Below are 54,744 nucleotides of genomic sequence, written 5' to 3'. Positions count from 1 at the left end.
CAATTCCGGCAAACTCCAGCATCATCGGCGACGCGGTCAAGAGCGGTCAGATCCGCGTGATCGGCGGCGTGTACGAACTCCACACCGGAAAAGTTCGTTTCGTTTAAGTAGGCAATACCTACAAAAAGTTGGTGGCGGGGTAGATGCGTTTTGCATCTATCCCCCGACGTAGGTCTTTAGTTAAGATTTCGTTCAAGGTCTTGGTCGACAATTCGTCTTCCTTAGAGATCCGCCATAGAGATCCGCCATTTCTAATACGAGGAGGTTTCCTTAGTGCTCAAGACTTCCCGGATTCTCGGAGCCGCTGCGACTGCAGCGATGCTCGCCGCCTGCAGCGGCAACATGTCGTCGATGCCGACGAGTAATGCGCCCACGGCGCCTTCGTCCTCGATGCGCGTACCGGTTAACTCGCCGTTTGTGATGTACGACGAGCACGGCCATGCGGCGCACTTGTTTCTGACTCGCGACGCGATGGAGAAACTGCGCAAGAACACATCGACCGGACGTGCCGGTTCCGTCACCAACCTCACGTTGCACGGCGGCCCAGTACAGACGGCGCCCAAAGTCGTTCTCGTGCTGTGGGGCATGACCGCGACGAACGCGGAAGCCACGATTCTGCAAAGCTTCTTCAGCCACACCGGCGGCAGCCCGTGGCAGAACATCAATCATCAGTATTACCAGAGTCCCGGAACGGCGCTCTGCTCGCCGACCTCGACCTCGACCTACTGCGCGGGCAACCAAACTGGTCAGTTGCTCGCGACCGTCGTCGACAGCAGCACCCCGCCGAGAAAGCCCAGCCAAAGTAACGTGGCTGCCGAGGCCTCGAAGTACGCTGCGACGTACGGCCACGGTCCGCAAATCAACTACTTCGTCGCGATGGCCTCAGGTCACGATCCGAGCGGCTTCAAGACGCAGTGGTGCGCGTTCCACAGCTCGACCGGCAGCGGAACTTCCGAAGTGTCCTACACCGACTTCCCGTATCAGACCGATGCCGGAGCAAGCTGCGGTGAAGGCTTCATCAACTCGCCGGGAACGTACGACGGCGTCACGATCGTCGGCGGACACGAGTACTCCGAAACCATCACGGATCCCGAACCGAACTCCGGCTGGCTCGACTCGAGCGGCGAAGAGAACGGCGACAAGTGCGCCTGGTTGAAACCGCCTGCGAGCAACCAAACGATGAACGGCAGCTCCTTCCCCGTTCAGGGCCTCTGGAGCAACGCCATCAGCGGGTGCGCAGTATCCTACTAATCGAATAGCCACCTGTTAGACAGGTCCCGGCTTTAGAGTCGAGGAGCTCCTTACCGGAGCTCCTCGTTTTCACCCAACCACTTCTATCGGAGGCCTCCTCATTTCCATGAAACGCTTCAAAGGCGCCGCGTTCGTTTTGATCGCGGCATTCGCTACGGCATCGTGCTCGGGTGGTCAGGGCGCTGGATCGGCGCTACCGGCATCCGGCCCGACGAATCCACAGATTGCGACGCAGACGCCCAAGATGACGAACGTTCGTCCGGCATGCGCGAAAGCGAAACTCGGCTATCCGCAGTGCTTTGCAATGATACGCACCGACGTCGTGTATCAAAAGCCGCCGCAGTATCGTGCCGTCACCAACGTCGCGGCGTCCGGTTTGGGCGCGGCAGCCTCCAACTCGTGGTACTATCCGCTCGAGCCGGCGCAGCTGCAGCAAGCCTATAAATTGCCGTCGAGTAGCGCAGGCAAGGGTCAAACCGTCGGCATCGTCGACGCGTTCGGCGATCCCGACGCCGAAGCGGACCTTGGGAAGTATCGCAAAGCGTTCAAACTACCGGCTTGCACCATCAAAAACGGATGCTTGCAAATCCTCAACCAAAGCGGCCAGACGTCGCCGCTTCCCAGCCCCCCGACTGGTGCTAACTTGGGATGGGGCGTCGAGACCGCGCTGGATCTGGACATGGTTTCGGCGATTTGCCCGAACTGCCATATCGTGTTGATCGAAGCGACCACAAACAGCAGTAAGAATCTCGGCATCTCCGCCCTGGCCGCGGCGACCGCCGGCGCCGGCCAAATCAGCAACTCCTACGGCGGCCCCGAGTGCGCGGTCAACAAGAAAGGCAAAATCGTTTGCTTCGCTTCGCAAATCGCGAAGTACGCCAAGTACTACAGCATCCCCAACACGATCGTGACGGCGAGCACCGGCGACAACGCCTGGTACGCCGGCCCGCAGAGCCCGGCCGATTATCAGACCGTGGTCTCGGTCGGCGGTACGTCGCTGTATCCGTATAACAACTCGCGCGGCTGGATCGAGACCGCGTGGAGCGGCGGAGGCAGCAGTTGCTCGACGTTCGTGAAGCGCCCGAGTTGGGAGAAGCTCAGCAAATCGCTGAAGTGTCCCAGCGACACCAAGCCGGGCGCGGATGTTTCGGCTGTTGCCGATCCGAACACCGGCGTTCTCGTCTACATGTCGTTCCCGTATGCCGGCGGATTCTACGTCGTCGGAGGCACTAGCGCGGCTTCGCCGATCATCGCGTCCACCTATGCGCTCGCCGGTAATGCGTCGACGCAGAACTACGGCGCGGCGCTGTATAGTGCTGGAAGCAGCAGCATCACCGACGTCATCATCGGGAAGAATGCGTCGCCGGATTTAGAGAACAACGCCGGCCAGATCTGCGGCAGCAACGTGAAGGGCGCCGATCCGACCGCGATCTGCACGTCGATGCCGGGCTGGGACGGTCCGACCGGCGTCGGCACGCCGTGGGGCGTGGGAGCCTTCTAGCATCCGCGCAGGGAGCAAAAAGCTCGCCGGATTTCCGGCGAGCTTTTTCTTTTGCGCGTGCGGCGGCGCTACGCCGTCGCTTTAATGCGGTTCGGATCGACCTTGACGCCCGGGCCCATAGTGCTCGTCAGCGTAACGCTGCGCAGATAGGTACCCTTTGACGCCGCCGGCTTCGCGCGAACGATCGCGTCGAGCAGGGTCGAGACGTTTTCGAGCAGCTGGTCCTCGTCGAAGTTCGCTTTGCCGACGATCGTGTGGATGATGCCTGTCTTGTCGAGACGGAACTCCACCTTGCCGGCCTTAATGTCGCGAATCGCGCCGCCGATGTTCGGCGTCACGGTTCCGGCCTTCGGATTGGGCATCTTCTGCGCGAGAACGCGACCGAGCTCCTTACCGACTTGCGCCATCATGTCCGGCGTTGCCACGGCAACGTCGAACTCCGTGAAGCCGCCCTTGACTTTGTCGATGAGGTCCTGATCGCCGACGATATCCGCTCCCGCTTCCTGTGCGGCCTTGGCATTGTCGCCTTTTGCGAACGCAATCACGCGAACGGTGCGGCCCGTTCCGTGCGGAAGAAGCACCGTGCCGCGGACGTTTTGGTCGCTCTTCTTGGGATCGACGCCAAGGCGAATATGCGCTTCGACGGTCTCGTTGAACTTCGCGTTGGCGTTCTTCTTCACGAGCGCCACGGCTTCGGGGGTCGAGAACAGCGCCTTGCGATCGTAGTCGGTGACGAGTTTCTTGAATCGCTTTCCGTGATGCTGCGGCATTACGCTTCCACCTCCACGCCCATCGAACGTGCCGTCCCCGCGATGATCTTCTTCGCCGCCTCGATATCGTTGGCGTTGATATCGGGCATCTTTACTTTGGCGATCTCCTCGAGCTGCTTCTGCGTGAGCTTGCCAACCTTGTTGCGGTTGGGCTCCTTGCTGCCTGACTCGAGCTTGAGCGCCTGTTTGATGAGGAACGACGCCGGCGGCGTCTTGGTGATGAACGTAAACGTCCGGTCTTCGAAAACGGTGATCTCGACCGGAATGATCATGCCGGCCTGTGAGGCAGTACGTTCGTTGTACTGCTTACAGAAGTCCATGATGTTGAGCGAATATGGTCCGAGTGCCGGACCGATCGGCGGCGCCGGCGTCGCTTTGCCGGCGGGAATCTGTAGGCCGATTTTGCCTACGACCTTCTTAGCCACGTTGTCTCCTTAACGATGCATCGTTTCCGATGCTTCTGCCCCTCAGCAGTCTTACGGATCGGGGTCGCCTCCGTAAGAAACCGTCTCTTTTTAGCACGATTGGATTTTTGGCTGTAGCGAGGAAACGAGCGGCCGAAGTGGACTGGGGTCCACGAGGCCCGAGTTGACGAAGCTACAGGCAAAAAGACATCGTGCTAGACCTTTTCCACCTGGAAGAACTCGAGCTCGACCGGCGTTTCGCGGCCGAAGATCGAGATGAGCGCGCGCAGGCGTTCTTTCTCCGGCGCGATTTCGTCGACCACACCGGTGAAGTCGAAGAATGGTCCGGACGTAACCTTGACGCGGTCGCCCTTCTTGAAGTCGATCTTGAGCTTGGGCGCTTCGATGCCCATCTGCTTGAGGATCGTCTTGACTTCCTTATCTTGCAGCGGCACCGGTTTTTCGCCCGGGCCGGGGCTGCCGACGAATCCGGTGACGCCCTGCGTGTTGCGCACGACGTACCACGACTGGTCGTCCATGATCATTTCGACGAGGACGTAACCCGGGAACACCTTCTTGGGCGTAATCTTGCGCTTGCCGTCCTTGAACTCAACTTCGTCTTCCATTGGAACGAGCACGCGGAATATCTTGTCCTGCATGCCCATCGAGTGGATGCGGCGTTCGAGGTTGGCTTTGACCTTGTTCTCGTAACCCGAGTAGGTGTGCACCACGAACCAGTTGCGATTGTCCTTTGGCCCACGCGCGGGAGCGGCCTCGCCGCCAACGGCTTCTTCAGCCTCTTCGAGCGCCGGCGCTTCGGCGACGTCGTCCTCGATGACGTCGTCTTCGACCGGAGCGTCGACGGCAGGCTCCTCGTACGCCAGCTCGTGCTCGAGCGCCGGTTCGTCGACCGAACTCGCAGCGTCGCTCATCGCGCTGTCGTCAATGGTGTTTTCTTCGGAAATCGTTTCCGCGTGCTCTGCAGCGTCGCGATCGATGTCAAACATGGTAGTGTGCATTACCCGCTTACCGGATGGATGAGGGTAAACAACCATCCGAAAAATTGGTCGAGAACGAATGTGAAGAAGCCAATACCCACGACCAGCACGATCGTGAGGATCGTAGCCGAAACCCACTCTTCGCGCGTCGGCCACGTGACGCGCCGCAATTCAGCGATCACCCCGCGGACGAAATCTCCGCCGGCAATCGACTGGGCCGTCTTTTTCTGCTCGTTCACCAAAGGTTCTCTCCCGAAAAACTGGCAGGCCGGACAGGACTTGAACCCGCAACCCCTCGCTTTGGAGGCGAGTGCTCTACCAATTGAGCTACCGACCTAAGAAGCGAAGGACGTTACTTCGTTTCGCGGTGGGCGCGGTGGCAGCGGCAGAAGCGGCAGTACTTGTTGAGTTCCAGCCGGTCCGTCGTCTTCTGCTTGTTTTTCTGCGTGTTGTAGTTGCGGCGCTTGCACTCAGTGCACGCCAGAACCACCATCACGCGCGTCTCTTTCTTGGCCATCGGTTCCCCAGCGACAAAATCAGAACATGAATAAAACGGACCGGGGGTCCGTTCGACCTCTCATGTTAGCACAGCGGTTCGGCCTTCGCAAGCACAGGAGGAGGTTCCTGCTTGCTGGGTGGTGCGCCCGGCCAGAATCGAACTGGCAACCTTGGGCTTAGGAGTCCCCTGCTCTATCCAGTTTGAGCTACGGGCGCGCACGTGATCCGCTAGGTTTTACGAGGGTTTCCGCTACACCGGCGGGTCTCTACTCTCCCTTCAAGTCGCTTCCGTTGCATTTCCGTTGCATTGGGTTTCGCTCGTTGGGCTCTGCGACCGATTCACGGCCGTCCGTTCTCACCTCCTACCGCCCTCGCCTGGGCTTGACTGAACGCATCGCCGAATCGTGAAGTCCCTCGCGAGCGGAGGTCCGGTGTCTCCTGATGCCAACGCTCCGCCAGCCTCGCCGGCGGCGCTTGCCGCAGCCCGTGCTCGCGCGATCCGCAACGCGATCGCACCGGGGGCTCCGGGCACGGCGCTCGGCAACAGGTTGATGAATCAGCTCATCCCATCCTCGGCGCCGAACATTACGATCCACGCGCCTATAACGGTCAACGGCGTCCAAGATCCCAAGAAGATCGCCGAGTTGCTCCCTCAAGCTATCGGATAGCGCTGGGGAATCCGCTGCACCTCATGTACTGGTCGCCATCGCATCCCAATATTCCATCGCCGCTCTTGAGAGGCTTGTAGTTCCGAAGCTCCGACCATAAACGCCTCGCCGGATTGTTACGTCACGCTGATCGACATCGCATGGTCACTCAGGTGGTTCGTAAGTCGGCCACGCAGTAAAGAACTGGCCCACGACGACCGTTGGCTGATTGCAGGCTGCCGCCACGAGGCGGCGTGCGTTCTGTCGGAGTTGTTGCTCCATCTCGCGCGTGACGGTCATCTTCCATTTCTTGCTGTGGGTTTGTTTGTCCCCATCAGCGACTAATTCTAGGGCGATATCGTACCGGCCAGCTAGCCAATAGAAATGGTTGAGCAGTTGAGCCGTAGCAGTATTCAGGAACTCCGCGTTCAGCGCGTCTTTGAACATGACCTGATTCGCTTGGGCGAGACGAGCGGTATTCCCAGGGGTGTAGTCATCATAGGGCGGCGGAATCTGTTGAACCATTCGCTGAAGCCAAGCGGCGCGTAGTGCCTCAGTCGCAGTCTTTATCGCCGCCCGTGCGCCATCGTTACAAAACGTAATGTCGTAAGGTGCGGGCTCGTCGACGGCGACTTTGAAAATGCGCCATATTTCACCGTTGATGTTGTCGCCGGTTTCCGTGATCGTGCGGGTTCGGCTAAAGAGCGCCGTAAACGAATACGCTGCCCCGTCAGCGAGGCGCTTCGCTCGCACGTATGCGTTGACGATGACCGAGTCAAGGTTCTTACTCACAATGGATCCGCACAGCCCAAATAAGGGCGCCGGCAACGCCAAAGCCGATATCCGGCAAGAGCGACTCGTGAATGCAAATCTTTCGCGGCCAGAATACTGCTTTAAGGCGCGGTCCCCAAAGGGTTTGCGTAAGGGCTGCGAGGCCCAGCGCGGTGGAGAAGATGATGCCCCACCATTCGGGATTCTGATACCACGGTTGAGATGAAGTCATCCTTGGGCCGAGCTATTCCATGAACTCTGCTTTGACCGTCGGGAACGTTCCGGAGCCGCCCATCGCGTTTGACCCCTCTGCGGGTTGCTCAACGGTTCCCAAAATTCGCACGGTCTGACCCTGGTCGAGTGACTTCGTGTACGAGTACAGCACGACGATGTTGACGGGATCGCCATCGTCATCCTCACCGCAAGTTGCATTGAAGCCGTTTTCGTCGATAACGCTCGCGACGGTGCAGTGAAGATCGACGTCTTTCCCAACGTACTTGTATTTGTTGCCCGCGATCATCGCGCCCGAAATCGACTCGTCGACGCTCTGTACGAATTTCTTCTTGCGGGCCGCTACGGAGATGGGCGCCGCGGTCGCGACCGGCGCCGCGGTCTGATCGCTGGAGTCGCTAGACGAACTTGATGAGTCGTCGCCGCAGGCAGCGAGAACGCCAACCATTGCAAATGCCACGGCGAGAAGCAGAGCCTTCATTGGTCACTCCGATCCACCGAGGGGCCAAGATGACCTCGTTCCCTCGTTACGCAGCACGGGTTTCGACAACGGCATGGTTCCATGCTGCTTCTGCAGCTTATATGGTGCCTTCGGACTATCGCGCCGCTCGCGGGTGACACTGCGGCGAGGCGCACTCGCGCAGTGACTCGGCGCGCGCAGCGCGAATAATCGCGCGTGCACTGGGATCAAGTGGAGCCTTTCTTCGTACGCATCTACGCCGACATCGGCGGAGCCATATCGGCTATCGGGTGGCTTTTTGCTCGCCCGAGTCCCTGGCGCGAGTTCGTGTTTCTCGTAATCGATGCTGCGGTGATCTTCGTCGCGATTCAGCTCTTGCGTGGAGCTTGGAGGAAGAACGATTTTCTGTCACCGCTGGAGCGGCTCGTATTCCTTTCGTTGCCGGTCTTGCTGATCTTTATGGGCCTGTGGGTGATGGAAGAAGAGCACCCCGAGGTCATGATTGAGGCGGTGACTGCGGTCATCGGACTTCTAACGATGCTTCTCGTAGCGCGCCAGATCACGCTCGCGCAACGGCTGGAACAAATCGCGTCGACTCAAACTAAGATCTTGGAACATCAAGACACCATCATGTCCGCTCTAGCCCATCTGCAGGTTTGGGGAACGGTGGAATTTCAGCAACCATTCTCCGCTGAAAAGCTGCGCACGAACGTGGGGTTTGGTGTCGTGAACACGGGATCGCGCTCGGCGCAATGGGCGACACTGCAGCTTCTCGTGCCGCCGGAGTTCAATGCCGACGCGATGAAAAATCTCCCAGAGTTCCCGCTATGGTACCGGACTCCAGACGACGCGGGGTATTCCCGATGGGAAACCGATCTAGATAGGTTTTTCTTCGTTGACGCGCCTGTAAACCGAGTGACATTCGTCTCGTTTTTCCATCCGATCGGTAGTCGCGAAGTTTTCGAGCGAATACGTTGGCGCATCGCGTTTGCGGACGGTATCGTGCCGGGGCGAGGGCAATGGGCTCAACTCACTCCCACGCCGCCTCAGGCGTCGGCTACCTGATACCTTCGGCGCTTACAAGTGATGGGGCCAGGAACTAACTTCCCGACGATGCGCGTCGATAAGCCGAGTACCGGAGTTTCCGCACGAGCCGTGCGCGGGATGGGAACAAAGGATCATGGCTCACCGAAAGGCCCCGGAGCGCCGATGACCAAGGGGAGCAGGGACGGAGAAACACGATGGATTCTGTAGCACTTACTGAAGTATGCGGAGCGGGCTTTGCCTCGATTGCCGCGCCACCGCTGCAACTCACTGCGGTCGTATGCGGCCCGATGATACCCGTTTCAGCGGACGGCATGCAGCCGCCGACTGAGGCGTCGGTTACGCTTGTGCAGATAACCCGGTGAGGGTCGATTGGGCGTTTCTCGCCCACAGCGCTCTTCCCGGTGCCGGCTACGTGAACGTCCTGGGAGTTGGAATGGATACGATCGGTGCCATGCCGGTCGAAGTTGTACCGCAGGAAATGCGTCCACCGGACGCGATTGCGATGCCGGTGCGCTTCTTTGTCGTCGCGCGTCTGCTGGCGAATAAGACTGAGCTTCGCAAGCCGCATAAGACGGAACTGTTGATTCAAACCGACGATGGCGTGCGCACGTTTAATCTCGCATTTCAGGTGGTCGTTCCCGAGAATCCGAACTTGCCCCAGGGGTGGGAACAGTCGTTGATTATCCCGGTGGAATTGTCGTTTCCGCCCAAGCGATTCGGTCACCACTCCGTCGAGATTACCATCGACGACGACCATAAGAAATCCATTCCATTTCGGATCCAGCCTATGGAGTTCCAGCAACAGCAAATGGGTGGCTAACCCGGCGCGATACCTAAGCCTTGAACCGAACGACCGAAGAGCTCGACCGTGTTATGGGGCCAGCTGCACAGATCGGACGACTGCGGCCCCAGAAGGATCAGCGCGGGAACATACGACCCACAACCGCGGCCGAAAGAACGAGGCTGTATCGATGCGGCTGCTTTTACGAGCGCACGCACGTCGCCTGGGCTCTACTGCGATCATGTGGCGAAGATCACTTTGCTGAGACGGAGCCCTAACGCTAGCGCCACGACATTAAATCGAAACCCGTGCGCCTATCTGCGGTGTCAACGCGACAATGGGAAGTCGCCGGCACGACCGGATCGATCGGGGACCGTGCCCGCATGGCTTTTGCGACCAAACAGCGTCGATGCATGTCAGGGACGGTCGCTGTGTCGCTTGTCACGCGAAGGCCGAGGCCGGCGACGAGCAACCCTGCTCGCGAGCGCTGGGAGTGGTTACGGGGCCGCGATCGGTTCCGGAATCGGGATCCCTGTCCTCAAGCATAACCGTCAGCCAATTGACGGCGGCATCATCGAGCATTTGGTCGGCCTCTTCACGCGTAGCGCCGACCGTCATGCAGCCCGGGAACTCGACGATACGTGCGAACCAAGATCCGTCGTCGTCTTGTCGGAACTCGCGCCTGTATGGGCGAGCCAGAATCTTTTGGATCTGCAATAGGATCTGTGCCTTCGCGTCGCTACGCTCGAGCTGCTCGGGCGTCATTTTGTTTCCGAGCTCATCGAAATTCTTGGGCATCTTACCTCACGCGGCTATTCAATCGCCGAAAAGGATGGCTCGCGACACCAGCCAGACGGGAACCCTAGACCTTCCCCGACTTGGGCAGCCACCGATACCCCGAAGTGCCAATGATTCTTCCACGCCGCTAGCTGGTAAATCGAACAAAGGATTGGCTCCGTGCCACCGTGCTTAAAATCGACGGTCAGCGCGTTGACGACGTCTCGCGGGGATGCGTCTGGGCCGAGCGCAAACGTTCGTCTGGCCATTGGCGCATAGTAGTGCAGGGCGATCGGATTATCGATCACACAAAATATCGGCCCCATGGTCCCGTCTGCACCATAGACTGGGTGTCCGCAAAGCGGCACCAGCGCTTCCTCGTCGGCGCTGGCGGGCGCTCCTACCGCGCGGTTCTGCCCCGACAGCACTGTCGTCGTAGCCGCTATCGTTAACCCGGCAGTAATCACGCAAAGCAAGATCGTTCGAATCATTGCCAAAGCTCCTGAGGTAAGGACTTCTTGATGTGAAGCGGGGACCACCTTAAAGTGATCCCCGTGTACTTGGTGGGCCAAGGTCTCCAACGGCAGTATTCTAGCGTCGAAGGACGCGTCCTACGCGGCGCATGATGACGCGGTTACGCGCGCGCCGGCCGATCGCCGAGGGACCGCGCTGCGCGGCGCCGGCCCACGCCAGCAGCCGCGCGAACGCGGAAGAAACGCCTGACGTCACGCATTGTTGGCGTACTTATGAGAACGAAGGTGAGCGTGACGTGCCTCAGTTTCCTTTTCTAGCTCGGTCTCGTAAAAGTTAAGCCACTTATTGTGCGTTACCAGTAAGTCGACGCCAACAGTAGTCTCCGAACCCTGGTCGAAGAGTGTTCCGTCGAACTCCAGAAGACGTTGACGTATCCTCAGTGCTACCCATGACATTGCACAACCCGAGGACCGCTGATCCGCAAATTCCTCGAGTTCGATTTGGTGGATAACATCCAACCGGACTTCGGCCTCTAAGGGAGTCTTTGCACTCACCGACCAGTCAATGATAACAGACGCCCGTCGCGCTTCGTAGGCGATTCTTACGGCCTCCGCGAGCACGCGAGTCGTCTTGAGTTGTTGCCGTTTTCGAGCGGTGCGTTTGCGAACCGAACTCCGATCAGGTGCCGTCCCGTTCCGGCCTTGGGGTCCGAAGGGTACATGAGTGTGTTCATTCGGAAGTATCCTTTCCGGTTGGACGGGCGGGAGCGCCGTTTTCGCGACGCTCTTGCCGCTAGTGTTCTCGTGGCATTTCCGTTGCATCTGGTCGCGACTGAACCCGACCCCCCGAAAACCCTCGGCGACCGGAACCCCTTGTGTTTACCGCCTTTTCCGACCGGTGGCGATCCGTCCCGATCCCTATTTAGGCTTTAGGAGTCCCCTGCTCTATCCCATTTGAGCTACGGGCGCGCATTTGATTCGCGTTCATTCTTGACGGATAGCCCGCAGTGCCTGCGCTGCTGAGATCGCCCGGCGAAGATATCGCGGCCCCGTCGAGAAGGCCAACGGGTGACCACGGTTCATCTCGTCGGTATCGGCGGTTCCGGTATGAGCGGGTTGGCGCGTTTGCTCATCGCCGACGGCTTTCGTGTGAGCGGCAGCGATATCGTCGATAGCCACGAGCTATCGTCGCTGCGGGCGTTGGGCGCGCGCATTGCCGTCGGCCACGATCTAGAGCTGGTCCGACAAGCCGAGCAGCTGATCTTCAGCCCGGCCGTGCCGATCCACGACGCCGACCTATTGGCTGCGCGATCGAACGAACTGCAGATACGACCGCGTGCCGAGGCGCTCGCGATGCACTTGCGTCATCGTCGAGTCGCCTGCGTTACCGGCAGTCACGGCAAGACGACCACCACCGCAATGCTGGCGTACGTTCTTTGCCGTGCCGGCCGGGATCCAGGTTTCCTCATCGGCGCCGCAACGCCGTCACTGGGCAATACCAAGGCGCACGCCGCCGCCGGCGAGACTTTCGTCTTGGAAGCCTGCGAGGCGTTCGGTGCACTCGCCTACTGGCATCCACAGCATTGCATCGTTACAAACGTCGACAACGAACACGCCGAGCATTACGGCGGTGAAGAACGGATGCGGGCCGCCTTCGCCGCAATGGTTTGCCGCACGCCCGACGACGGCATCGTTGCAATGTGTGGCGACGATCCGGGAGCGCGAGCAATTATCGCTGCAGTCCCTCGCGAGGTGCTGACGTTTGGCTTGGGTCGCGACAACGACCTTCGCGCCGACGTCGAACGCCTCGATGCGCATACGAGCGCTGCAAAGGTGTTCCTACGCGGCGAGCAGCTCGGTACGATGGCCCTGCGCGTTGCCGGCGCGCACAACGTCGTCAACGCCCTGGGAGCAATGGCCATCGCGTTAGAACTCGGCGTGCCGTTTGCCGAGGTCGCCGATGCGCTCGCGGACTTCGTCGGTGTCGAGCGCCGCTGGCAGCACATCGGAACGGCGAGGCGCATAGCATGCTACGATGATTTCGCGCACCACCCGACCGAGGTCGCGGTGACGCTGGAACAGGCGCGCCGTACGACCGCGCCTACAGGCAGAGTCGTGGCCGTATTTCGCCCATCTCCGCATAACGCCCAACGACTTGCCCCCGATTTTGCGCGGGCGCTTTCCGCAGCCGACGACGTGCTCCTCGTCTCGAATGAAGACGCCGTCGCAGCGGCCTTAGACGATGCGTGCGTTCCCTACCAACGCCTGCGCGATCGGACGGCCGTGACGGCTGCGGCCATCGCCACTCTCCGAGGCGGCGACGTCTTCGTTACGATTGGTTCCGGTGAAGTCGGAACGATTGCATCACAGGTCCTTATTCATCTATCCGAAGAGGCGCCGGAGCAATCGATCGTCCATGGAGCGGTCACCGCCCCACCACAGTCGCTGCTCGCGCGTTTTCTCGAGCTCGCAACGACGCAGCCAACTGCCCTTGCCGCCGCCGACAAAGAAACATTGATGACGTATGGCGAGCTCGCACGAGCGGTCCGAACGGTGGCGGCCACCCTTACCGCCGGCGGTATCGGGCGCGATGACGTGGTCGCGATTAGCCTGCCGCCTTCGATAGACCGCATCGTGGCATTTCTGGGCGTCCTCACTGCCGGCGCCGTGTATCTCCCAATCGATCCCGACCTGCCGCAACAGCGCGCGGATTTCATGATCGAACAGAGCGGGGCTCGCCGCCTTCTCAAAGAGATCGACCTGACCGCTTGCAATCTACGCGGTATAGACGAGCCGGTGACGCTCCCAAGAGACCGAGATCGGGCGTACATTATCTACACTTCCGGATCGACGGGTATGCCCAAAGGCGTTGTGGTCGAGCACGGAGCGCTCGACAATCTCGCTGCAACGGAAGCCCGGGCGTTCGGTATCACGGCTGCCAGCCGCGTGGCGCAGATTGCTGCGTTCGGTTTCGACCAGGCAATAGACACCATGGTATACACCATCTACGGCGGAGGGTGTTTGGTTTTTGCCGCTAATGCCGCGGTTGGAGTCCCACTGGGGCGCTTCATCGATAGCGCTCACATCACGCACCTCGAGCTCACGCCGTCGCGACTCGCGACCGTTCCATATCGCGATTACCCTTCTCTCACGAGCATTATTGTGGGCGGAGAGGCCTGCCCCGGCGATCTCGTCGATCGTTGGGCTCCGGGCCGCTCCTTCATAAACGCTTACGGCCCCGCGGAGGCGACGGTGTGCGCCACGATAGCGCACTGCGTTGCCGGCGAACCCGTCACCATCGGACGACCGATCGACAACGTCTCGCTCTACATCCTCGACGAAACGTTCGCGCCGGTACCGCGAGGCGCTCTTGGTGAGATCTGGATCGGAGGCCGCGGTTTGGCTCGGGAGTATCTTCGAACCGCGGATCAAACTGCAGAGCGGTTTCGCACGCTCTCTTTACCTGACGGCGAACGCCGGCTCTATAGAACCGGCGACCTCGCACGTATGCTTGCCGACGGCGCAACGCAATTTAGCGGCCGCAGCGACGATCAAGTCAAGTTGCGAGGATATCGAATCGAGCTAGGCGAGATCGAAGCCGTATTACGGACGCAGAACGCCGTCGACGACGCGATCGTTTGCGTCGAAAAGAACGCAACGGGTGCGCACCTGATCGCCTATGTCGTGTACCGCGCGGTAATCGACGCATCGGCCGAGTCCCAACTGCGGGCCGCACTCTTGGGTAAGCTTCCGCGTTACATGCAACCCGACGCAATTGTCCCCATTCGTGAGATACCATTAGATGCAAACGGCAAGTGCGATCGCGCCGCATTGGCAGCACAAGCACCGGCAGCTCAAACGAGCGTCCCGCTAGCGCCGCGTGGACTCGTTGAGGCCGCCGTCTGCGACTACGTCGCAAACGAATTCGGCGTGCGTCGCGCTTTCGGCGTGCGCGAAGACCTCGACGACCTCGGCCTCGACTCGCTGGCAATTGCCAAGTTCTTCGCGTGGATCGAACGGCATTTCGACGTGATCTTACCGGAAGAGTTCTTTACGCATGCCAGCACCGTCGAGTGCCTGGCCTTGGCAATCAACGATGCGCTCAAACAAGGCGACGCGCGTTCCGCCTCGCCGCTCAGTCTTGCGGCCGAGATTTCCCGCAAACAGCTGTACTACGTTGCGGCATGGAAAGGGGAACGTCGTAGCCCGACCGGTCTTTTGCGTACGCTTCATGGTGCCGGAAAGCTCAGGCCGCTCTTTTGGTGTTTTCAGGGCGCGCAAGAACATCAAGCCCTTGCCGACGAATTGGGGCCCGAGCAGCCGCTGCACGGCATGCGGTCGGGCCACCTCGTTTTCTCGTACAAAGAGCACAGCATCGCGGCCCTTGCGACGCTCTACGCCGAGGAGATGCTATCCATGCACCCGAGCGGTCCGTTCATCATCGGCGGAAATTGCCAAGGCGGTATTATCGCTCGCAGCGTAGCGTGCGCGCTGATCGATCGGGGACGAGACGTCGAGCTGCTGATTCTCCTCGATGAGGGGACGCTCAAAGAATATCCCGGACGGGTGGCGCTGTTTTTTGGAGCGGAGAGCGACTTAAATCCGCTGCTGGGCGGCGCCGACGCAGACCACCTATTTCGCGACAGATATCCTTTCGGATATACGGTAGCGATCACTCCGGGTGGGCACGGCGAATACTTTCAAGCTCCCAACTGCGAATCTCTAGGCCGCGCTATTTCAGCGCTGCTGCAGCCCTGTGCCTCGTGATAGCGTCACCGACCACCTTCGTCCATCCCGAGCCGCCGCCTCGTTCAACGTCCTCAAGATTGGCAATGGGCGTGCTGACGTTAGGATCGAGATCGATGGCGCACGGCCATGCCGCGCCCGACGCCCCGCCGATCCCGCGGTACGTATTTGCCACGTCTATCGGGAGCAGCCACCCAACCGGGTCTGAACTCGCGTGCTTTGCGAGCACCGCATCCGGAACGTCCAACACGTAAGCTATGTGGAAGTCCGGAGATAGCTCGTAATCGCTCACCGGCTCGTCGCTGCAGTAAATTTTCTTCGCCCCGCCTTCGTCGCTCGTGGCGTAGCGAGCGATCGCATCGTCTTGCTCCTGGAATCCGTCGGAGGCGATGTCGTCGAGGCGGCTGCATCGTATCGTGGCGAATATAATCATCGCCCCGGCGCTTCCCCATGCGGCGAGGTATTTACTGCGGGTAGGTGTCTACGGCGGGCAGTTTTGCGCGGGCGAACTCAGCTTGCCCGCAAGATCGTAGCGCCTTTTGTAGCCGATCGACGGCTTCTGCCGCGCGAACCACGAGAAGAAGGCGATGTCTTGCAGCACGAAACCGCCGCGTTTGATACGATACTTGGTGAGCGGATCGCCGACCTCGAGCTGTTTGCCCCCGCACACGCCGCTCTCGGGAGAGAGCCACGGCGGGACGGTGTTGTTATAGAACGGATCGTTCAGCCACTCGGCGACTTCGTGCGAAAGCGCCTCGACGTTCTTGGGTGTAACCGACGCCCAGGCCGTCGTCCAGGTCCGCGTTCCGCCGGCGCTAGCGATTGGAAACACCGAATGGTAGCCCAGATAGCAACAGTAGCCGCCCGGCTCCAGAACGCTGGTGCGTGACGTTACGAAGATCGTGAGGTCGGTCGGCGGAATTCCCAACTGCGCGATGAGTTGCGGCTCGATCGTCTGCACGAACCACGCATACGTGACGTAACCGTACTGTCCGCCCGGCTTGGGCGACGTGTATCCGTCGGCGGACGGCACCGCGACCGAAACCGTCGGTTCGACCGGTGCAGCGGACAGCAGCACGTGATAACCGGAATTCGAGGATACGTACTTCCAGAACTCCCCGCGCATCACCGCGTCGCCGAACTGCATGTTCCCGTCGATGAACTGCGCGCCGATGAAGAGCGGCGAGCGGACGACGCCCGGCGCAAGACTCGTGGCGTCGAACGCCATGCCGTTGGAAAACGTCAACTTGACCGGAACGACGTGCGCTGTGACGGCCGTCGTTACGCGCGAGCTGCGCGGATCGGTTCCCACCATCGCAAACGACCAAATCTGCCCTTGGGCTTTAAAGGTCGAAGTAAAATATGGGATCGTCGACGCCGCGGCGGGCGTCCGCGCAGCCGGGGATTCGGCCGGAGCGTCCGGGAGCGTTCGAACCCCGCTGCCGCCGCCGCATCCGGCCAGCCCCAGGGCAAAAGACGACAACACGAGAGCGCCGCGCAGCTTCATGCCCAAAGCGTAGCGTGCCGCCGCATCCTCGCCCAATGGCCGACCGGCCGAAAAGGTTGGGCAGATTGGTGAGGGGTAAGCAGGCAGTCATGCCCTATTTGCTGCTCGCCTTTGCGCTTGGACTGGTCGTGGGGTTGCGAACGTTCACTGCGCCGGCCGTGCTCTGGTTAATGCGTCATCCCGGGCCCTGGGCGTACGCGCTCGGCGCTTTCGCCCTCATCGAGTACGCGGTCGACCTGCTTCCTAACGCACCGCCGCGCACGAGCACGACGGGACTCGTCGCGCGCGTGATCAGCGGCGCGTTCGTGGGATGGATGATTGGATTGGCGTTCGGCCATTCTTCGCCCATCGCCGGAGCGATCGCGGGGGCGATTGGTGCGGTCATCGGCGCTTACGGCGGGCTGGCGATTCGTCTGCGGCTCATCGCCGCCATCGGCAGCGTCCCGTCCGCGCTGATCGAAGACGCGATCGCCATCCTCGCGGCCGCAGCCATCGTCAGCCGCGTTCCCTAACGGTCTTTAGAGCGACTCCCGCCACGCGACGAACCGCTCGACGTAGAACGGATCGAACTGCGTTCCCGCGCAGCGCTGCAGCTCCGCGAGCGCCGCATCTTCGGTAATGCCGCGATGGTACGGACGATCGGAAACCATGGCGGAATAGGCGTCGAGAATCGAGACCGCACGCGCGAGCGGATGAATCTGCTCGCCGGCGAGTCCGTTGGGATAGCCGCGGCCGTCCCACCACTCGTGGTGCTGTCCCACGATCGCTCCAACTTCGTCCCACGCGGGCTGCAGCGCGAGAATATTGCGCCCGTAGACGGCGTGACGCTTGACCGAGTCGTATTCGTCGGGCGTCAAGCGGCCGGGTTTGACCAAGAGGCGGTCGGAGATCATCAGCTTTCCGACGTCGTGCAGAAGGCTGGCCTGCAAGAACGTGCCGAGCGCGTCGCGATCGAGTTCGAGATTGTGCTGCGACCACTGCTTGGCCATCGCGTTGACTTCGAGTAGGTGCACGCGCGTAAACGGATCGCGATCGAGCAGCGCGGTGACGATCGTCTCGATGCCGGTAAAGATTCCCGCGAGCGGGCTGTTCAACGGCTGGTCCGAGCGCGTTGGGCGGCAGCCTTCGCGGCGCGAGATGTGCGCACGATCGGTGCAGACTGAAATCAGCCCGTGACGCGTTCCGCCGTCGAGCGGTGCGATAGCATACCCGATCGCGACCGAAACGGGAACGGTCTGATCGCGCGACACGTAACCGAGCTGGTGCAAACGCAACCGTAGCCGCTCGGCGAACGGATCGATCTCGTCGGGAGCGCTTTCCTTGACGAGCACCATGAAGACGTCACCGCCGTAGCGCGCGCAGACGACGTTGCCGTCTTCGAACTCGCGCAACGCGTCGCCGACCATACGCAGCACTTCGTCACCCTCGCCGTAGCCGTACACTTCGTTGAACGCGGCGAAGTTGACGATGTCGAGCACCATGACGGTTGCCGGCCGCAGCGAGGTCGCCGACGCGAGCGTTTCGTCGAGCTCGCGAGAGAGCTTTGGATAGCTGGCCAAGCCCGTCATCACGTCGTACTCGGCGGTGCGCTGCAAGGTCTGATACATCCGCTGATTCTCGACGGCGACGCCGACGTAGTGACCGATCGCGGCAACCAGCTCGACTTCGTCGATGCTGTAGGCTCCCGATCGCGTGCTCTGCACGGAGAGGCAGCCAACGGTCGTTCCGCCGGCACGCATCGGGACGAAGATCGCCGAGACGGTGTCGTTGGTCCATGGCCGATCCTTGTGAATCGGTTCGGTGCCCTCGGGAGCCCAGACCGACGGATCGTTCCCCCAGATCATTTCCCCGGTCCTAATCACCTCGCGAGCGCGCGATCGCGGGCCGAGAACGATGTGCGGATACCGCTTGATCTCGCCGTGGTCGTAGAAGTATTCGATCGAGTGCTGCTGGTCCGGGCGCGACAGCGCGATAAAGACCACCGAGGAGTCCAGATGCTCTGGCAGCATCTTGGTCAGGCGGTCGAAGAGCTCTCCGAGCGATAAGTCCGTCGCCAGCAGATTGGCGACTTGACGCATGAGTGCGCGGTCGCTGCTTGCGCGCGAGCGATCGCCGACGGTCAACGTCCGTCCCTCATGTTTGCTCCTCGAACTCCGTTCGTAGCCGGCCGCACGGTCGGCCGGGGGTCGGGAAGCTTCGTCGAAGTGGGCCGTATGTCCCTATCCTACGATCTGCTGGAACGCCAAGTCCGCGAACTGCTCGGCGGCGAGAGCGACTACATCGCCAACGCCGCGAACTTCGCGTCGTTGGTGTATCACGAGCTGCCCGACGTCAACTGGGCCGGCTTCTACTTTCTGGATGCCGCCGGCGACCTCGTCTTAGGCCCGTTCGGCGGCCGTCCGGCCTGCACGCGGTTGACGAAGGGGCACGGCGTTTGCGGCGCGGCCGCGATCGCACGCGAGACGGTCGTCGTCGACGACGTCACCACGTTTAGCGATCACATCGCCTGCGACGCGGCGTCGCGGTCGGAGATAGTCGTGCCGCTCTTCACGCGCGACGAGGTCTACGGCGTTTTCGATATCGATAGCCCGTCGATCGCGCGATTTACCGCACTCGATCGCGCCGGTGTCGAACGTCTGGTGCGTGCATTTACTGAAGTGGCTCCCCAACCGCATCGGGCCGTATCTCCGGCACGGTAAACGCAACCCAGGCCAAATTTGCCAGCGCGAGCGCTCCGATCGTAACGAACACCGCGCCGAAACCGAAGTGCGCCGCGATCGTGCCGCCGATGAGCGGACCGGCGAACATACCCAGAAACGTTGCGCTCGACGTTACGCCGAAGACGTGCCCCCGCCGATGCGCTTCGAAGTTTCGCGCGATGTACGCGTTAGCCGTCGGCAGCACGCCGCCCAAGAACATCCCGACGCCGAAGCGCAGCCCTAAAAATGCGGCGATGCTTCGCGCAAACGCTTGCGGAATCGTGAAGCATGCGATGCCTGCGAGCGAGGCGAGCAGCACGCGCCGATAACCGATGCGATCGCTGCGCTTGCCCAGAAACGGCGACGCGATCAAATCCGCTAGGCCCGTAACGGCAAAAGCCGCACCCGCGACCGTCGCAAGCCACGGCACGTTCCCGGCCAGGTCGCGGACGAAGAGCGGCACGATCGGCTGCACGCCGAACGCCACGACTTGCGCGAGCAGGACGACGACGAACATCGGCAGCAAGCGCGGATGGCGCGCGAGCTCGCTCATACGGCGCCACAGCGACGCGCTTTCTCCGCGATGATGCTGCGCCGTGAACTCCTCGCGAACGAATAGCGCGCACAACAGCGTCGCCGCCAGCGCGAACAGTGCGGTCGCGACAAAGACGACGCGATATTGGTGCGTACGGTCGGCAAGAAAACCGCCGACGAGCGGGCCAAGCAGCGCGCCGGCGAGCTGACCCGTCGCCATCCATCCCAGCGAAAAGCCCAGACGCTCCTCGGGTACCTGCGTGCCGACCAAGGTCGTCGCGGCGGCCGAGAATCCGCTGAAGATCCCCATGCACGCGCGCGCCCCGAACAACTGCCAGACGTTTTGCGTCGCGCCCATCAACGCCGTAAAGAGAAAGATTGCGACGCACGAACGCACGACCATCGGTTTTCGGCCGACGCGATCGGCCAGCGAGCCCCACAACGGCGAACAGATCGCTGCCAGCAGGAAGTTGATCGACATGACCGCGCCCGACCACAGATCGACTGCCGCCAACGGATGCACGCCGAGCTGGACGATGTAGAGCGGCAGAAATGGTCCGGAGGCGGAGAAGGCGCACGCCATCAGCGCCTGGACGCCGACCATTAGCCACAGCGTTCGCTGCCACGGGACCCATTCCAGACGAAAAGGCACCGCCTCGTCTCCGGTGCGGTGCCCGTTTCTCCTTCGCGGCGGGTGCGACTAACGGTGTGGAGGACCACCCATCATGTGATGCTCGTCGCCGGAGCCGTTGAGGACGTGCAGCAAGATCATCCCGGCGTCGGGCTGCATCTGCGAATGCATCTTTTGCATGCCGCCCTCCATACCCGGGTGTCCGCCCATCGGCCCTGCGCCGCCGGGCATCGAGTTGCGCATCTGCCGGACCATTTGCTCGTGCAGCGCCTTGGATTGCGCGTGGAAGGTGGTGCCGGCATTGAGGATTTGCTGCTTCTGCCCCTGCGAAAGGATCGAATCGAGCTGAGCGGCTGCGGCTCGGGGATCGGGGCTGCTCGAAACGGCAAGCTGCCCGATCAGGTTGGCCGCCTGAGTGCGCTGATCGGCCGAAAGCGCTCCGAGGATCTGCGCGCGGAACTGCTGATGGAGCTGCTCCTCGCGCTGGTGGAACTGTTGAAACTGCTGGTACATCGCCTGCCGCTGCGCGGGCGTAATCGAGCGCACTGCGGTAGGGGAGGTCTGGGCCAAGGCCGAGACCGGAAGCAAGGTAAGCGCTAACGAGAGCGCAACGACGACGTTTTTCATGGCCCGATCCTACTGAGAATTTCCTAAACTAATCTGTGAATCCGCTTAGCCGTTCGCGGCCGTGGGGCGAGTCCAGATCCTGGAGCGGACCGATCGGCACGATACGCGTCGGGTTGATATCGTCGTGCGTGTAGTAATAATGACGCTTGATGTGATCGAAGTTCACCGTCTCCGCGACGCCTTCGATTTGATAGAGATCGCGCAGGTAGCCGTACAGATTCGGGTAGTCCGCGATGCGCAGCAGGTTGCATTTGAAATGCACGTAGTAGACGGCGTCGAATCGCACCAAGGTCACGAAGAAGCGCCAATTGCTTTCCACCGGCTGGCCTCCGAAGAGATAGCGCCGCGTCGAAAGCCGCTCTTCCATCGCGTCGAGCGTTTCGAACAGACCATACGCTCCCGTTTCGTACGCACTCTGCGACGTGGCGAAGCCGGCGCGATAGACCCCGTCGTTAACCGTCGCGTAGAGCACGTCGTTGAGCGCGTCGATCTCGGCACGCAGTTTCACCGGATAGAGATCGAGACCGGCGTCCCCGAAGGCGTCGAACTCCGTCTCGAACATGCGCATGATGTCGTCGTCTGAGTTGCTGACGATGCGCTCCGTTTCCTTATCCCACAGCACCGGAACGGTGACGCGTTCGGCGTAATGCGGATCGGTCGCGACGTAGGCTTCGCTCAAAAAGCGCCAGCCGTGAAGCGGATCCGGTTCGTCTTGCGTGAAACGCCAGCCGCGCTCGTCGCGCACCGGATCGACGACGGTCATGGCGACGACCGATTCGAGTTTCTTGAGCTTACGCGCAAGGATCGTTCGGTGCGCCCACGGACAGGCCAGCGATACGTAGAGTTGGTACCGGCCCGGCACCGCCGGAAAGCCGGAACTGCCGTCGGCCGTCACCCATTGCCGAAACCGATCGCCCTGCCGCACGAACGTCCCGTCGGGGGACTGCTCTTTCGGAAACTGCGCTTTGACGTTCATGCACGGTACAACCCGGGCGGCTCGTCGATGGTGTCATCGCGGCGCAGGCGCCCGCAGCACTGCGAGGAAGTCGTCGCGCATGAAATTTGGCACGATCGTTGCGATCCTCTCGGCCGCCGCAGTAACGCTATCGGCATGCGCCTCACACCGTACCACCACGATCCAAACGAGCAGCGGTAACGCGACCGTCACCACCAGCCAAGACAACAAGAGCGTCACCGTTCGAAACAAGGAAGGGACGACGTCGATCGGTCAAAACGTCGACGCGAGTAAACTCGGCGCGCCCGTCTATCCCGGAGCGCAGGCCAACGAACAAGGCGCCATCTCGTCATCGACGGACAAAGGCACCAGCGTCATGGCGGGATTCAAGACCAGCGATCCGTTCGAGAAAGTCGAAGCGTTCTACAAACAGCAGCTTCCGGCCGGATCCGAGAAAATGAATACGAGCGCCAACAACAGTTCGATCGCGTCCTTTCAAATCGGTACCGGCGATGCGAGCGACCAAGTGGCAGTCCAGGTGACCTCGTCGAAGGCCGGCGAGACGGACATTCTCATCACGCACGTCGTCACCGACACGAAGCCCACACCTTACCCGAGCGCAAGCTGAGCGTGACGTCACGTCGCTGGAACGGCTGGGGCGACGAGGGCGTAAAGCTCGAGCTTCCCGCGACGGCCCACAGATATCTCGAAGAGCGGCTCGGAAAAGCGCAAGCGCCGCCCGACGCGCGCATCGACGAAGCCACGTCGCGCGTCCCGCCAAGCCGTCTGACCTCGCATCCGCTCGTCCACACCGATTCGCTCGTCCGCCTGCGTCACGCGCGCGGGCAAAGTTTGCCCGACTGGCTCGCGCTGCGTTTCGGCCGGATCGATACCGTTCCCGACGGTGTAGCGTTTCCCGAATCGTCACAAGACGTTCGCGATCTGCTCGCGTTCGCGCGTTCTTGCAGCGCGGCCGTTATCCCGTACGGCGGCGGCACGTCGGTTGCGGGACATATAACGCCCGAGCCGGGCGATACGCCGACACTGACCGTGTCGCTCGCGCGCATGCGCGCGTTGACGCATCTCGACGAGCAGAGTCGCTTGGCGACGTTCGAAGCCGGGGTTACCGGGCCCGACCTGGAGACGCAACTGCGCGCGCACGGGTACACGCTCGGCCATTTTCCGCAATCGTTCGAGTACTCGACCTTGGGTGGATGGATCGTAACGCGATCGTCGGGACAGCAGTCGCTGCGCTACGGAAGAATCGAAGCGCTCTTTGCCGGCGGCAAGGTTGAGACTCCAGCCGGCACGCTGCGCATCCCAACGTTTCCGGCGTCGGCTGCCGGAATCGATCTGCGCGAGATGATTCTGGGGTCCGAAGGGCGCGCGGGCATCGTTACCGATGCGACGGTGCGCGTGACCGACGTTCCCCGGCACGAATCGTTCGAAGCGATCTTCTTCCCCAGCTGGGAACGAGCGCGCGACTGCGTAACGGCGCTGGCGCACGCCGGCGTACCGCTCTCGATGATCCGGCTGGCCAATCCGCTCGAAACGTTTACAACCTTGCAGTTGGCGGGCGCAAGCGCGGCGGTCGTCTGGCTCGAGCGCTATTTAGCCTTGCGCGGCGCGCGGAACGAGAAATGCCTGCTGCTCGCGGGCGTCACGGGATCCGGCCGCGACGCGGCGCACGCGTCGCGCGCGCTCCGGTCGATCGCGCGCGGTTACGGCGGCGTCTATGCGGGCGCCGCCTTGGGCGAACGCTGGCGGCGCAATCGCTATCGCGGCGTCTACTTGCGCAACGCGCTGTGGGAGAGCGGCTACGCCGTCGATACGGTCGAGACCGCGGTCGATTGGCCGCGCGTCGACGCGATGATGCAGGCGATGGAAGGCGCGGCGCGCGGCGCACTCGGCGACGAACCGGTTCACGCCTACACGCACCTCTCGCACGTTTATCCCGAAGGCTCGAGCGTCTACTCGACGTTCGTCTTCCGCATCGCGCCGGACTACGAGACGAATCTCGCGCGGTGGACGCGGCTCAAGCGCGCAGTCAGCGAAGCGATCGTCGCCAACGGCGGGACGATCACGCACCAGCACGGCGTCGGCGTCGATCATAAACCGTATCTCGCCGCCGAAAAAGGGGCGCTCGGTCTCGATGCGATGCGCGCGCTCTTCGCGCGCTTCGATCCCGACGGAACGATGAACCCCGGCAAGCTGTGCTGAGCGATCGCGCGACGGCCTGGGACGCACTGGTCGCCGGCAGCCCCTACGACGTACTCGTCATCGGCGGCGGCGTCACCGGAGCCGGGGTCGCGTTCGAAGCGGCGCGGCGCGGGCTGCGCGCCGCACTCGTCGAGCGCGGCGATTATGCGTCGGGCACGTCGAGCCGGTCTTCGAAGCTGGTGCACGGCGGCCTTCGTTATCTCAAGGAAGGCCGCTTCGGACTGACGCGCGAGTCCGTGCGCGAACGCGAGCACCTGCTGCGCGGCGCGCCGGGACTGATCGATCCCATTCCCTTCGCCATGCCGCATTATCGCGGGCGAAAACCGCGACGCATGACGCTTGCGGCAGGTTTGTGGCTGTACGATGCGCTAGCCGGCGCGCGCCATCACGATTACTTGGATCGCGCCGCTGCTTTGGCGCTCGTGCCCGCGCTCGACGATACCGGTTTGCAGGGCGCGCACCGCTATCGCGATGCGACGACCGACGACGCGCGATTGGTGCTGCGGCTGATCGCACAGGCCTCATCGCTCGGTGCCGTAACCGTGAACTACGCGAGCGCAACGCCGGACGTCGACGGCGATCGCATCGCCGGCGCGACCGTGCGCGACGAGCTTGGCGAACGTGAAGCCGCCATCGCCGCAAAGGCCGTCATCGCCGCAACCGGGGTCTTTGCCGACGAGGTGCGCGCGAAGGCCGGTGCCCAAGCGCGGCTGCGGCCGCTTCGCGGCAGCCACCTGATCTTTGCCGCATCGCGTTTTCCGCTCGCGTGCGCCGTCGCATTCGAACATCCGGCCGACGGACGTCCGGTCTTTGCCTATCCATGGCAGGGCGCGACGCTCGCCGGCACGACCGACATCGATCACCACGGCGACTTACGAAACGAACCGTCGATTTCGAGCGAAGAGCTCGCGTATCTGCTCGACGCGATGCGATTTGCCTTCCCAGCCCTCGCACTCAACCATCGCGACGTCGTCGCCACGTACGCCGGCATACGGCCGGTAGTCGACGGAAGCGGCGCGTCACCGTCGAAACTCAGCCGCGACCACGTTGTGTACAACGATGGGGGATTGATTACCATTACCGGTGGGAAGCTGACGACATTTCGTCTCATGGCGCTCGACGCGCTCGCCGCGGCGGCAGACCGGCTGCCCCCGTTCGAGCGTTCGCTTACGCCGGTCTTCTCCGCACCGGGCAAGTACGGCGAACAGGCAGAGCGCTTCGCGCGCGAAGCCGCCGAAGGCGAACGCGACCACGTCGGTTCCACGCCGTTTAGCTGGGCCGATCTGCGCTGGAGCGCGCGGCACGAACAGGTGGTGCACCTCGACGATCTGCTGCTGCGCCGCACGCGTCTAGGATTGCTGCTGCCCGACGGCGGCGCCGCGCACTTCCAGCGAGCCGGCGCGATCTGCCGCGCGGAACTTGGTTGGGACGACGCGCGCTGGTTCGCTGAAACGCAGCGCTACGTTGACCTGCACCGCGAGCACTACTCGCTGCCGTGAGCGACCTTCTTCTCACCATCGACAACGGCACGCAGAGCGTTCGCGCGCTGCTGTTCGATGCGAGCGGCGAGCTGGTCGCGCGCAGCCGCGTCGCGATCGACGACTACGTCGTCGCCAATCCGGGCTGGCACGAATACGACGCGCAGCGTTTTTGGACCAAGGCGTGCGAAGCGTGCGCGCAGCTCTGGCACGAACATCCGGAACTGCGCGGCCGCGTTGCGGCGGTGGCGGTGACGACGCAGCGCGGCACCGTCGTCAGCGTCGACACGGCCGGCAAACCGCTGCGCCCGGCGATCACCTGGCTCGATCAGCGCAAGAGTCCCGTCGTTCCCGAGATATCGCCGGCGATGCGTGCACTGTTCCGTATTGCGGGGGCACATAACACCGTTCGTTATTTCCAGCGCGAAGCCGAAGCGAACTGGCTGGCCGCCTGCGAGCCGGACGTATGGAAGACGACGCACAAGTTTCTCTTGCTTTCGGGATATCTCAACTACCGGCTGACCGGAGAGTTCGTCGACTCGATCGGGTCGCAGGTCGGCTACCTTCCCTTTGATTTCAAGGCCCTGCGCTGGGCGAAATCGAGCGATTGGAAATGGCAAGCGCTGCGCGTGACGCCGGAAATGCTGCCGGCGCTGGTCGCACCGTCGACCGTGTGCGGCAGCGTGACGCCGGCTGCAGCCGCGCAGTGCGGCGTCGCCGCAGGAACGCCGGTCGTCGCCGCCGCCGCCGACAAAGCGTGCGAAGTGCTCGGTGCCGGCTGCATGGATCCGTCGATCGCGTGTTTGAGCTACGGCACTACCGCAACCGTCAACGTCGCATCGCCGCGGTACCTGGAAGCATCGCCGCTCGTTCCGCCGTATCCCGGCGCGATTCCGCAGACCTACGACGTCGAGGTACAAGTCTTTCGCGGCTACTGGATGGTTAGCTGGTTCAAGGAGCAGTTCGGCGTGTGGGGTGACGAGCTCGTCAACGCCGTTGCGCCCGGGGCGATGGGCTTGATGCTGCAGCCGTATTGGTCGCCCGGCTTGAAGATGCCCGAAGCCAAAGGCGCGATCGTCGGCTTCGGCGACGTGCACACGCGCGCGCACGTCTACCGCGCGATTCTCGAGGGCATCGCTTACGCGCTGCGCGACGGCAAAGAACGCATCGAGCGCCGCAGCCGAACGCCTATCGCGGCATTGCGGATTTGCGGCGGCGGCTCGCAGAGCGACGCCGCGCTGCAGCTGACCAGCGACATCTTCGGTCTTCCGGCGTCGCGTCCGCACGTCTACGAAACGTCGGGCCTGGGAGCCGCGATCGACGCCGCCGTCGGACTGAAGCTCCACGCCGATTTTCGCACCGCGGTCGCGGCGATGTCGCGAACCGATCGCACTTTCGAGCCGGATCCCCAGCGGCGCGCACTCTACGACGCGCTCTACCGGCGCGTCTACCGGCGCATGTACGACCGGCTGCAGCCGCTCTACGCGGCGATTCGGGAGATTACGGGCTACCCCGCGGATTGAGGTATTCCAGGCCGGCGCGCTCGAGAATCGCTTTCCCCTGTCCTCGCAAGATGAACGTCGCAAATGTATGCGCGGCGCCGGGATGCGGCGCGTCTTTCATGATCGCGAGGGCGTAGTTCACCTGCGAGGCCGGCGACGGCGGCAGCGCGACGAACGGATAGCCGCGCGAGATCGCTTCGGTATGGTAGAAGAATCCCACGTCGATCTCTCCCGTCTCGACGCGCGCGAGCAGATCTTCTTCGGGAAAGATCTGAGTCGGGTTCTCGTCATCGCCCAAGAGCTTCTGCTCGGCGGGCGCGCCCACGATCGCTTTGAGCGCTCGAACCGTATACACGCCCTTGGGGTCGAGCATTGGATCCGTACGCCCCAAACGCACTCCCGGCGTGGACAACGCCTGCATCAGCGGCACGCGCCCTGCGGCAACCCTGGCGAACAGGTCGTGAAAGCGGCTCTTGCGCGACCAGGCGATCCCCAGCGACGTGCGCGCGAAGGTCGTCGACGACGCGACGATCGCACCGAGTCCCGAAACGAGGGAGGGATCGGCGCTGATGAAGACGTCGGGCGAACGCACGCCGGAAGCGATGAAGTTCGCGAACTTTTTACTGCCGCCGGGCTCGCCCTGAAGCTGTAAACCGTTCGCTCGGAGTGCGTCGGCGACGGGGCCCTGCATCGGCGTCACGAGCGACGCGGCATAAACTACCTGCACCACCGCCGGCTCCGGCGATGCGCCGGTCAAGGCGAAGGCGAGGAGGGCCGAAACTGCAGCGAAAGCGAGTTTATGCAATAGCGCGTCCCTCGTGGACCCGGCCCGTCGTCGAAGACGTGGCCCAGATGCGAATCGCAGCGAGCGCAGCGCACTTCGGTGCGCCGCATGCCGAAGCCGTTGTCGTCCAACAGCCGCACGTTACGCTGCTGGTCGGGATGCGTAAAACTCGGCCAGCCGCAATGCGACTCGAACTTCGAATCGGATGCAAAGAGCTCCGCACCGCACGCGCCGCAGTGGAACGTACCCTCCCCACGCTCGGCGAGAAGGCTCCCAGAGAACGGCGCCTCGGTTCCTGCTTCACGCAAGATGTGGTACCGCTGCGGATCTAATTCGGCCTTCCAGTCTTGCTCGGTTTTTTGCACTTCGGGGGTCACGTCGTGTCGCATGATATATCAAGAACGCCGCCCGGGGCCGGGCGGATGCGCCCGAGGCTGGGGACCCGCAGGTCGCCAGGCTCTCCGCCGTTGCGGACCCAAGTACCGGCTATGAAACTGCTCTTTGAAATTCTGCTCTCTTTGATTCTGCACCCAATTGCGATGATTCTCATGTGGATCAATCTCGCGACCCGCGGCGACATGAGCGACGGCAAAAAGATCGTGTGGTTCATCGTCAGCATCGTGTGGGGGTTAGGACCGATCCTCTACGTTTTGGTTACCGAAGGCTCGCTCTGGTGATCGACTTCGCAGCGTTTACGGCAGTCGATATGCGCGTCGGCACCGTCGTCGGCGTCGAAGAGTTTGCGCAAGCGCGCAAACCGGCGTACAAGCTCACGATCGATTTCGGAGAAGACGTCGGCACTAAACGCTCGAGCGCGCAGGTCGTCGATCTGTACGCGCCGGAGAGTTTGGTCGGCGCGCAAGTCATCGGCGTCGTCAACTTTCCGCCCAAACGCATTGCCGGCTTTCAAAGCGAGGTGCTGGTGCTCGGGGCGGCCGACGACGCCGGACGCGTCGTCTTGCTGCGACCCGAACGAGCGCTTCCTAACGGCTCGCGCATTTACTAGTCCAAGCAGACGGGCGCAACGCGTGATTCCGGCTTTTTGGTGGTATCGATGCGCCCATGTACGCATTGATGCTGACAGCAGTCATCAATGCGCCGACACCTAGCCCGACAATATCGCCTTTGCCGTCGCCGGTCGTGCAGTGGTACGCCCAGCGTGGAGCGGAGGTTAGCGGGCTCGATCCAGCTTTAGTTCGCGCCGTTATCGAAGCCGAGAGCGGCGGCGACCCAAAAGCGGTTAGTAAAGCCGGCGCTATTGGAATGATGCAGCTCGCCTCGGCGACCGCTTCGGACTGCGGAATACACGACGCTTTCGATCCTTTGCAGAACGTTCAATGCGGCGCACGCACGTTGGGGTATCTGGTCCATCGCTACGGAGTCCAGACCGGGATCGCCGCATACAACTTCGGTTCGGGCGACGTCGAATCGGTCGGCGGTCATTTGAGTAAGATGCCGGTAGAGACCCAGAACTACGTCAAAGCGGTTGTCGAAGAGTACGACGTGCTTCAACACGAAACGCTCGACACCGCGGCACCCGAGACGCTCGTCGCGCTTCAGCCGGCCGCCGCGTTCGACACGATGCTGCGGGAATCGCACGTGGGATGCGACGTGGCGGTGGGCTTTCTCCAGCTGAGCTCGTCGGAGGTGTGTGACGAAACGGACGTCGTCATCGGCGTTCCGGATGCGCTGCGCGCGCTGGGTTCGCTCGAAGCCGCTGCAAGCTTTAAGGCAGCGTTTCGAGCCACCCCACGTTACTATTCAATCCCTGGTTAAATGCTTTGACGTGCCACGCGCACGGCGTGTCGATTTGCAAATAGAACATACCGCTCTGATGCACGTACACCGTGTCGGTCGCGTGTCTCTCGCTTCGCTGGATCGGAGCGAGGTAGATCGCGGCGCCGCCGATGCGCAGCGCAAACGACGGTTCGACGTCGCGCTGCTGCGCGCAGTCGTATGAGTACGTGAGACCCCACGTTCCCGACGCCGAGAACGGCAGCGTGGTGCGCGAGCCCGTTCCACGCGTTTCGAAGACCGTCGCGCCTTCGGGGAAGACGTTCGGCGGAGTCGGCGCGGGCGACGGCACCGGCACAGTCGTGGGCGTGGGCGCAGGCGGACGCGGGGGCAACGTTTCGAGGACTTCCGGCGCCGGCACGGGCGTGGGTGTCGGCGTTGGACGCGGCGTCGGCGTTGGACGCGGCGTCGGCGTGGGACGCGGCGTCGGCGTGGGAGTTGGTTCCGGCGTCGGCGTCGCCGTTGGTTTCGGCGTGGGGGTCGGCGTCGGACGCGGGGTCGGCGTCGCCGTTGGTTCCGGCGTGGGTGTCGGCGTCGGACGCGGCGTTGGTGTCGGACGCGGCGTCGGGGTTGGCGTCGGCTCCGGCGTTGGTGTCGGCTCCGGAGTCGGCGTTGGCGTCGGACGCGGCGTTGGTGTCGGACGCGGCGTTGGTGTCGGACGCGGAGTCGGCGCCGGCGTCGGCTCCGGCGTTGCGGTTGGCTCCGGCGTGGGCGTTGGCGTCGGATGCGGAGTCGGCGACGGTGTCGGAACGACGGCGACCGTCGGCGCGTATTCGCCTTCGGCGGCCGCGCGCGCGGTTGCAACGACGACGACGTTATCGCTGGTGAATGCGGGAAGCTCGAGCGATCCGTCGAGACGCACGTCGCCGCCGTTCGCGCGAATCACCATCGGCTGCGGTTGTACGGCTTCGGCTTCGCCGGTCGCGCGCTCGGTCGAAAGATGCGCGCGATGTCCGTCGGCGAGCGTGATCCAATCCATTTGCAGGCCGAGCATGCCGACTTGGCCGTGCGAGTTCGAAGGCACCGCGGAAACGATCTCGCCTTGTCCGATCGCACCTTTGCGCACGACGATCCAACCGTTCACCGGAACGTCGGAGGCGGCGCGCAACGTGAGCGTATCGCCGGGCGTCGCCGTTGACGACGAAACTCGACTGATGATGCGAACGGGAATCAGCGTGCCGGCGGGAACGACGATGCGCGACGAGTTCTGCGCCGACGCGTACCACGGCTGCACGATGGCCAATACCAGTACGAGCGGCCAATAACGCAACGCCGTGAGTCCAACGCGAGCCACGCGGGTGATGTTCCAGGGGGCCGGCGCCGCGTCCCTTTCTCCTTAATCGAGAGGGCTTGGAAATTGGGAAGGCTCCAGCGGGGAGCAGGAGCCTTCGAAGCTGGAGCCGTCGATGGGGATTGAACCCATGCTCTTCTGCTTACCATGCAGATGCTTTACCACTAAGCTACGACGGCGGTCCAGTGGCGCCCGCGGAACATACTCTGCCGACGACCTCAAGCCCTACTACGAGCTGCACGGGCTCGATGGGAAGAACGTAACGGTCGGCCCAGCGGATCTTGCGGCTTTGGCTGTTCTTCGTCCGCTCCCATCTCAGACATCCTTGGTTTTCGGTGACGTCTTCCACCGGCACCAAAAAGACGCGTTGCACGTCGGGACAGTAGACTCCAAAATAATCGGCATCGCCTCTATAGGAGCGCTGGGCACCGTTCCGATGCGCATGCGAGCTGTACGCATTGAACCAGATCGATCCCATGCGCAAGCGCCCGGTCTTAACCTGAATCCTTAATAACGTGTTTCCTCTTTCCAGAATTAAATCATAGCGATTGTTTTCGCCCCATGGTACGGAAACCTGATAACCCATGGTGACGAAGGCATAGAGTACGATAACCTCTGAGAGATCGCCGACACGTTTCGTATCGCGTTTTTGTAATTGCTCCATGCAACAATCTTAGCGAGCATATGTGCCATACGTATGGCATCGTGATTTGCCGCGCTCCGAAATTATTATTCTTAGTGCCCTAGATGCCAGCCGTGTTTGTCGCAGTGGTATGGCTTAAGACCTTTGCTCGTTCGCGGGATTGCGCGCTCGGCTTCCTTCTTCGTTTCGAACGCGCTTTTGGGCGCACCGTTATTCTTGTAACACGAGCGCGGACCGCCGCTCTTACGTTGCATCGACCTCGATCGGCTTGACGAAATATACGACGCTCTCGATCTCCGCAAACCCAAGCGCGGCGTGCACAGCTCGGCCCGACTCGTTCTCGACCAACGCGTCCGACGCAAACTCGGTGCAGCCGTTGCGCGCTCCCCATCGTTCGACCGCGTCGCAAAGCGCCCGCGCGACGCCTTTGTGCCGCCACGCCGGAGCCACGTAGAGCCCCTCGAGGAACGTCACGGGCGACGTGCTCGTGCCGTTGACGAAATCGACGCGCAGTGTTGCCTCCGCGAATCCAACAACCTCGCCGTCGGCCTTTGCGACGAACACGGCCGCCATTTTTCCGCGCGTCAGCAGCGCCCGCGCGTCGTGGCGAAGCTCGTCGAGCGTTTGCTGCGGCCACAGCTGCTTCTGCAACGCGACCCAAGCCTCGAAATCCGCGCTCGCCAGCGCCTCGATGCTAAACGGCATCGCGCGTGTACAAGCCGACGCCGTCGCCCATGTACGTCGTTTGCAGCTGAAGCGAAAAGCCGCTCTTCTCGGCAACGCGCACCGATGCAAGGTTATCGGGCGTGATAATGCACGCAAGCTTCGTTCCGGCCGAGAAGTTTTGTGCGCCCCACGATACGCACGCCTGCACGGCCTCGGTCGCATAGCCGTTGCCTTGCCAGCGCGGCGCGACCATCCAGCCCAGCTCCGGCATCCCATCGAGCGACGGCTCGATCTCGCGGTGGTAATCGGCAAATCCCGTTTCGCCCGCGTACGCGCCGCTTTGCCGATCCTCGATCACCCAATACCCGAAGCCGAGCAGCGACCAATGACCGGCGTAGCGCAGCAGCCGCGTGAAGCTCTGTTCGCTCGTCGACGGCTTACCGCTGATGTAGCGCACGATTGCCGGCTCGCGCCACATCGCGGCCAATGCCTCGAAATCGTCGAGCCGATGCGGTCGCAGCACGAGCCGCGCGGTTTCTATGACCGGAGCCTGCATACGCGCTTGCTTGTCAGATCGCGATGCACACTCCTCGTTCTCTTACGCGTCAAGGGCTTCGACGGTCAGCGCGGTGACGCCGCCGTACGCGAGCCGCGGAACCAAATCGGCGATCCAATCTTGCGCGTTCCACGTCGACCAATCGACCACACCGGCACGCACGGCGCTTCCCTCACCGACGAGTAACGTTAGGCCCGCCAGCAGCGCGGCTCCGACCGGCCACGGAATCCGCACGGCCGAGCGCAATGCTCCGTATGCGACGCCGCTGAGGACGCCGTCGGCGTAACCAACGAGCGCACCGGTCGCCGAACGGCGATTGGTCGTCTTCTCATCGTCGGCATCGAGCCGATCGATGCCGATCTTCTTCGCAAGCTCGTTGACCGTGCGACCCGGCACTTCGCTGGCCGGTCGCCCGCGAACCAACATATCGAGATAAGTGATTGCGTCGAGTGCCGTGACGCCGGCAGCGCCGGCAATCAACCCGCGCCGTACTCCTTCTGCTGCATTCATGGAGTGCTGATTCCCAAAACTACGGGCTGTCCTTAGACTCTCACAGCGAATAGGCAAGCGTCGTGCCGTTGCATCCGGGGCAACCGATGCGCACCCGATTCGGTCCCTTTTTCAGATTGAAGACGACGACTTCGCCCGCTCGCCCCGCAGCGATCGCGCCGCTTTGCGTGATACCAAGCTTGCGCGGATCCGACCACAGCGCGATGCCCACACGCAGTGCGACCGGCGCCTGGAACTGCAGCACTAAGTTGCCGCCGCTTACGACGGCTTTTTCCAGTTTTGGGTAGAGTGATGCGGGCACCGTCGGGAACGGCACGTTAAAGCGAGAGACGCGATCGACGGCATACCGGAACATGCGTGTCGGCAACGTGTGGCCCGCTAGAAACGTCATCCCGACTTTATCGTCGTGGTAGTCGATTGTGGCCGGATAGAGCGTGCCGCCGTTGAGAATCGGGGAAGGCACGTTGAACCCGCCCGGGATGAACGGAAACGGCACCGCTCGTGGCGCCGCCGAAAACGCCGCGGCGTCCGGCACGGCTTGTACGAAACTCTCCGCGACCATGCCGTCCGTTGCGGCCTGATCGTAGAGCGCCGCGAGGATCGCCGCGTCACCCGGAGCGGTATTCATTCCGCTCTCTTGTTGCGACATCATCACGATCGGCTGCGTTTCACCGGCAGCCGCGTAACTATCGGCGATCGCGCGGATATAGGTTTGCGCGCCGGCCGCCGAAAACCGGGCGCGCTGCTGCAAGTCGTCGGGATCGGTCGAGAAATACTCTTCGTGCCCGCTCAGGTACGCGCGCGTCAAGTCGCGCGCCGTCCATTCGAACGCCAGCAGCGGACACGAACCGTTTGGATCGGGACGCTTATAGGAAGTTGGATCGGCGCAATAGCTGCCCCATGGAGCGCCGTAATCGTACGTACCGTCGACGCCGTGACTGTTCCAAGCGATCCCCCAAAACGCGTGCAAACCCAAAGCCATCAAACCGGAAATGTTCCGCTCTCGACTGACCCCTTCGACGCTGACCGTCGGAACGAACCACGGAAACCAGTCGCGGCGCATCTCTTGGAACAGGCCTTTGTTGGCGTTTGCCTCGATATCGTCGCCGTTGGTGCGGTGGTAGTCGTTATACGAAGCGATGTCGTCGAGGTACTGTGCGTTGTACACGAGCCACGAAACCGGAACGCCGGCGGCGTGTGCCGCCGTTTCGATGCTCTGTTGACCGGCCGGGGGCGTTCCTTTTAGCGACGTCAAGGAGGTCGCAATGAATCTCGTTTGGGTTTTGCCGTGCGGTACGGACCACGTGGGTCGCGGCGGCGATGCGTGCGAACTCAAATCGGATGCGCCGCATTTCGCCGTCTTCACGGCAATCGGCGGAAACGTTCCGGACGGCACCTCGTACCAAATCACGCCGTCGTACGAGACGATGCATCCGGTGGAACTGCTATCGTACACGGCTCCCCGCGCCGAGATGACGCGCGCTACAACGCCGGGCGTCGAAAGGCGGAGCGCCGAAGGCGCGGGCGGCAGCGTCGAAACGCCGCCGCCGCAAGCGGAAAGTACAATGCCAATGCCAAGGCCCAGAAGACCGGAGACGAGACGAAGGGGAACCGGACGCATTTTCAACGATGCGGACAACCCGGCCAGCAGCAAGGCCGGCGCATACCCTTGCGCATTTTGTCGAGGCCGACGGTTATCCGGCGGCTCCTGGTTTCTTCTTTCTTGGCCGACGTCACCCAGCAGATCCATTCATTGCGCGCCAGCGGCGTGATGGCGGCCCATAGCTTCTTCGCTGCTGGGTCGGACTCGATCGCCTTGCGAAAATCCGCCGGCATTCCATGCATTGCGCCAGCGGCGGTTTCTTTTTTAGTCACTGACATTCAAACAGTGCATCACCGCGGAAAAATCCTGGAGCGGGCGGCGGGAATCGAACCCGCGACTCTTGCTTGGAAGGCAAGGGCATTACCACTATGCAACGCCCGCGAGAGAAATTGGGCAGGGCTGGATTCGAACCAGCGTAGCGCTTTCGCGCGCCGAATTTACAGTCCGGTGCCTTTAACCACTCGACCACCTACCCATAGGGGGCAGACCTGGGTACGATGCTACCCCGCCAGAGTCCTCGGGTCAGAGGGAGGCCTCCCTAATCAGGCTCTCATTTTGCTCTCATGTGACACCATTGTCGCCTGGCCTAGTATCTAAGGCAGAGAGTCCCCTCGCTTACCAACTTCGGAGTACGTCAGCATGGCACGTCCCCCGATCGGTCTCGTTGTCTCGGCCCTGACCTTCTCGCTGGCCATGACCGCTTGTAGCGGCATGTCCGGAAGTAACGGATCGTTACCGGGAACGACCGACGACGCAACCCAGACGATCGGCGATACGGCCGACGCGCTCCTGGCGCGCCGCACCGGCTCGCAGAACGCGGCGACCGGTATTGCGGCGGCCAACGCTTTTGGTGGACGCATTCGGCAACTCGCGCTCGTCAGCGCCGACGACGCCTGGACCGGGCTGACGCCCGACGCGCTCCACCGCGCGCCGCGCCTGCGTTCGTGCCGCGACGGTATCGAACTGTTCGCCCCCGCCCGTAACGGCGACGCGAACTCTACTGAGGAACTGGTTTACTACGAACCCGGATGTGCGCGGCTTGCGGTCGACGACGTGCGCACGTACACGTCGACCGGCACGCACAGCGAAACGGTGCACCACGCCACGTCGCTGTACGCGCCAGGACGCTCGACGCCGTTTGCGTTGGCGACCTCCACGTCGGCATACTCCAATGCCACCATCGGCGCGTACGGCTTGCCCGACATTGCGGAAGGCTTCGCTAACGTGACCGCCGCGCAAGTCGTCGCCAACAAATCGACGGTGCTTGCAACCGATGCCGAGTTGGTCGTGATGCCGGGAAGCCGCACCTCGGGCACCTTCTGCAGCGATTCGGCCGGATACGATCCATCCGGAATAGTTTCGCTCGATTCCACGTTCGGCTGGCAAGGAGGCGTGCTTTCTGGCGGCTCGCGCGCCGGTGATCCCAGCACGTTCGTCACGCTGTCGGCAACGCCGTCGGGTACAGCGTTCTCCGGAGTAATCGGCTCGCTGTCCATCGAGACGGCAACGCAGAATCTGTCGTGTCCGATTGCCACGCCGGACTTCACGCTGGCCGGCGGCACAGCGCTTGGAACCTATTCGATTCCGATCAAGGTGACCTTACACCGCGGGCGCATCTACACCGTGAACGTGGCGCGCGCCATGCTTCCCAACGGCGATACGCTCAGTGTACGCACGTATCACGGACAGGGCCAAGGCAATCGCGCCTACGTCTCGGGCCAGGTCAAGAACGGGCGCACTTCGATTGCGACGTTCCACGTTAGTACGTTCGGCAACGGGTCGCTCACGATCACCAGTACGGGCGCCCAGTACAAGATCGTCGACTGGATCGTCGTTCAATAACGGCTGCTGGTCTCCTAATCCTCGCCGTCGCGGCGGTGGGCGTCTTACACACCTTGGTTCCCGATCATTGGGCTCCGAGAACCGTGTTGGCACGACAACAGGGATGGTCGCCGCTGCGCGCGGCTCGTGCGGCGGCAATCGCCGGGACGGGACACACCGTTTCAACGCTCGCGATCGCTCTTGTGGTCTGGCTCGCTGGTCTCGCGGTCGCGGTTCACTATGGCCAGCTCGTGGATACGATCTCGAGTCTTGCACTGTTCGGGTTTGGATCTTGGCTGACAGTCGGCAGCGTACGAGAGTTACGGACACGCGGCGGAACGGACCACGCGCGCTTCAGCCATGCGCACCTTCACCGCCACCGCGATGGAACGCAGCACCGGCATTGGCACGAACACGACTCTCACGACTGGCACGAGGTCGACGGAAGTCTTGCGCTCGCCGCCGTGCACGAGCATCAACATCAAGCGTCGTCGCGGACGGCCCTCCTTTTGATTCTCGGCTCGTCACCGATGATCGAAGGGATTCCGGCATTCTTCTCGGCTAGCCGTTTTGGTTTTGGCCTCCTGATCGTCATGGCCGTAGTCTTTGCATTCTGCACGATCGGGACGTACGTCGCCGTCACGCTGGCCTCGCTGCGAGCGATCCGCGACATCGATTTGGGCCCGATCGAGCGTTACGGCGAAGTCCTGAGCGGCACGTTCATCGCGCTTTTGGGCGCGGTATTTCTATTTTTCCCGCAGCTGTTGATGAAGTAGCCCCTGCTAAATCAGAGCTTCGCGTTGTACTTGTAAAAGCGGTTTTCGCGGGTCCAGCCGGCGCGTTCGTACACGCGCTGCGCGGTCTCGTTGTCCATTGCGGTCTCTAAGAACATGCCCACGGCGCCGATCTCGCGCGCGTAGGCCTCGGCGCGTTCGAGCAGCTTCGTCGCCGCGCCGCCGCCGCGCGCTTCGGGCGCAACGAAGAGGTCCTCCAGAATGAGCTGCGGTCCGAGCCACACGGTGCTGTACGTTTGAAAGAGCTGCACGAAGCCGACGATGGAATCGCGCTCCGTTTCGCGCGCAAGAAAGATGGTGGAACGGCCGTCATTTAGATTGCGCTCGACGAAGGCGCGCTCGCGCTGCGCCTCGGGGTCGCGCTCGTAGAAGACGCGGTACGCGGTAACGAGCGGCAGCAGCGCCTCGAGATCGTCGATCGTCGCTCGGGCAATCTCGAGACGCACGCGACTACCGCCTAATAATTCATCGGCGGCATCGCCGGATCGGGGATGCCCTTCGGGCAGATCTTCATCTGCTCGGCACGCGTAATATAATACGCGTGGATGTCGTAGTGGGGCACCATCAGGCCCTCGTGACCCTTCGGTTCGAATGCAACGTCGATGTGATTGATCGTGTAACCAGGCAGCGCGCGAATGTTGGCATAGCTAAAGCCTTGCTGCAGCTGCTTAAGCGTCGGCATGATCTCGGTGAAGACCACCTTGCCCTTATACGTGCCGTAAATTGGCCCAAGGGGTGCGTTCTTCATATCGATCCAGTGCTCGCCCATCGACGCGACGCACGGTGAAACCATCACGGCATCCGCGGGCATTCCGGCCGGGCGTACCTTTGGCTGGGGCGGCAACTGCATGCCGCCCGAAGGGGCTGCGGCAAAAGCCGCTGCCGGAACGGCAAGCAACAGCGCGGCGAAAAACGCGGTGCGACAACGACGCATAGAACGCTCCTTTGACGAGACGCAGAGATTCTGGAGCTTCTACGCGGGTCGCGGCATTTACTAGCTGCGGCGCAGCGCGATGGCGCCCGTGGTCGTGGTAAGGCGAATCGAAGCGCTGCCGCTGCCGATCGTCCCCGACGCGCTCGCTCCCACGACGTTCCGGCGTGCGGATCCGACCGAATCGAAGTCGCTGCTGACCGCGCCGACGGTCGTCGAGGCCTCGACGCGAGCGTCGCTGTGCGGATCGATTGCCAGCCTCAAGGCGCCGGTGGTCGCCGTCAGATCGATGGAACGCCGCCCGGCGACGCGGCCGACCGTGGCGTCGACCTCACCCGTTTGCGTGGCGGCCGTCACGTCGCCGTCGACGCCGTCGATACGGACCGCGCCCGTGGTGTTGTTGATGTCCAGCGACGCGCCGGCCGGCACCGAGATCGTGTAGCGTACGCCGCCGCTGCCGAAGTTGCGATACTTGGTGGCAATCGTGACCGTGTTGTCTTGCGACCGCACGTCGATGTCGATGTTGCGGACGGCCTCTTCGCTCATCCCGCTTTTGACGGCCTCGATGTCGATGCTGTGGCTCGGCGAACCGGTGACGCGGATTTCGCCGACGCTGTTATCGATATGCACCACTGGAGCGGCGCCCGTCGATATCGACTTATGGACGGTCTCACGAAATTGCGTTCCGCTGCACGTCGTTAGCGCGATCGTGAACGATACGAGAGCCAGCCAACGCATCATCATGTTTCGTTACTATATACGAGCAAATTTCCTGGATTGTTTCGAACTAAAATGCCACCCAGTTGGCACATCTGACATCTATGATACGCGTATGAATAAAAAGAAGTTTCGTGGGTGGTGTAGGAACCTCTGCGGCGGTGAGGTCAAACAAGGTGCGACTAAGTATTGTTCGTTGCGTTGTCAGTTCCAGTTTGAATACAAAATGCGCGTCGACCTTTTACGCCGCGGACTCTATCCACCTACCGGTGGACAAACGTTCGTCAAGCGTTTTCTTCGGGAATATTACGGGGATCGCTGCGCAAGATGTGGCTGGAACGAGGTGCATCCAACCACAGGGTTAAGGCCGCTCGAAGTCGAGCACATCGACGGGAACTGGCAAAACACAAAACTCGACAACCTTATTCTCCTCTGCCCTAACTGTCACGCCCTGACCCCAACGTATCGCGCCTTGAACCGAGGGCGTGGTCGAGCCAAGCGCCTAGGAGGACGCGAGAACCCGATCGCTCTAGCGGGTGAGAAAGGTTCGCGACTAGAGAAACATTCCAGGAGGCGGCTCGGACCCGTTGAAACCGAGGCCGACCTACAAATCGTCTTAGATCTCTGAGCGCCGACGTGGCTGAGTGGTTGAAGGCGCGTGATTTGTAATCACGTTCGAAAGACACCGCCGGTTCGAATCCGGCCGTCGGCTCACCACCCTTTCAAAAGAACCTTATATGCCATATTTTGTAGTAACCGTCGAGCGCGGCGGTGCGTGGAATTGGTCGCAGCCGATGCGCCGGCAGCAGCAGTGGGACGAGCACGCCGCGTTCATGGATAAGCTCGCGGACGACCGATTCATCCTCGCCGGCGGCCCGCTGGGCAACGAGGACAGCGCGCCGCGCATCATGCACGTCGTGGACGCGCCCAACGATGACGCCGTGCGCTCGCGGCTTGCAACCGACCCCTGGGCCAACGGCATGCTGCGACTCGTCACGGTCGAGCCCTGGACGGTTCTGCTCGGAGGTTTTGGTGCACCCCGTTAAACCGAAATGGCTTGGCAAGGGGCTCGTGCTGGTTTGCGAGCGTTGCTTCAAAGAGCGTATCCCCGAGGAAGACCCCGACGTTGCCGCCCAGATCGGCGACTTCCACTTACGCGACTGGCTCAAGGCCAAGCTCAAGGAGGAAGGCTACTGGGGACCGATCCGCGCGGTCAGCACGAGTTGCATGGACGTCTGCGCCCGCGGCCGGGTGACGGTGTGCATCGAGCCGCAAAACGGCGAGACGCAGGTCTTCGTCGTCGACCCCGTCGCCGACCGCGACGCGGTCTATCGGGCCGCCGTCGAGATGGTTACGCGCGAGTAAAACCTTTCCCAGCCACGTTTAATGTGAGCGCCTTGCGGTAAAAAAGTAATGATGCTGCTTTCCAAACAGATTGAAGAGCTGGCTTGCGATTTCCAAGACGAGGCGGCAGTACGGCCGTACCTTCGGATGCTCATTCCCGAGCTGGCCGAAAACAAGAACTTCTGGCAGCTGGTCCTCGAGGTCCTCGAGATCATCTTGCACCGGCGAGGGTACTTGATCGTGAAACGCTCCATAGTGGAAGGGGCTATGGAGGTTCCCCCGAGCGAGAAAAAGGAGGCCGGCATTTAGCCGGCCTCCTGTAGTATTGCGTTCCCTTCGGATCTACTGAAACTCGAACTCGGCGAGATTCTTCTCGATCTTGCGCTTCACGCGCTGGAGCGCGTTGTCGATCGATTTCACGTGACGGCCCAGATCGCGGGCCATCTCCTGGTAGCTCTTGCCTTCCAGGTACGATTCGAGCACCTGCGACTCCAGCTCCGACAGATTCTGCCGGATGCGCTGGCGGATGTCGTCGGAGACTTCCTGCGTCACGACCAGCTCTTCGGGATCCGACGTCTTTTGCGACGCCATAACGTCGAGCAGCGTCCGCTCGCTGTCTTCGTCGTAAATCGGCTTGTTCAGCGAGATGTACTGGTTGAGCGGAATGTGCTTCTGACGGGTCGCGGTCTTGATCGCCGTGATGATCTGCCGGGTGATGCAGAGCTCGGCAAACGCCCGGAAGCTCGACAGTTTGTCCGCCTTGAAGTCGCGCACGGCTTTGTAGAGGCCGATCATACCTTCCTGGATGATGTCCTCGCGGTCCGCGCCGATCAAAAAGTAGCTCTTGGCCTTGATGCGTACGAAGTTCTTGTACTTGTTGAGGAGGAACTCCATCGCGAGATTATCGCCGGTTTTCGCGATGGCGACGAGCTCTTCGTCGGCCCGTTCGTGATATTCCACACCATCCGAAATGGGATGGGTCATTGCCATTTGTCGTCTGCCTTCTGGGTCCGTGTGCCGCATGCGCAGGCCGTGGCCCATCGGGCGCGGCACATCCATGCGATTATAGGAGGGCGCCCCTCCCGCGTCAAGGACGAATCTAGCGGGCGGAGCCTAAGCTCGCGAACCTGGGAAAGCCTAGGCACTCCATTGGGGGATTGAAGGTGTGAAACGCCCTGTGCAGGGAATACCGGGGCATGGTTCTGAACGACGTCGATTCGCATAACCATGCGATTTCTGTACCGCTCAAGCAAGTGGTCCAGGAGCTCATCGACATTCTGGGCCCAACGGTCGTAGCCGCGATCGCGGGCGTCAACGAGACGCGGGCCGTCATGCAGTGGCTAAACGGCCGTAAACCGCAGCGTCCCCACGTTTTGCGCTTCGCCCTCCAACTCGCGCGGATGATCGCCATCAAAGAAGACGCCACCATGATCCGGGCCTGGTTCCAAGGTACGAATCCCGGGCTGGATGACAGGTCGCCCACAATGCTTCTGCGCAGCCAGCCGCTCGAGGAAATCCAAGGACCGCTCATGGCAGCCGCGCGCAATTTTGCCGGCCGCGACAACTAATATCACAACGCGATACCCTCACCGGGTAACCAGGCCATAGCCGGTTTAAAACACGGCCTGCATCACGGTTGTAACGCCAACGTTTAGCTGCGATATTATTATGAAGATGTTAGACGAGCAAAAACTCTCCCATAAAGAGCCGCCCTTGGCCGCGTTTATTCGCGAAGAGAAACCCGCTACCGAGATCCTTCACGTTTTGGGTGAAGTGGACTTGGCCAATGCCGGTGAGTTTGAAGCGGCTCTTGGGCAGCTAACCCAGGGCGATCGGGAAGTGGTCGTGGAGCTCTCGGCATGTACGTACATGGATTCGAGCGGTCTGCGCGTGCTCGCAACGACGCACAAGCTGATCAACGATCGGCTGCACGTCGTGGTTCCAAAGAGCGGTTCGGTTCATCGAATCTTCGAGATCACCGGACTCGCGGAGCAGTTCAACGCGTGCGAGAGCGTTGACGAAGCGCTTCGTACGCAAGAATAGCAAACGCTACCGACGCGTTGAGCGACGACACCTTACCGTGCATGGGAATGCGCACGAGATAATCGCACTCGCGTTTTACCAGCGGCGCTAAGCCGCTGCCTTCGGCCCCGACGACCAGCGCCAAGTCGACTTTCATGTCGGCTTGCGCCATCGCGACCGCACCGTCTCCGGCATCGGCGCCGGCGATCCATATACCGCTCTTCTTCATCACGCGAATCGCGTCGGCGACGTTGGCGACGCGAGCGATCGGCAAGTGCGCCGCCGCGCCGGCGGCCGCTTTGCGGACGGTGGCGTTCATCCCGGCCGAGCGGCGCTCGGGCAGCACGAGCGCGTCGGCACCGGCGGCCTCGGCCGTGCGCACGATGGCGCCGACGTTGTGCGGGTCCGTGAGGTGATCCAAAACGACGAACAAGCGCGACGACCCGTCACGCCGCGGCGCGCCGAGCACGTCGTGCAGCGTTCGATACGCAAACGGCTCGCCGACGGCCACGACGCCTTGATGCGCCTTGAAGGGCAGCTCGGCGAAGAACCCGCGATCCTCGAAACGCACCGGAACGTTGAGCTCCTTCGCGCGCCCGAGCAGTTGGCGTAAGATGGCGTCTTTCTTACGGTCGGCCGCAACGTGGATCGTGCGCAGACGCTCGCCGGCGGCCAGCGATTCCTCGATCGCGTGAATGCCGTACACGACGTCGTCAAAATCAAAACGAGCGCGAGCACGTTCGCGGCGGCTGCCGGGTCCCCCCGCGCGGCTTACGGGAGGCCGGCGACGGTCCACGCCGTTCCTTCTTTAGAGTCCTTGAGCTCGACGCCGCACGCCAGCAGCGCGTCGCGCAGGCGATCGGATTCCGCCCATTCCTTGCGTGCGCGCGCCTGCGTACGCAGTTCTATCACGCGATCGAGCGCCTCTTGCGGCGTCGCGCCGTTGAACGACACGTCTGCAACGGCGGCGCTAACGCGCTCGACGAAATCTGCCGGCAACTCCGCTTTGGGCTCTTCGAGCCACGACGGGTTCGGTTCGAGTCCAAGCAGCGCGATCGCACGGGTAAACGTCTCCAGCGACGCAGTTTTGTCGCCCAACAACTCGGCGAGCGCGACGGCGGTGTTCATGTCGTCGTCGAGCGCTGCTTCGATCTTCGCCAGCAGCGCCGCGTCGGCGACACCGGCGCGCTCGCCCGCAGTGAGCGCTCGATACTTTCGCTTGAGTTGACGCAACGTGACGGCCGCCGCTGCAATCGACCCTTCGGTGAAGTTCATCACCTTGCGATAACCGGTTTGAAGAAAGAGCAGCCGGATCGCTTGCGGATCGTGGCGCTCCAGCAACTGCGAAAGCGGCTCGAAGTTTCCCAGCGATTTGGACATCTTGCGGTTTTCGAACAGCAGCAGCCCGCCGTGCACCCAGACGTTTGCCATCGGCGGCCGATCCATCAACGGCTCGCTTTGGGCAATCTCGTTTTCGTGATGCGGGAAGATGAGATCGGCGCCGCCGCCGTGGATGTCGAACCCGACGCCCTGCGGATCGAGCAGTCCGCGCGACATCGCCGAGCACTCGATATGCCACCCCGGCCGGCCCTCGCCAAACGGCGGGAACGGCCACTTCGGCTCGCCCGGCTTGGCGAACTTCCAGAGCGCGAAGTCCAGCGGATCTTCTTTCTGCTCGTCCACCTCGATGCGCGCACCGGCCTCGAGCTCGTCGATGTTGCGGTTGGCGAGCTTGCCGTACCTGGGGAAGGTCGAAACGCGATAGTAGATGCCGTCGCCGGTGGCATAGGCGTGACCTCGATCGATCAGCTCACGGATCATCGTCTGAATCGGCTCGATGTAGCGCGTTGCGTACGGTTCGTCGTCGTACTCGAGCACGCCGAGCTTGCGCATCGACGCCTTGAACTCTCCATAGTAGCGGTCGATGACGGCGTGATAATCCTGACCCGTCGCTTGGCCCTCGCGAATACTCCGGTCGTCGATGTCGGTAACGTTCTGGACGTACCTCACCGTATAGCCCTTGTGCGTCAGGTAACGGCGCAGCACGTCGAAGAACAGAAAAGACCGCGCGTGCCCCAGATGCGCTTGCGCCGACGGCGTCATGCCGCAGACGTAGATGCCGACCTCGCCATCCCGCAGCGGTACGAACTCCTCAACCTGCCGTGTCCTAGTGTTGTAGAGCCTCACAATTCCAATTACCTTATCGCCAAGCGCCGAAGGCGCGCAGTCCTGAGCGTAGCGAAGCCAAGTCGAAGGATCAGATTACCCAGCTCCAGGCTTCTTCTTGCGCGTCGCCTTGCTCCAGTTCGGCAACGCGCTGCTCGAGCGCGGTCACGGTCTGCAGAAGGCGGCCAATCGCGTCGGCGTTCGGATCGGGCATTTCGACTTGCGGGCGATCGGGAACCACGCGAATCGGCCGGCCATCCTGTGCGACGATTCGTGCGGGTACGCCGACGACGGTCGCGTTGGCCGGCACGTCTTTCACCACGACGGAGCCACCGCCGACCTTGACGTTATCGCCTAACGTGATTGCGCCGAGGACGGCGGCGTTCACGCCGACCGTGACGTTGCGCCCCAGTGTCGGATGCCGCTTACCGTGCGCCAAGCTCGTGCCGCCCAAGGTCACACCCTGGTAGATCGTGCTGCCGTCCCCGACTTCGGCGGTCTCGCCGATGACGACGCCCATGCCGTGATCGATGAACACGCCTTTACCAATCTTCGCGCCCGGGTGAATCTCCACGCCGGTAAAGAAGCGCACGACCTGCGATAAGAAGCGCGGCAACAGCGGTATGCCCGCGCGATATAGCGGATGGGTGAAACGATGCGCCGCTATCGCGTGAAAGCCGGGATACGACAGGACGACGTCGAGCCAGCCGCGCGCCGCCGGATCGCGTTCCAGCGGCGCTCGGAGATCGGCCATCAAGGTTTCTAGGGGACTCCCCATACTGTAGTAGTCTAACCCGTCTCGTCAACGCCAGGTTTTTTCCCCTTGATGGGCTCGAACGGCTCCCCCCCGGGACCGAACTTGATCGGGTCGAGGCCGCGCCCGTGAAGCAGCCGTGAGTTGACGGCACCGATCCGGATGAGAATGCGATCGTGACCCAGCAGCGGGAAGAGCAGTTCCAGCGGCGGTCCCGCTTTCTCGCCGGTGAGCGCCATGCGCAGTGCCGCAAACGCGTCGTCGGCCGCGATTCCGAACTCCGCTGCCATGACCGGCACGTCGTGCTCCAGCGGTAGACCGCGCAGCTCCGCTTGATGATCGACGTATTGGCCGATCGTGTCCAGAAAATACAAGACGTCGCGCGAGCGTAGACGCTCGAGTTCCAGCGCCGGAATGATGCACGATTCCATGCGAAGGGCGGCGACGAAGGGCTTGGCGTCGTCGACGTCGCGAACTTCCGCGCCGTACGCATCCAAGAACGTGTCGATCCAGCGCAACGCCGCCGGAGGCGCGGGATCCTCGAGCACGCCCCAGCGCTGCATCGCTTCCGCCAGCTCGTCGCGGGTCACTTCGCTTCGTCGAGCAGCGCGACGGCATAGACGGCGATACCGCTGCCGTCGCCGGTATAACCCATTCCCTCGCTGGTCTTGGCTTTGACGCTGACGGCATTGACGTCGACGCGCAGTCGCGCCGCGACGCTCTGCCGCATCGCCGCCACGAACGGAGCGAGTTTCGGGCGGTCGACGACAATGGTGGCGTCGACGTTGATCACGCGAAAGCCCGCGTCCCTGACGTCGTCGGCACATTGCGCCAGAAGCTGCATCGAATCGGCATCCTTCCAGCGCGCGTCGGTATCGGGGAAACGGCCGCCCAAATCGCCCAGGGCCGCAGCACCGAGAATCGCATCGGCAATCGCGTGCGCCAACACGTCGGCATCGGAGTGTCCCAACGCGCCGCGCTCGAACGGAACCGCGACGCCCCCCAAGATGAGCTTGCGGCCTTCCACCAACGTATGCGCGTCGAAGCCGTGGCCGATCCTCATCCCGCGATACGCTCTCGTAGAAAAGCTTCCGCGCGCGCGACGTCCTCGGGCAGGGTGACTTTGAAGTTTTCGGTGGTCGACGCAACGACGGCGACTTCGACGCCGATCCGTTCGAGCAGTGCGGCGTCGTCGGTCGCATCGATACCGTCGGCGAGCGCGCGCTCGTGCGCGCGCAACAGATCGGAGCGCAACGCGAACTGCGGCGTCTGCGCCGCCCACAACTGCGAGCGGTCCAGCGTTTCGCGCACCGCGCGCGTCGCGGCATCGACGACTTTGATCGTGTCGACGACCGGAGCGGCGAGCAGCGCGGCGCGGCCTGCGCGAACTTCGGCCATGCCGGCTCGCACGTCGTCTTCGCGCACGAGCGGACGCGCGCCGTCGTGCACGAACGCCGCGTCACAGCGCTCGGAAACCGCGCGCACGCCCGCAAAGACGCTGGCTTGACGCGACGAGCCGCCGGCAACGACCGTGACGGTTCGATGCGGTGCCACGCTCGCGCTCAACTCGCGCATGCGCTCGATCCAGTCGATCTCGGTGGCGATAACGACCTCGTCGATCTCGGGCATTCCCGCAAACGTGCGAATCGACCATCCGACCATGGGCAATCCGGCCAGCTCGAGAAACTGTTTCGGGCGTCCGAAGCGCGTGCCGCGACCGGCCGCGACGATTACTGCCGCCCAGGATGCGGCTGCCGTCAATGCCGCGCCTCCGCGGGATTGTCGCGCTTGAGCCGTGCGAAGATCATGCGTCCCGCAGCGGTTTGCAGCACGCTCGTAACGACGACGTCGCTCTCTTCGCCGATCAGCCGGCGTCCGTGCTCGACCACGATCATCGTGCCGTCTTCGAGGTAGCCGACGCCTTGATGCATCTCTTTGCCTTCGCGCACGACGGCGATGCGCAGCTCTTCGCCCGGCAAAACGACCGGTTTGACGGCATTGGCGAGCTCGTTGAGATTGAGCACCGCCACGCCTTCGACGTGCGCGACGCGATTGAGGTTGTAATCGGTGGTGATCAGCTTCGCGCCGAGCTCTTGCGCGAGGCGCACCAGGCGCGCGTCGACGTTGCCCGGCGCCATGTCGGCGAAGTCGCGCTCGGAAATCTCGAATGACGACAGCTCTTGCAGCTTTGACAGCACGTCGAAACCGCGCCGCCCGCGCGTACGCTTGAGCGGATCGGTGGAATCGGAGATCGCCTGGAGCTCGCGCAGCACGAAACGCGGCACGACCAGGCTGCCATCCAAGAAGCCGCTCTCGACGACCTCGACGATACGCCCGTCGACGATGGCCGACGTATCGACGAGCTTGGGAACCGACGACGAGCCGGCGGCCGAACGCGCGACCGGAACGATCCGCGTCTTTGCGCCAACGCGCGCGCCCAGGTATGCGGCAAAAACCGCGACGATGAGATACACGACGATCGCGACGTACGTTCCCGCTTTGCCGCCGCCGGAGACGAACTCGAACGCGATGCTCTTGATGAGGTAGGCGATCACCAAACCGACGATAAGGCCGACCGCCCCACCGGCAATTTCCGCCGGCGACAGCCGTTCCATGGCGCGCTCGACCAGCTCGAGCTCGCCTTCGAAGAGCGACTGCGCGAGCGGCGCCAGCAGCGCGCCGATGATCGCCCCGAGAACCGGCGAAAGAATGAGAAACGTGTACTGCAAACCTTCGCTTGCGAAGTGCAGCGAGAACAGATTGTAGTACGCCTCGCGACCGAGCAAGAAGCCCGTCACGCCGAAGACCACGATAAACGCGGCGCGAAGGACCGTCGCTGAGAGATTACTTCCGGTTAATCGAATGTTACGAAGGCCCCGCAAACGTCGTTGGCGACGAACCGCCCACGCTCGGTCAGCCGCATAGAATCGCCGGTTCGTTCGAGCAGCCCCACCTCGGAGTAGCGCGCGAGCACGGGTGCGTAGTGCTCGACGACATCGACGCCGTATCGCTCTTTGAACTCCCTCAGCCGGACCCCTTGCGTGGTGCGCAGAGCGAGCATAATCGCCTCGCCGGCTCGGTGCAGGGCATCCAGCCGCTCGCCTTCGGAGGGGATCTCCTCGCCGGCCAGCGCCGCGGTCTCGTAGCGCTCCAAGGAGCGTGTGTGCACGGAGCGTAGGCCGGCGCGATACGACGCGGCACCGACCCCTAAGCCCACATACTCGCCGTTGGCCCAGTAATGGGCGTTATGTGCGCAGCGGTGCCCACTGCGCGCGAAGTTGCTGATTTCGTACTGCTCGTATCCGGCCGCGTGAAGCGCCTCAAGCGCGATCGCGTACAGTTCGGCTTCACGGCCGTCATCGAGAAACGCGGCCGGTTCGCGCAGCTGCCATGCCGCGTACGGCGTATTGGCTTCGACCGTCAGCCCGTAGGTCGAAATGTGATCGACGTCGAGCGCGATAGCTCGATCGAGCGACGCGCGCCACGACTGCGGCGTTTGACCGGGTACGGCGAAGATGAGATCGAGGGACATCGACGCGATGCCGGCGTTTCGCGCCGTCGTCACGACCTTCACAATGTCGTCGGGTGCGTGCTTGCGTCCCAGCACTGCGATCTCAGCGGGAACAAACGATTGCACGCCGATGGAAACGCGCGTAATCCCCGCCTCGCGGTACCGCGTAAAGTCGCCGTCGCGTACGAGCTCGGGATTGATCTCGATGCTGACCTCGGCACCGTCGGGCATCGCGTAATGGCTGCGCAGACGAGTAACGAGCTCGGCGAGGGTTTCCGCGTCGTACGCGTTGGGCGTTCCTCCGCCGAGAAAAAGCGTGGCGGCGGCTTCGCGCGGCGACGATTGCAGTTCGGCGTACAGTGCCGCGAGATATTGCTTGGCAGCGCTCGCGCGCAGCGGCCATTTCGCAAAATCGCAGTACGGGCACAGATACGGACAAAACGGCAAATGAACGTAAACGCCGAGCAACTACGCTCCCTGCGCGACGCATGCGCCCACCGCACCGGCGCCGGCGTGCGTTGCGATTACCGGTCCGGCTTCCCAAATCTCCAGCATCTTCGGCACGGCTCCGTTCAACCGGTCGCGCAGCTTGCCCATCGCCGCGGCGGCGAGGTGCGGCGCGTTCGTGTGCACGACGAGGAACCGCGCGGACGCCGGATCGGGCGCGGCAGCCACGAGCAAATCGAGCATCGTGTCTTGCGCGCGCGCAAACGTTCGCACTTGCGCCTCGGCACCGACTTGGCCGTCTTTGAGGGCCAGCACCGGCACGATTTTCATCAGCGTACCTAACACGGCGCGCGCCTTGCCGATGCGACCGGTGCGCTGCAGATGCGAGAGGTCGGGAATGCACGCATACAGCCGCTGCGTCGCGCGCCACCGGTCGAGCTCGGCGACGATGTCCGGCACGCTCGCGCCCCCGGTCGCGAGCTCGCGCGCGCGCAGGACCATCATGCCCAAACCGCCGGCAACGCTTTCCGAGTCGTAGATGGTGATTCGCGCGTTGGGAAAGCGCTCGGCGCCGGCACGCGCCGCGTTCATCGTACCGGACAGGTGCGACGATATCGCGATGCAGAGAATGTCGTCGCCGGCTTCCGCCAGCGGTTTAAAGGCTTCTTCGTACATTGCCGCGGTCGGCTGCGAGGTAATCGGCAGGACGGATTCGTTTTGCAGCTTGTGATAAAACTCGCTGCGCGACAGCTCGACGTAATCTTTGTATCCGCGCTCGCCGAATAGCACGAACAGCGGCACGACGGTGATGCCGAGCTCCGCGGCCCTGGCGGGTTCGATGTCCGACGTGGAATCGGTGACGATCGCGGTAGCCATTAGGGTACCGGGGTAGTGACGTGCGGCGCGATCAGCTCGCTGATCTTGCCCACGACGTCGCGATCGACTTCTTTAACCGCCGCCAGGATTGCGTGCTTGATCGCGCTGCGGCTCGCGCGTCCGTGCGTGTAGATGCAGTTTCCGCGCAAGCCCAGCAGCGGCGCGCCGCCGTAGGTTTCCCAGTCGTAGTTGCTGCGCAGCTTGCGCAACGCCGGCGAGAGCATGACCGCGCCGAACTTCGTCAAAATGTTGCCGCCGAGAAGCGTGTCGCGCATCACACCGCCGAAAGCGGAGATTAACCCTTCTGCCGTCTTGAGCACCACGTTGCCGACGAATCCGTCGGCGACAACGACGTCGGCGGCATTGTGAAACATGTCGCGACCCTCGACGTTGCCGATGAACTTCACGGGCGCGGCCTCGAGCAGCTTTGCCGCTTCGAGAACCTGTTGATTGCCTTTCGTGCGCTCCTCGCCGTTCGACAGCAACCCGACGCGCGGCTCGGGAATATCGAGCACGGCCTTGGCGTATGCGGAGCCCATGACGCCGAACTGCACGAGCCACTCGGGACGGCAGTCGACGTTCGCGCCGGAATCGAGCATCACGGTGGGACCGTTGAGGGCGGGCCAGATGGTCGCAATTGCCGGGCGCGAGATCCCTTCGATCGTGCGCAGCCGGACGAACGCAATCGCCAAGAATGCGCCGCTGTTTCCGGCCGAGACGACCGCGTCGGCCTCGCCTTTCTTGATGAGTCCGACCGCGACACCTAGCGACGTGCGCTCCGAAGAGCGCAGTGCTGCCGACGGCGCGAGATCCATCGGAACGGCTTCGGGTGCGTGAACGACCGTGATTCGTTCGGCCGCCGGGCCCTTTAACAGCTTGCGAACCGCTGTTTCGTCGCCGACGAGCGTAACGGTCGCATCCGATTCGGCCGCCGCCAGGAGCGCCCCAGCCACGATTTCTTCGGGCGCGTGATCGCCCCCCATTGCGTCGACCGCTATGCGCGGCCTTCCGTTGCTCGTGCTACCCATCTAACGACAGCCAAAACTCCGCGTTTTTCATACCGCCGTAATAGTATTCGACGTCGGCGTCCGGAAATGCCGCTTGGAGCTCTTCGCTCATCCGCTGAGCGTCCCGTTCCTTCTGCGCGCCCCCGTAGTAGACCGTAATCAAGCCGCCGCCGGCCGCGCCCATCGCTTCCAATGCGCCCCGGGAGACGCCGGCAAGGCTATCGCCGCCAACCAAGCGGTTTGCTACCACGGCGGCCGGCTTCCCGCGGCCGACGCTGACGCCGTCCAGCGTCGCATCCTTACCGGCGATGAAGACCTGCGCGCCGCGCGCGCCCGCGACCGCCGAAGCGATCGCTTCGTCGCTCGGCGCGGCGCCGCCGGCCACGATGCGGAACGCAAATAGACCCGCGATACCGCCGACAATGTCTTTGCTCGCAACGACGTGCACGTGCTTATCGGTGAGCTTGGTGACTTCGGCTGCCGCGAGCGCAACGTTCTTGTCGTTGACGAACAGATAGACCACGTCGCTGAGGCACTTGTTGACGGCCAAAAGCAGATCGCGAACGCTCGGGTTCTTCGCCCCCGATACCACGACTTCGACGCCGAGTTCTTTGACGATGCGGTCGAAGCCGTCGCCGGGCACGATCGCAGCGATCGAATACGCGCGCTCCGGTTTGTCGACGACGAGCACGTTGTGCTGCTGCTCCATATTGTCGACTTTGACGCGCGTGAGCACGCCGTGCTTACCGGCAATCTCCTTGACTTTTTCGGGGCTATCGGTATGCAGGTGCACTTTGATCGTCGGCTCCGCGCCGATCACGAGCAGCGACTCGCCGCGCGGCTCGAGCAGATGGCGCAGGTCGTGGACGCTTATCGACGCCTGCTCGAGGACGAACTCGGTACAAAATTTATTTTCGCCGACGACTTGATGCTGCGTGAAAACGTTCTGCCGTACGGGGCGGCGAGGAAAAGCCGTCGCGCGAACCTTGACGTCGGGAAGAAAACTCAAAATTCCCTCGAGGAAGTAGACGAATCCGGCGCCGCCCGAGTCGACGACTCCGGCTTCCTTTAGTACCGGAAGCTGGTCGGGCGTTCGGTCGAGCGCATCGTTGGCCGCGCGCAGCACGCCGGTGACGAAACGGTAGAAGTCGGGCTCCTTGAGCGCCAGATGATACGCGGCGTCGGCAGCGGCGTCGGCGACCGAGATAATCGTGCCCTCGACCGGCCGCATCAGGGCCTGTCGCGCGGCGGCCGACGCTTCGCGCATGCCGGTTGCGAGCACGAACGTGTCGATCTCGGCGCGATGCCGCACGTGATGCGCGAAACCGCGCAGCATTTGCGAAATGATTACGCCGGAGTTACCGCGTGCGCCCATCAGGCTGCCTTCGGCCGCTCGAGCCGCGACTTCGGAGATCGGCTCGCCGTGCAGCTTCGCGGCTTCGAGCATCGCCGATCGCACGGTCAAATACATGTTCGTCCCGGTGTCGCCGTCAGGCACCGGGAAGACGTTGAGATCGTTGAGGACCTGGCGGTACTTCCGCAGGAAGTACGTGCCGGCGGCTAAGAACTTGGCATAGCCGCGGCCGTCGAGCGCGATAACGTCCACGCCGACGGCTTCGCGGCTGTGCTCTTAGGGTCCTGAGCCGCAGTTCAGCGCCGGGCCGGCCGGCGGCTCTCGATCTCGCCGGTGCGGGTGCCGGCTTTTGCGGGCGCCTCGCCTCCCGCCGCTTTCGCCGTTTCGAGCTCCTCGCCGAGCGCGTTGAGCTCGTCCTTGTCGAAGAGGTCGCGCGCCATTTTGAAGAGCTGGCCCTCCTCTTCTTTGATGTGGTGGCGAACCGATTCGATCAGCACCATGAGTTTCGGCTGGAACGTTTCGTCGGCCGGATCCAGATTCTGCAGCTCGCCGATGAGCATCTTGGCGACGTTGTGCTCTTCGAACGCTTCGAGGATCTTCTCGCGCTCTTCTTCATCCTCGGCCCGCGCCCGGAACGCAGGGTAGAAAACGTTCTCCTCGATCTTCGTGTGCAGGTCCAGAGCCTGGACGATCTTCTCGCAGAGCTTAGCGCGCGTAGCGGTGGCACGCTCACTTAGCTCTTCGACCTGCGTGAACATCTCTTTTACTTCGGTGTGGTCGCGTTTAAGCAATGCGATCGCATCCATCGTTTTGTAGCTCCTTCCTCAAGCAAAAACTCGTTTACCCAAAAGCGACGACCTGGGTACGGTCTTGCGCATGAAAGCCCGGACTGCGGCGCAGTACCTCCCGAAACGACTTTCGCTACGCGCCTTGCGCGAAGACGCGGCGCAGTGTCGCGGATGCGATCTCTACAAGCACGCGACGCAAACGGTTTTCGGCGAGGGCCCCAAGCGGGCACGCGTTATGTTCGTCGGCGAGCAGCCCGGCGACAGCGAGGATCGTACCGGTCACCCGTTCGTCGGGCCGGCCGGTCGGGTGCTGCGCGACGCGATGGAACGCGCCGGCATCGCGATCGAGGATGCGTACGTCACCAACGCCGTCAAGCATTTCAAGTTCGTGACCCGCGGAAAGCGCCGGATTCATAGCAAGCCGCGAACGATCGAGATCCGCGCCTGCGAGCCGTGGCTGCAGGCCGAGATCGCGGTCGTCAAGCCGGCGATCGTGGTGGCCCTGGGGGCCACGGCCGCCCAGGCGCTGCTCGGCCCGAAGTTCCGGCTCACGCCCAACCGAGGCCGCGTTCTGGAGGGTCTGGTGCCGGCCGCCGCTGTGATCGCGACCGTTCACCCCTCGTCGATCCTCCGAGCCCCGGACTCGGCCACGAGGCACCGCGAGCTGGCGAAGTTCGAGGAGGATCTGCGCGTCGTTGCCGAGGCGCTGGAGTCGCTGTTAGCGCAACGCGGTGAGGTCCCCTGAGCGCACGTCAGAAACGGCCCCCCAGGTGTGGGGCAGGACGTCGCCTTTCCAGGGATGGTCAGTTTGCGGTTTGTGTCCCTTTTGAGGCATAGAGCGCCATTTCTGCGGCCGT

66 protein-coding genes and 6 tRNA genes (1 of these 72 only partly in view) are annotated in these 54,744 nt (G+C 62.6%); 26 read left to right on the top strand and 46 right to left on the bottom strand.

Annotated elements, in window-relative coordinates; all coding sequences use genetic code 11:
* From VGG89_17845 to VGG89_17835, 3 genes are all read left to right on the top strand, one after another.
* A protein-coding gene (locus tag VGG89_17845; protein HEY1978416.1) for a carbonic anhydrase crosses the window boundary here: on the top strand, positions 1 to 107 show its final stretch. It extends 589 nt beyond the left edge of the window; only the last 107 of its 696 coding nucleotides appear in the window; the start codon falls outside the window, past its left edge; it ends in the stop codon at positions 105 to 107.
* 166 nt (positions 108 to 273) lie between these two features.
* Complete coding sequence (locus VGG89_17840) at positions 274 to 1,251, top strand: hypothetical protein (GenBank protein HEY1978415.1); 978 nt, start codon at positions 274 to 276, stop codon at positions 1,249 to 1,251.
* A gap of 106 nt (positions 1,252 to 1,357) precedes the next feature.
* The gene (locus VGG89_17835) at positions 1,358 to 2,752 is read left to right on the top strand and encodes a hypothetical protein (protein HEY1978414.1); all 1,395 of its coding nucleotides are present in this window, start codon (positions 1,358 to 1,360) and stop codon (positions 2,750 to 2,752) included.
* 68 nt (positions 2,753 to 2,820) lie between these two features.
* Here VGG89_17835 and rplA read toward each other — a convergent pair whose 3' ends face one another.
* From rplA to VGG89_17800, 7 genes are all read right to left on the bottom strand, one after another.
* Positions 2,821 to 3,522 carry a 50S ribosomal protein L1 gene (rplA, locus tag VGG89_17830; protein HEY1978413.1) on the bottom strand — a complete coding sequence of 234 codons (702 nt, stop codon included), beginning with the start codon at positions 3,520 to 3,522 and terminating at the stop codon, positions 2,821 to 2,823.
* The gene (gene rplK, locus VGG89_17825) at positions 3,522 to 3,947 is read right to left on the bottom strand and encodes a 50S ribosomal protein L11 (protein HEY1978412.1); all 426 of its coding nucleotides are present in this window, start codon (positions 3,945 to 3,947) and stop codon (positions 3,522 to 3,524) included. The genes rplA and rplK overlap by 1 nt, the downstream gene beginning before the upstream one ends.
* A gap of 194 nt (positions 3,948 to 4,141) precedes the next feature.
* Positions 4,142 to 4,657, bottom strand: a complete 516-nt coding sequence (nusG, locus tag VGG89_17820; GenBank protein ID HEY1978411.1) for a transcription termination/antitermination protein NusG — start codon at positions 4,655 to 4,657, stop codon at positions 4,142 to 4,144.
* Between the two features lie 287 nt (positions 4,658 to 4,944).
* A complete protein-coding gene (gene secE, locus VGG89_17815; protein ID HEY1978410.1) occupies positions 4,945 to 5,163 on the bottom strand; it encodes a preprotein translocase subunit SecE in 219 nt (72 codons plus the stop codon).
* A gap of 22 nt (positions 5,164 to 5,185) precedes the next feature.
* Positions 5,186 to 5,261: transfer RNA gene (locus VGG89_17810), tRNA-Trp, on the bottom strand.
* 15 nt (positions 5,262 to 5,276) lie between these two features.
* On the bottom strand, positions 5,277 to 5,441 hold the full coding sequence (gene rpmG / locus VGG89_17805; GenBank protein ID HEY1978409.1) for a 50S ribosomal protein L33: 165 nt from the start codon (positions 5,439 to 5,441) through the stop codon (positions 5,277 to 5,279).
* A 119-nt stretch (positions 5,442 to 5,560) separates the two neighbouring features.
* Positions 5,561 to 5,638 (bottom strand) — tRNA-Arg (locus VGG89_17800).
* Between the two features lie 215 nt (positions 5,639 to 5,853).
* On the opposite strand from VGG89_17800, the gene VGG89_17795 reads away from it, so the two are divergent.
* Positions 5,854 to 6,090, top strand: coding sequence for a hypothetical protein (locus VGG89_17795; protein HEY1978408.1), 237 nt, complete (start codon positions 5,854 to 5,856; stop codon positions 6,088 to 6,090).
* A gap of 144 nt (positions 6,091 to 6,234) precedes the next feature.
* On the opposite strand, the gene VGG89_17790 is transcribed toward VGG89_17795, so the two are convergent.
* Together VGG89_17790 and VGG89_17785 are read right to left on the bottom strand one after the other, a co-directional pair.
* Positions 6,235 to 6,861, bottom strand: coding sequence for a hypothetical protein (locus VGG89_17790; protein ID HEY1978407.1), 627 nt, complete (start codon positions 6,859 to 6,861; stop codon positions 6,235 to 6,237).
* A gap of 223 nt (positions 6,862 to 7,084) precedes the next feature.
* Positions 7,085 to 7,552: a hypothetical protein gene (locus tag VGG89_17785; protein HEY1978406.1), complete on the bottom strand. Its 468-nt coding sequence runs from the start codon at positions 7,550 to 7,552 to the stop codon at positions 7,085 to 7,087.
* 306 nt (positions 7,553 to 7,858) lie between these two features.
* Between VGG89_17785 and VGG89_17780 the strand changes: the two genes are divergently transcribed.
* Together VGG89_17780 and VGG89_17775 are read left to right on the top strand one after the other, a co-directional pair.
* Positions 7,859 to 8,596, top strand: coding sequence for a hypothetical protein (locus tag VGG89_17780; protein HEY1978405.1), 738 nt, complete (start codon positions 7,859 to 7,861; stop codon positions 8,594 to 8,596).
* Positions 8,597 to 9,011: 415 nt separating this feature from the next.
* Positions 9,012 to 9,398: a hypothetical protein gene (locus VGG89_17775; GenBank protein ID HEY1978404.1), complete on the top strand. Its 387-nt coding sequence runs from the start codon at positions 9,012 to 9,014 to the stop codon at positions 9,396 to 9,398.
* 402 nt (positions 9,399 to 9,800) lie between these two features.
* On the opposite strand, the gene VGG89_17770 is transcribed toward VGG89_17775, so the two are convergent.
* The 3 genes from VGG89_17770 to VGG89_17760 all read right to left on the bottom strand — a co-directional run bounded on the left by VGG89_17770 (position 9,801) and on the right by VGG89_17760 (position 10,865).
* Positions 9,801 to 10,157: a type II toxin-antitoxin system HicB family antitoxin gene (locus VGG89_17770; protein ID HEY1978403.1), complete on the bottom strand. Its 357-nt coding sequence runs from the start codon at positions 10,155 to 10,157 to the stop codon at positions 9,801 to 9,803.
* Between the two features lie 14 nt (positions 10,158 to 10,171).
* Positions 10,172 to 10,627 (bottom strand): hypothetical protein, encoded by a 456-nt coding sequence (locus VGG89_17765; protein HEY1978402.1) that lies wholly within the window; start codon positions 10,625 to 10,627, stop codon positions 10,172 to 10,174.
* A 100-nt stretch (positions 10,628 to 10,727) separates the two neighbouring features.
* Positions 10,728 to 10,865: a hypothetical protein gene (locus VGG89_17760; protein HEY1978401.1), complete on the bottom strand. Its 138-nt coding sequence runs from the start codon at positions 10,863 to 10,865 to the stop codon at positions 10,728 to 10,730.
* An 812-nt stretch (positions 10,866 to 11,677) separates the two neighbouring features.
* On the opposite strand from VGG89_17760, the gene murC reads away from it, so the two are divergent.
* On the top strand, positions 11,678 to 15,376 hold the full coding sequence (murC, locus tag VGG89_17755; GenBank protein ID HEY1978400.1) for a UDP-N-acetylmuramate--L-alanine ligase: 3,699 nt from the start codon (positions 11,678 to 11,680) through the stop codon (positions 15,374 to 15,376).
* Here murC and VGG89_17750 read toward each other — a convergent pair.
* Positions 15,342 to 15,788: a hypothetical protein gene (locus tag VGG89_17750; protein ID HEY1978399.1), complete on the bottom strand. Its 447-nt coding sequence runs from the start codon at positions 15,786 to 15,788 to the stop codon at positions 15,342 to 15,344. The two genes, murC and VGG89_17750, sit on opposite strands and share 35 nt — an antisense overlap.
* 48 nt (positions 15,789 to 15,836) lie before the next feature.
* On the bottom strand, positions 15,837 to 16,862 hold the full coding sequence (locus VGG89_17745) for a hypothetical protein (GenBank protein ID HEY1978398.1): 1,026 nt from the start codon (positions 16,860 to 16,862) through the stop codon (positions 15,837 to 15,839).
* Positions 16,863 to 16,951: 89 nt separating this feature from the next.
* Between VGG89_17745 and VGG89_17740 the strand changes: the two genes are divergently transcribed.
* Positions 16,952 to 17,374, top strand: a complete 423-nt coding sequence (locus VGG89_17740; GenBank protein HEY1978397.1) for a hypothetical protein — start codon at positions 16,952 to 16,954, stop codon at positions 17,372 to 17,374.
* 6 nt (positions 17,375 to 17,380) lie between these two features.
* Here VGG89_17740 and VGG89_17735 read toward each other — a convergent pair whose 3' ends face one another.
* A complete protein-coding gene (locus VGG89_17735) occupies positions 17,381 to 18,985 on the bottom strand; it encodes an HD domain-containing phosphohydrolase (protein ID HEY1978396.1) in 1,605 nt (534 codons plus the stop codon).
* Positions 18,986 to 19,075: 90 nt separating this feature from the next.
* Between VGG89_17735 and VGG89_17730 the strand changes: the two genes are divergently transcribed.
* On the top strand, positions 19,076 to 19,561 hold the full coding sequence (locus VGG89_17730) for a GAF domain-containing protein (protein HEY1978395.1): 486 nt from the start codon (positions 19,076 to 19,078) through the stop codon (positions 19,559 to 19,561).
* On the opposite strand, the gene VGG89_17725 is transcribed toward VGG89_17730, so the two are convergent.
* The 3 genes from VGG89_17725 to VGG89_17715 are packed head-to-tail and all read right to left on the bottom strand — an operon-like array spanning position 19,512 to position 22,329.
* On the bottom strand, positions 19,512 to 20,747 hold the full coding sequence (locus tag VGG89_17725; GenBank protein ID HEY1978394.1) for an MFS transporter: 1,236 nt from the start codon (positions 20,745 to 20,747) through the stop codon (positions 19,512 to 19,514). The two genes, VGG89_17730 and VGG89_17725, sit on opposite strands and share 50 nt — an antisense overlap.
* Positions 20,748 to 20,795: 48 nt before the next feature.
* Positions 20,796 to 21,353, bottom strand: coding sequence for a hypothetical protein (locus VGG89_17720; protein HEY1978393.1), 558 nt, complete (start codon positions 21,351 to 21,353; stop codon positions 20,796 to 20,798).
* Positions 21,354 to 21,381: 28 nt separating this feature from the next.
* Entirely contained in the window at positions 21,382 to 22,329 is a 948-nt protein-coding gene (locus VGG89_17715; protein HEY1978392.1) for a glutathione S-transferase family protein, read from the bottom strand.
* Between the two features lie 79 nt (positions 22,330 to 22,408).
* Here VGG89_17715 and VGG89_17710 point away from each other — a divergent pair, with 79 nt between their 5' ends.
* The 4 genes from VGG89_17710 to VGG89_17695 are packed head-to-tail and all read left to right on the top strand — an operon-like array spanning position 22,409 to position 27,529.
* Entirely contained in the window at positions 22,409 to 22,936 is a 528-nt protein-coding gene (locus VGG89_17710) for a hypothetical protein (protein ID HEY1978391.1), read from the top strand.
* A 2-nt stretch (positions 22,937 to 22,938) separates the two neighbouring features.
* On the top strand, positions 22,939 to 24,528 hold the full coding sequence (locus VGG89_17705; protein ID HEY1978390.1) for an FAD-binding oxidoreductase: 1,590 nt from the start codon (positions 22,939 to 22,941) through the stop codon (positions 24,526 to 24,528).
* A complete protein-coding gene (locus VGG89_17700) occupies positions 24,522 to 26,027 on the top strand; it encodes a glycerol-3-phosphate dehydrogenase/oxidase (GenBank protein HEY1978389.1) in 1,506 nt (501 codons plus the stop codon). The genes VGG89_17705 and VGG89_17700 overlap by 7 nt, the downstream gene beginning before the upstream one ends.
* Positions 26,024 to 27,529 (top strand): FGGY-family carbohydrate kinase, encoded by a 1,506-nt coding sequence (locus tag VGG89_17695; GenBank protein ID HEY1978388.1) that lies wholly within the window; start codon positions 26,024 to 26,026, stop codon positions 27,527 to 27,529. Before VGG89_17700 ends, VGG89_17695 begins: the two co-directional genes overlap by 4 nt.
* On the opposite strand, the gene VGG89_17690 is transcribed toward VGG89_17695, so the two are convergent.
* Positions 27,507 to 28,235: a substrate-binding domain-containing protein gene (locus VGG89_17690; GenBank protein HEY1978387.1), complete on the bottom strand. Its 729-nt coding sequence runs from the start codon at positions 28,233 to 28,235 to the stop codon at positions 27,507 to 27,509. The two genes, VGG89_17695 and VGG89_17690, sit on opposite strands and share 23 nt — an antisense overlap.
* Before the next feature lie 26 nt (positions 28,236 to 28,261).
* Positions 28,262 to 28,681, bottom strand: a complete 420-nt coding sequence (gene msrB, locus VGG89_17685) for a peptide-methionine (R)-S-oxide reductase MsrB (GenBank protein ID HEY1978386.1) — start codon at positions 28,679 to 28,681, stop codon at positions 28,262 to 28,264.
* Positions 28,682 to 28,780: 99 nt separating this feature from the next.
* Here msrB and VGG89_17680 point away from each other — a divergent pair, with 99 nt between their 5' ends.
* From VGG89_17680 to VGG89_17670, 3 genes are all read left to right on the top strand, one after another.
* Positions 28,781 to 28,969: a hypothetical protein gene (locus VGG89_17680; GenBank protein HEY1978385.1), complete on the top strand. Its 189-nt coding sequence runs from the start codon at positions 28,781 to 28,783 to the stop codon at positions 28,967 to 28,969.
* Positions 28,966 to 29,298, top strand: coding sequence for a tRNA-binding protein (locus VGG89_17675; GenBank protein ID HEY1978384.1), 333 nt, complete (start codon positions 28,966 to 28,968; stop codon positions 29,296 to 29,298). The genes VGG89_17680 and VGG89_17675 overlap by 4 nt, the downstream gene beginning before the upstream one ends.
* 68 nt (positions 29,299 to 29,366) lie before the next feature.
* The gene (locus VGG89_17670; protein HEY1978383.1) at positions 29,367 to 30,068 is read left to right on the top strand and encodes a lytic transglycosylase domain-containing protein; all 702 of its coding nucleotides are present in this window, start codon (positions 29,367 to 29,369) and stop codon (positions 30,066 to 30,068) included.
* Here the strand turns inward: VGG89_17670 and VGG89_17665 are convergent.
* From VGG89_17665 to VGG89_17620, 10 genes are all read right to left on the bottom strand, one after another.
* On the bottom strand, positions 30,019 to 31,380 hold the full coding sequence (locus VGG89_17665) for a hypothetical protein (GenBank protein ID HEY1978382.1): 1,362 nt from the start codon (positions 31,378 to 31,380) through the stop codon (positions 30,019 to 30,021). The two genes, VGG89_17670 and VGG89_17665, sit on opposite strands and share 50 nt — an antisense overlap.
* Positions 31,381 to 31,481: 101 nt before the next feature.
* Positions 31,482 to 31,556: transfer RNA gene (locus VGG89_17660), tRNA-Thr, on the bottom strand.
* Positions 31,547 to 32,041 (bottom strand): group I intron-associated PD-(D/E)XK endonuclease, encoded by a 495-nt coding sequence (locus tag VGG89_17655; protein ID HEY1978381.1) that lies wholly within the window; start codon positions 32,039 to 32,041, stop codon positions 31,547 to 31,549. Before VGG89_17655 ends, VGG89_17660 begins: the two co-directional genes overlap by 10 nt.
* Positions 32,042 to 32,263: 222 nt before the next feature.
* Positions 32,264 to 32,725 (bottom strand): aminoglycoside 6'-N-acetyltransferase, encoded by a 462-nt coding sequence (gene aac(6') / locus VGG89_17650; GenBank protein ID HEY1978380.1) that lies wholly within the window; start codon positions 32,723 to 32,725, stop codon positions 32,264 to 32,266.
* On the bottom strand, positions 32,715 to 33,242 hold the full coding sequence (locus tag VGG89_17645) for a GNAT family N-acetyltransferase (GenBank protein HEY1978379.1): 528 nt from the start codon (positions 33,240 to 33,242) through the stop codon (positions 32,715 to 32,717). The genes aac(6') and VGG89_17645 overlap by 11 nt, the downstream gene beginning before the upstream one ends.
* 42 nt (positions 33,243 to 33,284) lie before the next feature.
* Positions 33,285 to 33,752 carry a hypothetical protein gene (locus VGG89_17640; GenBank protein HEY1978378.1) on the bottom strand — a complete coding sequence of 156 codons (468 nt, stop codon included), beginning with the start codon at positions 33,750 to 33,752 and terminating at the stop codon, positions 33,285 to 33,287.
* A gap of 40 nt (positions 33,753 to 33,792) precedes the next feature.
* Positions 33,793 to 35,379 carry a hypothetical protein gene (locus tag VGG89_17635; GenBank protein HEY1978377.1) on the bottom strand — a complete coding sequence of 529 codons (1,587 nt, stop codon included), beginning with the start codon at positions 35,377 to 35,379 and terminating at the stop codon, positions 33,793 to 33,795.
* The gene (locus tag VGG89_17630; GenBank protein ID HEY1978376.1) at positions 35,376 to 35,588 is read right to left on the bottom strand and encodes a YdeI/OmpD-associated family protein; all 213 of its coding nucleotides are present in this window, start codon (positions 35,586 to 35,588) and stop codon (positions 35,376 to 35,378) included. Before VGG89_17630 ends, VGG89_17635 begins: the two co-directional genes overlap by 4 nt.
* Positions 35,589 to 35,662: 74 nt before the next feature.
* Positions 35,663 to 35,736: transfer RNA gene (locus VGG89_17625), tRNA-Gly, on the bottom strand.
* Positions 35,737 to 35,745: 9 nt separating this feature from the next.
* Positions 35,746 to 35,830: transfer RNA gene (locus tag VGG89_17620), tRNA-Tyr, on the bottom strand.
* Between the two features lie 164 nt (positions 35,831 to 35,994).
* Here VGG89_17620 and VGG89_17615 point away from each other — a divergent pair.
* Positions 35,995 to 37,197, top strand: a complete 1,203-nt coding sequence (locus VGG89_17615; GenBank protein ID HEY1978375.1) for a hypothetical protein — start codon at positions 35,995 to 35,997, stop codon at positions 37,195 to 37,197.
* A gap of 86 nt (positions 37,198 to 37,283) precedes the next feature.
* Positions 37,284 to 37,952: a hypothetical protein gene (locus VGG89_17610; protein ID HEY1978374.1), complete on the top strand. Its 669-nt coding sequence runs from the start codon at positions 37,284 to 37,286 to the stop codon at positions 37,950 to 37,952.
* A gap of 11 nt (positions 37,953 to 37,963) precedes the next feature.
* On the opposite strand, the gene VGG89_17605 is transcribed toward VGG89_17610, so the two are convergent.
* Genes VGG89_17605 through VGG89_17595 form a run of 3 tightly spaced genes read right to left on the bottom strand, consistent with a single transcriptional unit; the run spans position 37,964 to position 39,645 of the window.
* Entirely contained in the window at positions 37,964 to 38,416 is a 453-nt protein-coding gene (locus VGG89_17605; protein ID HEY1978373.1) for a GNAT family N-acetyltransferase, read from the bottom strand.
* A gap of 11 nt (positions 38,417 to 38,427) precedes the next feature.
* Positions 38,428 to 38,904, bottom strand: a complete 477-nt coding sequence (locus VGG89_17600; GenBank protein HEY1978372.1) for a hypothetical protein — start codon at positions 38,902 to 38,904, stop codon at positions 38,428 to 38,430.
* Positions 38,905 to 38,964: 60 nt separating this feature from the next.
* The gene (locus VGG89_17595) at positions 38,965 to 39,645 is read right to left on the bottom strand and encodes a DUF4097 family beta strand repeat-containing protein (GenBank protein HEY1978371.1); all 681 of its coding nucleotides are present in this window, start codon (positions 39,643 to 39,645) and stop codon (positions 38,965 to 38,967) included.
* Here VGG89_17595 and VGG89_17590 point away from each other — a divergent pair.
* The 5 genes from VGG89_17590 (at position 39,644) to VGG89_17570 (ending at position 41,271) form a co-directional block, all read left to right on the top strand.
* Positions 39,644 to 40,246, top strand: a complete 603-nt coding sequence (locus tag VGG89_17590; GenBank protein HEY1978370.1) for an HNH endonuclease signature motif containing protein — start codon at positions 39,644 to 39,646, stop codon at positions 40,244 to 40,246. The genes VGG89_17595 and VGG89_17590 overlap by 2 nt on opposite strands.
* 2 nt (positions 40,247 to 40,248) lie before the next feature.
* Positions 40,249 to 40,330 (top strand) — tRNA-Thr (locus tag VGG89_17585).
* A 25-nt stretch (positions 40,331 to 40,355) separates the two neighbouring features.
* Complete coding sequence (locus VGG89_17580) at positions 40,356 to 40,664, top strand: YciI family protein (GenBank protein HEY1978369.1); 309 nt, start codon at positions 40,356 to 40,358, stop codon at positions 40,662 to 40,664.
* Entirely contained in the window at positions 40,651 to 40,983 is a 333-nt protein-coding gene (locus VGG89_17575; GenBank protein HEY1978368.1) for a hypothetical protein, read from the top strand. The genes VGG89_17580 and VGG89_17575 overlap by 14 nt, the downstream gene beginning before the upstream one ends.
* A gap of 48 nt (positions 40,984 to 41,031) precedes the next feature.
* The gene (locus VGG89_17570) at positions 41,032 to 41,271 is read left to right on the top strand and encodes a hypothetical protein (protein HEY1978367.1); all 240 of its coding nucleotides are present in this window, start codon (positions 41,032 to 41,034) and stop codon (positions 41,269 to 41,271) included.
* A gap of 33 nt (positions 41,272 to 41,304) precedes the next feature.
* Here VGG89_17570 and sigH read toward each other — a convergent pair whose 3' ends face one another.
* Complete coding sequence (sigH, locus tag VGG89_17565) at positions 41,305 to 41,952, bottom strand: RNA polymerase sporulation sigma factor SigH (GenBank protein HEY1978366.1); 648 nt, start codon at positions 41,950 to 41,952, stop codon at positions 41,305 to 41,307.
* Positions 41,953 to 42,158: 206 nt separating this feature from the next.
* Here sigH and VGG89_17560 point away from each other — a divergent pair, with 206 nt between their 5' ends.
* On the top strand, positions 42,159 to 42,530 hold the full coding sequence (locus VGG89_17560) for a hypothetical protein (GenBank protein HEY1978365.1): 372 nt from the start codon (positions 42,159 to 42,161) through the stop codon (positions 42,528 to 42,530).
* Positions 42,531 to 42,630: 100 nt separating this feature from the next.
* Entirely contained in the window at positions 42,631 to 43,005 is a 375-nt protein-coding gene (locus VGG89_17555; protein ID HEY1978364.1) for an STAS domain-containing protein, read from the top strand.
* Here VGG89_17555 and rlmB read toward each other — a convergent pair.
* The 12 genes from rlmB to VGG89_17495 all read right to left on the bottom strand — a co-directional run bounded on the left by rlmB (position 42,959) and on the right by VGG89_17495 (position 53,905).
* Complete coding sequence (gene rlmB, locus VGG89_17550) at positions 42,959 to 43,780, bottom strand: 23S rRNA (guanosine(2251)-2'-O)-methyltransferase RlmB (GenBank protein ID HEY1978363.1); 822 nt, start codon at positions 43,778 to 43,780, stop codon at positions 42,959 to 42,961. The two genes, VGG89_17555 and rlmB, sit on opposite strands and share 47 nt — an antisense overlap.
* On the bottom strand, positions 43,756 to 45,171 hold the full coding sequence (cysS, locus tag VGG89_17545) for a cysteine--tRNA ligase (protein ID HEY1978362.1): 1,416 nt from the start codon (positions 45,169 to 45,171) through the stop codon (positions 43,756 to 43,758). Before cysS ends, rlmB begins: the two co-directional genes overlap by 25 nt.
* A 70-nt stretch (positions 45,172 to 45,241) precedes the next feature.
* Positions 45,242 to 45,904, bottom strand: a complete 663-nt coding sequence (gene cysE, locus VGG89_17540; GenBank protein HEY1978361.1) for a serine O-acetyltransferase — start codon at positions 45,902 to 45,904, stop codon at positions 45,242 to 45,244.
* A gap of 35 nt (positions 45,905 to 45,939) precedes the next feature.
* A complete protein-coding gene (locus tag VGG89_17535; protein ID HEY1978360.1) occupies positions 45,940 to 46,494 on the bottom strand; it encodes a hypothetical protein in 555 nt (184 codons plus the stop codon).
* Positions 46,491 to 46,967 carry a 2-C-methyl-D-erythritol 2,4-cyclodiphosphate synthase gene (gene ispF, locus VGG89_17530; GenBank protein ID HEY1978359.1) on the bottom strand — a complete coding sequence of 159 codons (477 nt, stop codon included), beginning with the start codon at positions 46,965 to 46,967 and terminating at the stop codon, positions 46,491 to 46,493. Before ispF ends, VGG89_17535 begins: the two co-directional genes overlap by 4 nt.
* A complete protein-coding gene (gene ispD, locus VGG89_17525) occupies positions 46,964 to 47,665 on the bottom strand; it encodes a 2-C-methyl-D-erythritol 4-phosphate cytidylyltransferase (protein ID HEY1978358.1) in 702 nt (233 codons plus the stop codon). Before ispD ends, ispF begins: the two co-directional genes overlap by 4 nt.
* Positions 47,662 to 48,702: a PIN domain-containing protein gene (locus VGG89_17520; protein HEY1978357.1), complete on the bottom strand. Its 1,041-nt coding sequence runs from the start codon at positions 48,700 to 48,702 to the stop codon at positions 47,662 to 47,664. The genes ispD and VGG89_17520 overlap by 4 nt, the downstream gene beginning before the upstream one ends.
* Positions 48,703 to 48,758: 56 nt before the next feature.
* On the bottom strand, positions 48,759 to 49,883 hold the full coding sequence (gene hemW / locus VGG89_17515) for a radical SAM family heme chaperone HemW (protein HEY1978356.1): 1,125 nt from the start codon (positions 49,881 to 49,883) through the stop codon (positions 48,759 to 48,761).
* Positions 49,884 to 50,738 carry a DegV family protein gene (locus VGG89_17510; protein ID HEY1978355.1) on the bottom strand — a complete coding sequence of 285 codons (855 nt, stop codon included), beginning with the start codon at positions 50,736 to 50,738 and terminating at the stop codon, positions 49,884 to 49,886.
* Positions 50,738 to 51,766: a phosphate acyltransferase PlsX gene (plsX, locus tag VGG89_17505; protein ID HEY1978354.1), complete on the bottom strand. Its 1,029-nt coding sequence runs from the start codon at positions 51,764 to 51,766 to the stop codon at positions 50,738 to 50,740. Before plsX ends, VGG89_17510 begins: the two co-directional genes overlap by 1 nt.
* Positions 51,759 to 53,351 (bottom strand): DAK2 domain-containing protein, encoded by a 1,593-nt coding sequence (locus tag VGG89_17500; GenBank protein ID HEY1978353.1) that lies wholly within the window; start codon positions 53,349 to 53,351, stop codon positions 51,759 to 51,761. The genes plsX and VGG89_17500 overlap by 8 nt, the downstream gene beginning before the upstream one ends.
* Before the next feature lie 44 nt (positions 53,352 to 53,395).
* Complete coding sequence (locus VGG89_17495) at positions 53,396 to 53,905, bottom strand: hemerythrin domain-containing protein (GenBank protein HEY1978352.1); 510 nt, start codon at positions 53,903 to 53,905, stop codon at positions 53,396 to 53,398.
* 70 nt (positions 53,906 to 53,975) lie between these two features.
* On the opposite strand from VGG89_17495, the gene VGG89_17490 reads away from it, so the two are divergent.
* Positions 53,976 to 54,632 (top strand): UdgX family uracil-DNA binding protein, encoded by a 657-nt coding sequence (locus tag VGG89_17490; protein HEY1978351.1) that lies wholly within the window; start codon positions 53,976 to 53,978, stop codon positions 54,630 to 54,632.
* Positions 54,633 to 54,744 lie beyond the last annotated feature (112 nt).

The organism is Candidatus Baltobacteraceae bacterium, assembly GCA_036488875.1.
GTDB lineage: Bacteria > Vulcanimicrobiota > Vulcanimicrobiia > Vulcanimicrobiales > Vulcanimicrobiaceae > JAFAHZ01.
Note: the sequence above shows the minus strand (reverse complement) of the source record. Positions and strands in the feature narration are given on the sequence as shown.

Excerpts from the sequence above, each read along its gene's own strand:
- VGG89_17835 (HEY1978414.1), top strand. The coding sequence starts at position 1,358 with ATGAAACGCTTCAAAGGCGCCGCGTTCGTTTTGATCGCGGCATTCGCT.
- rplA (HEY1978413.1), bottom strand. The coding sequence starts at position 3,522 with ATGCCGCAGCATCACGGAAAGCGATTCAAGAAACTCGTCACCGACTAC.
- rpmG (HEY1978409.1), bottom strand. The coding sequence starts at position 5,441 with ATGGCCAAGAAAGAGACGCGCGTGATGGTGGTTCTGGCGTGCACTGAG.
- VGG89_17785 (HEY1978406.1), bottom strand. The coding sequence starts at position 7,552 with ATGAAGGCTCTGCTTCTCGCCGTGGCATTTGCAATGGTTGGCGTTCTC.
- VGG89_17775 (HEY1978404.1), top strand. The coding sequence starts at position 9,012 with ATGGATACGATCGGTGCCATGCCGGTCGAAGTTGTACCGCAGGAAATG.
- VGG89_17770 (HEY1978403.1), bottom strand. The coding sequence starts at position 10,157 with ATGCCCAAGAATTTCGATGAGCTCGGAAACAAAATGACGCCCGAGCAG.
- VGG89_17765 (HEY1978402.1), bottom strand. The coding sequence starts at position 10,627 with ATGATTCGAACGATCTTGCTTTGCGTGATTACTGCCGGGTTAACGATA.
- VGG89_17750 (HEY1978399.1), bottom strand. The coding sequence starts at position 15,788 with ATGATTATATTCGCCACGATACGATGCAGCCGCCTCGACGACATCGCC.
- VGG89_17745 (HEY1978398.1), bottom strand. The coding sequence starts at position 16,862 with ATGAAGCTGCGCGGCGCTCTCGTGTTGTCGTCTTTTGCCCTGGGGCTG.
- VGG89_17740 (HEY1978397.1), top strand. The coding sequence starts at position 16,952 with ATGCCCTATTTGCTGCTCGCCTTTGCGCTTGGACTGGTCGTGGGGTTG.
- VGG89_17730 (HEY1978395.1), top strand. The coding sequence starts at position 19,076 with ATGTCCCTATCCTACGATCTGCTGGAACGCCAAGTCCGCGAACTGCTC.
- VGG89_17720 (HEY1978393.1), bottom strand. The coding sequence starts at position 21,353 with ATGAAAAACGTCGTCGTTGCGCTCTCGTTAGCGCTTACCTTGCTTCCG.
- VGG89_17715 (HEY1978392.1), bottom strand. The coding sequence starts at position 22,329 with ATGAACGTCAAAGCGCAGTTTCCGAAAGAGCAGTCCCCCGACGGGACG.
- VGG89_17710 (HEY1978391.1), top strand. The coding sequence starts at position 22,409 with ATGAAATTTGGCACGATCGTTGCGATCCTCTCGGCCGCCGCAGTAACG.
- msrB (HEY1978386.1), bottom strand. The coding sequence starts at position 28,681 with ATGCGACACGACGTGACCCCCGAAGTGCAAAAAACCGAGCAAGACTGG.
- VGG89_17680 (HEY1978385.1), top strand. The coding sequence starts at position 28,781 with ATGAAACTGCTCTTTGAAATTCTGCTCTCTTTGATTCTGCACCCAATT.
- VGG89_17670 (HEY1978383.1), top strand. The coding sequence starts at position 29,367 with ATGCTGACAGCAGTCATCAATGCGCCGACACCTAGCCCGACAATATCG.
- VGG89_17655 (HEY1978381.1), bottom strand. The coding sequence starts at position 32,041 with ATGGAGCAATTACAAAAACGCGATACGAAACGTGTCGGCGATCTCTCA.
- VGG89_17645 (HEY1978379.1), bottom strand. The coding sequence starts at position 33,242 with ATGCAGGCTCCGGTCATAGAAACCGCGCGGCTCGTGCTGCGACCGCAT.
- VGG89_17640 (HEY1978378.1), bottom strand. The coding sequence starts at position 33,752 with ATGAATGCAGCAGAAGGAGTACGGCGCGGGTTGATTGCCGGCGCTGCC.
- VGG89_17630 (HEY1978376.1), bottom strand. The coding sequence starts at position 35,588 with ATGCCGGCGGATTTTCGCAAGGCGATCGAGTCCGACCCAGCAGCGAAG.
- VGG89_17615 (HEY1978375.1), top strand. The coding sequence starts at position 35,995 with ATGGCACGTCCCCCGATCGGTCTCGTTGTCTCGGCCCTGACCTTCTCG.
- VGG89_17600 (HEY1978372.1), bottom strand. The coding sequence starts at position 38,904 with ATGCGTCGTTGTCGCACCGCGTTTTTCGCCGCGCTGTTGCTTGCCGTT.
- VGG89_17590 (HEY1978370.1), top strand. The coding sequence starts at position 39,644 with ATGTTTCGTTACTATATACGAGCAAATTTCCTGGATTGTTTCGAACTA.
- VGG89_17595 (HEY1978371.1), bottom strand. The coding sequence starts at position 39,645 with ATGATGATGCGTTGGCTGGCTCTCGTATCGTTCACGATCGCGCTAACG.
- VGG89_17580 (HEY1978369.1), top strand. The coding sequence starts at position 40,356 with ATGCCATATTTTGTAGTAACCGTCGAGCGCGGCGGTGCGTGGAATTGG.
- VGG89_17570 (HEY1978367.1), top strand. The coding sequence starts at position 41,032 with ATGATGCTGCTTTCCAAACAGATTGAAGAGCTGGCTTGCGATTTCCAA.
- sigH (HEY1978366.1), bottom strand. The coding sequence starts at position 41,952 with ATGGCAATGACCCATCCCATTTCGGATGGTGTGGAATATCACGAACGG.
- VGG89_17560 (HEY1978365.1), top strand. The coding sequence starts at position 42,159 with ATGGTTCTGAACGACGTCGATTCGCATAACCATGCGATTTCTGTACCG.
- VGG89_17555 (HEY1978364.1), top strand. The coding sequence starts at position 42,631 with ATGAAGATGTTAGACGAGCAAAAACTCTCCCATAAAGAGCCGCCCTTG.
- cysE (HEY1978361.1), bottom strand. The coding sequence starts at position 45,904 with ATGGCCGATCTCCGAGCGCCGCTGGAACGCGATCCGGCGGCGCGCGGC.
- ispF (HEY1978359.1), bottom strand. The coding sequence starts at position 46,967 with ATGAGGATCGGCCACGGCTTCGACGCGCATACGTTGGTGGAAGGCCGC.
- VGG89_17510 (HEY1978355.1), bottom strand. The coding sequence starts at position 50,738 with ATGGCTACCGCGATCGTCACCGATTCCACGTCGGACATCGAACCCGCC.
- plsX (HEY1978354.1), bottom strand. The coding sequence starts at position 51,766 with ATGGGTAGCACGAGCAACGGAAGGCCGCGCATAGCGGTCGACGCAATG.
- VGG89_17495 (HEY1978352.1), bottom strand. The coding sequence starts at position 53,905 with ATGGATGCGATCGCATTGCTTAAACGCGACCACACCGAAGTAAAAGAG.
- VGG89_17490 (HEY1978351.1), top strand. The coding sequence starts at position 53,976 with ATGAAAGCCCGGACTGCGGCGCAGTACCTCCCGAAACGACTTTCGCTA.